The organism is Microbacterium sp. NPDC055455, assembly GCF_053619935.1.
The window spans coordinates 255,678-310,891 of the sequence record NZ_JBSHLB010000004.1; the positions used below are offsets into that span (position 1 = coordinate 255,678).

At 71.7% G+C, this 55,214-nt stretch carries 52 protein-coding genes; 44 read left to right on the forward strand and 8 right to left on the reverse strand.

The genetic code is table 11. The features are described 5' to 3' along the window. Positions 1-169 precede the first annotated feature (169 nt). The 13 genes from ACWGUG_RS13265 to dapF all read left to right on the forward strand — a co-directional run bounded on the left by ACWGUG_RS13265 (position 170) and on the right by dapF (position 13,178). Positions 170-1,846: a ribonuclease J gene (locus tag ACWGUG_RS13265; protein ID WP_378884827.1), complete on the forward strand. Its 1,677-nt coding sequence runs from the start codon at positions 170-172 to the stop codon at positions 1,844-1,846. 70 nt (positions 1,847-1,916) lie between these two features. Continuing rightward, positions 1,917-2,411 (forward strand): GNAT family N-acetyltransferase, encoded by a 495-nt coding sequence (locus ACWGUG_RS13270; protein WP_336399035.1) that lies wholly within the window; start codon positions 1,917-1,919, stop codon positions 2,409-2,411. 81 nt (positions 2,412-2,492) lie between these two features. Then, on the forward strand, positions 2,493-5,219 hold the full coding sequence (locus ACWGUG_RS13275; RefSeq protein WP_452324948.1) for a DNA translocase FtsK: 2,727 nt from the start codon (positions 2,493-2,495) through the stop codon (positions 5,217-5,219). A gap of 50 nt (positions 5,220-5,269) precedes the next feature. After that, positions 5,270-5,842 carry a CDP-diacylglycerol--glycerol-3-phosphate 3-phosphatidyltransferase gene (pgsA, locus tag ACWGUG_RS13280; RefSeq protein ID WP_452324949.1) on the forward strand — a complete coding sequence of 191 codons (573 nt, stop codon included), beginning with the start codon at positions 5,270-5,272 and terminating at the stop codon, positions 5,840-5,842. Next, on the forward strand, positions 5,839-6,342 hold the full coding sequence (locus tag ACWGUG_RS13285) for a CinA family protein (RefSeq protein WP_452324950.1): 504 nt from the start codon (positions 5,839-5,841) through the stop codon (positions 6,340-6,342). Before pgsA ends, ACWGUG_RS13285 begins: the two co-directional genes overlap by 4 nt. Positions 6,343-6,504: 162 nt before the next feature. Then, a complete protein-coding gene (locus tag ACWGUG_RS13290) occupies positions 6,505-6,813 on the forward strand; it encodes a helix-turn-helix domain-containing protein (RefSeq protein WP_109211855.1) in 309 nt (102 codons plus the stop codon). A 41-nt stretch (positions 6,814-6,854) separates the two neighbouring features. Beyond that, on the forward strand, positions 6,855-7,076 hold the full coding sequence (locus ACWGUG_RS13295; RefSeq protein WP_336399031.1) for a DUF3046 domain-containing protein: 222 nt from the start codon (positions 6,855-6,857) through the stop codon (positions 7,074-7,076). Between the two features lie 266 nt (positions 7,077-7,342). Then, positions 7,343-8,398 (forward strand): recombinase RecA, encoded by a 1,056-nt coding sequence (recA, locus tag ACWGUG_RS13300; protein WP_336399030.1) that lies wholly within the window; start codon positions 7,343-7,345, stop codon positions 8,396-8,398. Further along, the gene (locus ACWGUG_RS13305; protein ID WP_452324976.1) at positions 8,398-9,228 is read left to right on the forward strand and encodes a regulatory protein RecX; all 831 of its coding nucleotides are present in this window, start codon (positions 8,398-8,400) and stop codon (positions 9,226-9,228) included. Before recA ends, ACWGUG_RS13305 begins: the two co-directional genes overlap by 1 nt. Positions 9,229-9,291: 63 nt before the next feature. Then, positions 9,292-10,842 (forward strand): tRNA (N6-isopentenyl adenosine(37)-C2)-methylthiotransferase MiaB, encoded by a 1,551-nt coding sequence (gene miaB, locus ACWGUG_RS13310; RefSeq protein WP_452324951.1) that lies wholly within the window; start codon positions 9,292-9,294, stop codon positions 10,840-10,842. Between the two features lie 87 nt (positions 10,843-10,929). After that, entirely contained in the window at positions 10,930-11,832 is a 903-nt protein-coding gene (gene miaA / locus ACWGUG_RS13315; protein WP_452324977.1) for a tRNA (adenosine(37)-N6)-dimethylallyltransferase MiaA, read from the forward strand. Then, positions 11,829-12,251 (forward strand): GNAT family acetyltransferase, encoded by a 423-nt coding sequence (locus ACWGUG_RS13320; protein ID WP_336399027.1) that lies wholly within the window; start codon positions 11,829-11,831, stop codon positions 12,249-12,251. Before miaA ends, ACWGUG_RS13320 begins: the two co-directional genes overlap by 4 nt. A 39-nt stretch (positions 12,252-12,290) precedes the next feature. Next, positions 12,291-13,178, forward strand: coding sequence for a diaminopimelate epimerase (gene dapF, locus ACWGUG_RS13325; protein WP_336399026.1), 888 nt, complete (start codon positions 12,291-12,293; stop codon positions 13,176-13,178). 48 nt (positions 13,179-13,226) lie between these two features. Here dapF and ACWGUG_RS13330 read toward each other — a convergent pair whose 3' ends face one another. Continuing rightward, entirely contained in the window at positions 13,227-13,874 is a 648-nt protein-coding gene (locus tag ACWGUG_RS13330) for a class I SAM-dependent methyltransferase (RefSeq protein WP_336399025.1), read from the reverse strand. A 157-nt stretch (positions 13,875-14,031) separates the two neighbouring features. Between ACWGUG_RS13330 and hflX the strand changes: the two genes are divergently transcribed. After that, positions 14,032-15,549: a GTPase HflX gene (gene hflX / locus ACWGUG_RS13335; protein ID WP_452324952.1), complete on the forward strand. Its 1,518-nt coding sequence runs from the start codon at positions 14,032-14,034 to the stop codon at positions 15,547-15,549. A gap of 68 nt (positions 15,550-15,617) precedes the next feature. Here the strand turns inward: hflX and ACWGUG_RS13340 are convergent, their stop codons facing one another. Continuing rightward, a complete protein-coding gene (locus ACWGUG_RS13340) occupies positions 15,618-17,558 on the reverse strand; it encodes a S9 family peptidase (protein ID WP_452324953.1) in 1,941 nt (646 codons plus the stop codon). 269 nt (positions 17,559-17,827) lie between these two features. On the opposite strand from ACWGUG_RS13340, the gene ACWGUG_RS13345 reads away from it, so the two are divergent. Both ACWGUG_RS13345 and metE read left to right on the forward strand, forming a co-directional pair. Next, positions 17,828-18,790 (forward strand): methylenetetrahydrofolate reductase, encoded by a 963-nt coding sequence (locus ACWGUG_RS13345; RefSeq protein WP_378884848.1) that lies wholly within the window; start codon positions 17,828-17,830, stop codon positions 18,788-18,790. 94 nt (positions 18,791-18,884) lie between these two features. Further along, the gene (gene metE / locus ACWGUG_RS13350) at positions 18,885-21,215 is read left to right on the forward strand and encodes a 5-methyltetrahydropteroyltriglutamate--homocysteine S-methyltransferase (RefSeq protein ID WP_452324954.1); all 2,331 of its coding nucleotides are present in this window, start codon (positions 18,885-18,887) and stop codon (positions 21,213-21,215) included. Here the strand turns inward: metE and ACWGUG_RS13355 are convergent. Further along, positions 21,212-22,744, reverse strand: coding sequence for a hypothetical protein (locus tag ACWGUG_RS13355; RefSeq protein ID WP_452324955.1), 1,533 nt, complete (start codon positions 22,742-22,744; stop codon positions 21,212-21,214). The two genes, metE and ACWGUG_RS13355, sit on opposite strands and share 4 nt — an antisense overlap. A 69-nt stretch (positions 22,745-22,813) precedes the next feature. Next, entirely contained in the window at positions 22,814-23,494 is a 681-nt protein-coding gene (gene lexA, locus ACWGUG_RS13360; protein WP_336399019.1) for a transcriptional repressor LexA, read from the reverse strand. Positions 23,495-23,752: 258 nt separating this feature from the next. Here lexA and ACWGUG_RS13365 point away from each other — a divergent pair, with 258 nt between their 5' ends. From ACWGUG_RS13365 to ACWGUG_RS13395, 7 genes are all read left to right on the forward strand, one after another. Beyond that, a complete protein-coding gene (locus ACWGUG_RS13365) occupies positions 23,753-24,121 on the forward strand; it encodes a LysM peptidoglycan-binding domain-containing protein (protein WP_378884856.1) in 369 nt (122 codons plus the stop codon). Positions 24,122-24,183: 62 nt separating this feature from the next. Further along, a complete protein-coding gene (locus ACWGUG_RS13370; protein ID WP_336399017.1) occupies positions 24,184-25,278 on the forward strand; it encodes a histidinol-phosphate transaminase in 1,095 nt (364 codons plus the stop codon). Beyond that, positions 25,275-25,883, forward strand: a complete 609-nt coding sequence (gene hisB, locus ACWGUG_RS13375) for an imidazoleglycerol-phosphate dehydratase HisB (RefSeq protein WP_452324956.1) — start codon at positions 25,275-25,277, stop codon at positions 25,881-25,883. The genes ACWGUG_RS13370 and hisB overlap by 4 nt, the downstream gene beginning before the upstream one ends. Then, positions 25,880-26,551, forward strand: a complete 672-nt coding sequence (gene hisH / locus ACWGUG_RS13380; RefSeq protein WP_452324957.1) for an imidazole glycerol phosphate synthase subunit HisH — start codon at positions 25,880-25,882, stop codon at positions 26,549-26,551. Before hisB ends, hisH begins: the two co-directional genes overlap by 4 nt. Before the next feature lie 52 nt (positions 26,552-26,603). Beyond that, positions 26,604-27,350, forward strand: coding sequence for a bifunctional 1-(5-phosphoribosyl)-5-((5-phosphoribosylamino)methylideneamino)imidazole-4-carboxamide isomerase/phosphoribosylanthranilate isomerase PriA (priA, locus tag ACWGUG_RS13385; RefSeq protein WP_336399014.1), 747 nt, complete (start codon positions 26,604-26,606; stop codon positions 27,348-27,350). Continuing rightward, a complete protein-coding gene (locus ACWGUG_RS13390; RefSeq protein WP_452324958.1) occupies positions 27,334-28,146 on the forward strand; it encodes an SseB family protein in 813 nt (270 codons plus the stop codon). The genes priA and ACWGUG_RS13390 overlap by 17 nt, the downstream gene beginning before the upstream one ends. A 100-nt stretch (positions 28,147-28,246) precedes the next feature. Then, positions 28,247-29,641: a pyridoxal phosphate-dependent decarboxylase family protein gene (locus ACWGUG_RS13395; protein ID WP_452324959.1), complete on the forward strand. Its 1,395-nt coding sequence runs from the start codon at positions 28,247-28,249 to the stop codon at positions 29,639-29,641. 27 nt (positions 29,642-29,668) lie between these two features. Here the strand turns inward: ACWGUG_RS13395 and ACWGUG_RS13400 are convergent, their stop codons facing one another. Then, positions 29,669-30,085: a DUF1844 domain-containing protein gene (locus ACWGUG_RS13400; RefSeq protein WP_194398005.1), complete on the reverse strand. Its 417-nt coding sequence runs from the start codon at positions 30,083-30,085 to the stop codon at positions 29,669-29,671. 288 nt (positions 30,086-30,373) lie between these two features. Between ACWGUG_RS13400 and infC the strand changes: the two genes are divergently transcribed. The 10 genes from infC (at position 30,374) to pheT (ending at position 39,810) form a co-directional block, all read left to right on the forward strand. After that, positions 30,374-31,027, forward strand: a complete 654-nt coding sequence (gene infC, locus ACWGUG_RS13405; RefSeq protein WP_452324978.1) for a translation initiation factor IF-3 — start codon at positions 30,374-30,376, stop codon at positions 31,025-31,027. Between the two features lie 70 nt (positions 31,028-31,097). Beyond that, positions 31,098-31,292, forward strand: a complete 195-nt coding sequence (gene rpmI / locus ACWGUG_RS13410) for a 50S ribosomal protein L35 (protein WP_159844935.1) — start codon at positions 31,098-31,100, stop codon at positions 31,290-31,292. Positions 31,293-31,324: 32 nt separating this feature from the next. Beyond that, the gene (gene rplT / locus ACWGUG_RS13415) at positions 31,325-31,708 is read left to right on the forward strand and encodes a 50S ribosomal protein L20 (protein ID WP_192636104.1); all 384 of its coding nucleotides are present in this window, start codon (positions 31,325-31,327) and stop codon (positions 31,706-31,708) included. 115 nt (positions 31,709-31,823) lie between these two features. Further along, positions 31,824-32,624, forward strand: coding sequence for a TrmH family RNA methyltransferase (locus ACWGUG_RS13420; RefSeq protein ID WP_378884871.1), 801 nt, complete (start codon positions 31,824-31,826; stop codon positions 32,622-32,624). Between the two features lie 90 nt (positions 32,625-32,714). Further along, positions 32,715-33,512 (forward strand): amino acid ABC transporter ATP-binding protein, encoded by a 798-nt coding sequence (locus ACWGUG_RS13425; RefSeq protein ID WP_336399010.1) that lies wholly within the window; start codon positions 32,715-32,717, stop codon positions 33,510-33,512. A gap of 76 nt (positions 33,513-33,588) precedes the next feature. Next, complete coding sequence (locus ACWGUG_RS13430; protein ID WP_452324960.1) at positions 33,589-34,461, forward strand: glutamate ABC transporter substrate-binding protein; 873 nt, start codon at positions 33,589-33,591, stop codon at positions 34,459-34,461. Positions 34,462-34,542: 81 nt separating this feature from the next. After that, positions 34,543-35,190, forward strand: coding sequence for an amino acid ABC transporter permease (locus ACWGUG_RS13435; protein WP_336399008.1), 648 nt, complete (start codon positions 34,543-34,545; stop codon positions 35,188-35,190). Further along, positions 35,187-36,137, forward strand: a complete 951-nt coding sequence (locus ACWGUG_RS13440) for an amino acid ABC transporter permease (RefSeq protein ID WP_378884874.1) — start codon at positions 35,187-35,189, stop codon at positions 36,135-36,137. The genes ACWGUG_RS13435 and ACWGUG_RS13440 overlap by 4 nt, the downstream gene beginning before the upstream one ends. 95 nt (positions 36,138-36,232) lie before the next feature. Then, complete coding sequence (pheS, locus tag ACWGUG_RS13445; protein WP_336399006.1) at positions 36,233-37,273, forward strand: phenylalanine--tRNA ligase subunit alpha; 1,041 nt, start codon at positions 36,233-36,235, stop codon at positions 37,271-37,273. Further along, on the forward strand, positions 37,273-39,810 hold the full coding sequence (pheT, locus tag ACWGUG_RS13450) for a phenylalanine--tRNA ligase subunit beta (RefSeq protein ID WP_336399005.1): 2,538 nt from the start codon (positions 37,273-37,275) through the stop codon (positions 39,808-39,810). Before pheS ends, pheT begins: the two co-directional genes overlap by 1 nt. Before the next feature lie 25 nt (positions 39,811-39,835). Here pheT and pdxR read toward each other — a convergent pair whose 3' ends face one another. Continuing rightward, positions 39,836-41,260 carry a MocR-like pyridoxine biosynthesis transcription factor PdxR gene (pdxR, locus tag ACWGUG_RS13455; protein ID WP_452324961.1) on the reverse strand — a complete coding sequence of 475 codons (1,425 nt, stop codon included), beginning with the start codon at positions 41,258-41,260 and terminating at the stop codon, positions 39,836-39,838. Positions 41,261-41,342: 82 nt separating this feature from the next. Here pdxR and ACWGUG_RS13460 point away from each other — a divergent pair, with 82 nt between their 5' ends. From ACWGUG_RS13460 to argH, 9 genes are all read left to right on the forward strand, one after another. Continuing rightward, the gene (locus ACWGUG_RS13460; RefSeq protein WP_452324962.1) at positions 41,343-41,933 is read left to right on the forward strand and encodes a dihydrofolate reductase family protein; all 591 of its coding nucleotides are present in this window, start codon (positions 41,343-41,345) and stop codon (positions 41,931-41,933) included. A gap of 22 nt (positions 41,934-41,955) precedes the next feature. Next, positions 41,956-42,936 (forward strand): NAD-dependent epimerase/dehydratase family protein, encoded by a 981-nt coding sequence (locus ACWGUG_RS13465; RefSeq protein ID WP_452324963.1) that lies wholly within the window; start codon positions 41,956-41,958, stop codon positions 42,934-42,936. Positions 42,937-43,171: 235 nt separating this feature from the next. Further along, a complete protein-coding gene (gene argC, locus ACWGUG_RS13470) occupies positions 43,172-44,251 on the forward strand; it encodes an N-acetyl-gamma-glutamyl-phosphate reductase (protein WP_336399001.1) in 1,080 nt (359 codons plus the stop codon). Next, positions 44,248-45,405 (forward strand): bifunctional glutamate N-acetyltransferase/amino-acid acetyltransferase ArgJ, encoded by a 1,158-nt coding sequence (gene argJ, locus ACWGUG_RS13475; protein WP_452324964.1) that lies wholly within the window; start codon positions 44,248-44,250, stop codon positions 45,403-45,405. The genes argC and argJ overlap by 4 nt, the downstream gene beginning before the upstream one ends. Beyond that, a complete protein-coding gene (gene argB, locus ACWGUG_RS13480) occupies positions 45,402-46,301 on the forward strand; it encodes an acetylglutamate kinase (RefSeq protein WP_336398999.1) in 900 nt (299 codons plus the stop codon). The genes argJ and argB overlap by 4 nt, the downstream gene beginning before the upstream one ends. Beyond that, positions 46,298-47,530 carry an acetylornithine transaminase gene (locus ACWGUG_RS13485; protein WP_452324965.1) on the forward strand — a complete coding sequence of 411 codons (1,233 nt, stop codon included), beginning with the start codon at positions 46,298-46,300 and terminating at the stop codon, positions 47,528-47,530. The genes argB and ACWGUG_RS13485 overlap by 4 nt, the downstream gene beginning before the upstream one ends. Continuing rightward, complete coding sequence (argF, locus tag ACWGUG_RS13490) at positions 47,527-48,450, forward strand: ornithine carbamoyltransferase (RefSeq protein ID WP_336398997.1); 924 nt, start codon at positions 47,527-47,529, stop codon at positions 48,448-48,450. The genes ACWGUG_RS13485 and argF overlap by 4 nt, the downstream gene beginning before the upstream one ends. A gap of 28 nt (positions 48,451-48,478) precedes the next feature. Beyond that, on the forward strand, positions 48,479-49,585 hold the full coding sequence (locus tag ACWGUG_RS13495; protein ID WP_452324966.1) for a heparan-alpha-glucosaminide N-acetyltransferase domain-containing protein: 1,107 nt from the start codon (positions 48,479-48,481) through the stop codon (positions 49,583-49,585). A gap of 52 nt (positions 49,586-49,637) precedes the next feature. Beyond that, a complete protein-coding gene (argH, locus tag ACWGUG_RS13500) occupies positions 49,638-51,068 on the forward strand; it encodes an argininosuccinate lyase (RefSeq protein WP_452324967.1) in 1,431 nt (476 codons plus the stop codon). A 21-nt stretch (positions 51,069-51,089) separates the two neighbouring features. Here the strand turns inward: argH and ACWGUG_RS13505 are convergent, their stop codons facing one another. Beyond that, positions 51,090-51,686 (reverse strand): hypothetical protein, encoded by a 597-nt coding sequence (locus tag ACWGUG_RS13505; protein WP_452324968.1) that lies wholly within the window; start codon positions 51,684-51,686, stop codon positions 51,090-51,092. 80 nt (positions 51,687-51,766) lie between these two features. Further along, positions 51,767-52,384, reverse strand: coding sequence for a DNA-binding protein (locus ACWGUG_RS13510; protein WP_336398993.1), 618 nt, complete (start codon positions 52,382-52,384; stop codon positions 51,767-51,769). Positions 52,385-52,623: 239 nt separating this feature from the next. Between ACWGUG_RS13510 and tyrS the strand changes: the two genes are divergently transcribed. Then, complete coding sequence (gene tyrS / locus ACWGUG_RS13515; RefSeq protein WP_452324969.1) at positions 52,624-53,925, forward strand: tyrosine--tRNA ligase; 1,302 nt, start codon at positions 52,624-52,626, stop codon at positions 53,923-53,925. A gap of 46 nt (positions 53,926-53,971) precedes the next feature. After that, positions 53,972-54,799 (forward strand): DUF4184 family protein, encoded by an 828-nt coding sequence (locus tag ACWGUG_RS13520; protein WP_452324970.1) that lies wholly within the window; start codon positions 53,972-53,974, stop codon positions 54,797-54,799. The last annotated feature ends 415 nt before the right edge of the window (positions 54,800-55,214 follow it).

The window sequence follows — 55,214 nt, forward strand, 5'->3', positions numbered from 1 at the left end:
GACCCACGTCCGGGGTGCCTACTTCTCCAACTCCCGTCCCGCCCCCACCGCGGCCGCGGGCGGTGCGCTGCCGTTGGCCGCGGCCCCCCCCTCACGACTACGTCCGGTCGCCGATGGGGCGACGGCACGATGATGAACGGATGCCACGGCATCCGGAGGAGGCTTCACAATGCCCACCACCCCGTACGATCCCCCCGAGCTGGAAGCGGGCACGCTCCGCGTCGTGCCGCTCGGCGGCCTCGGCGAGGTCGGCCGCAACATGACCGTCTTCGAGTACGGCGGCAAGCTCCTCGTCGTCGACTGCGGCGTGCTCTTCCCCGAGGAGCACCAGCCCGGCGTCGACCTGATCCTGCCGGACTTCGAACCGATCAAGGGACGCCTCGACGACATCGTCGGCGTCGTGCTCACCCACGGCCACGAAGACCACATCGGCGCGGTGCCGTACCTGCTCAAGCTCAAGAGCGACATCCCGATCGTCGGCTCCGGCCTGACGCTCGCGCTCACCGAGGCCAAGCTCAAGGAGCACCGCATCCGGCCGTACAGCCTCACGGTGACCGAGGGGCAGCGAGAGAACCTCGGGCCCTTCGAGCTCGAGTTCATCGCCGTGAACCACTCGATCCCCGACGCGCTGGCCGTCGCCATCCGCACGCCGGCCGGCACGGTGCTCGCGACCGGCGACTTCAAGATGGACCAGCTCCCGCTCGACGGGCGCCTCACCGATCTGCGCGCTTTCGCGCGGCTGGGGGAGGAGGGGGTGGACCTCTTCCTCGTCGACTCCACGAACGCGGACGTCCCCGGCTTCACGCCGCTGGAGCGCTCGATCGGCCCGGTGCTCGACCAGGTCATCGGCAAGGCGCCGCGGCGGGTGATCGTCGCCAGCTTCTCCAGCCACGTCCACCGCGTGCAGCAGGTGCTCGACGCCGCGGCCGCCCACGGTCGCAGGGTGGCTCTCCTCGGCCGCAGCATGCTGCGCAACATGACCATCGCGGAGGACCTGGGCTACCTGCACGTGCCCGAGGGCGTGCTGATCGACTACAAGAAGGCGCGCGACCTCCCCGACGACAAGATCGTCTACATGTCCACCGGCTCGCAGGGCGAGCCCATGGCCGTCCTGAGCCGCATGGCGAACCTCGACCACGCGATCGAGCCCGGCGCCGGCGACACGGTGATCCTGGCGTCGAGCCTCATCCCCGGCAACGAGAACGCCGTGTACCGCGTCATCGACGGGCTCACCAAGCTCGGCGCCAACGTCGTGCACAAGGGCAACGCCAAGGTCCACGTCTCCGGACATGCCGCCGCCGGCGAGCTGCTGTACTGCTACAACATCCTCAAGCCCCGCAACGTCCTGCCGGTGCACGGCGAGTACCGCCACCTCATGGCGAACGCCCGCCTCGCCCAGGACACGGGGATCGCGCCCGAGCGCACGCTCCTCGCGGAGAACGGCACCGTCATCGACCTCAAGGACGGCGACGCGCACATGGTCGGCCAGCTCGACCTCGGGTTCGTGTACGTGGACGGCTCGACCGTCGGCGAGATCACGGATGCCGACCTCAAGGACCGCCGGATCCTCGGCGAGGAGGGCTTCATCTCGGTGATCGTCGTGGTCGACGCCGCGACGGGCAAGGTGATCTCGGGTCCCGAGATCCACGCGCGCGGCTTCGCGGAGGACGACCGCGTCTTCGAGGACGTCAAGCCGAAGATCGCCGCGGCGCTCACCGAGGCCGCCAAGTCGGGCGTGCGCGACCCGCACGCGCTGTCGCAGGTGGTGCGCCGCACGATCGGGCGTTGGGTGAACCAGTCGCTGCGACGCCGGCCCATGATCGTCCCGCTCGTGATAGAGGCATAGCGGGATCACCGCCGGGCGGAGAATCGAAGCGTAGCCCGCACGTAACACGGATGGCCGTACCATCGGCCTCGTGGGTACCTCGTTCCGGATCCGTCCCGCTGTGCCGGCGGACGGCTCGTTCCTCGGCGACATGGTCGTCGAGGCGGCGAACTGGCGGCAGGGCGGCGCACGGCCGCGGCACGAGGTGATCGGCGGGGAGGAGCACGGGCGGTACGTCGCCGGCTGGATGCGGCCTGGCGACGCGGGCTTCGTCGCCGAGGCCGCGACGGGAGAGCCGATCGGCGCCGCCTGGTACCGGATGCTTCCGCGCAGCGATCCCGGGTTCGCATACGTCGGCACGGGCGTCCCCGAGCTGATCATCGGCGTGAAGCCGATCTGGCGCGCCCACGGCGTCGGCCGGGCCCTGCTGCAGCGGCTGTGCGAGCACGCACGCTCCGAGGGGTTCGCGCGCATCAGCCTCAGCGTGGAGCGCGACAACTTCGCCTCGACGCTGTACCGCAGCGAGGGGTTCGCGGTGACACAGCGGGGGACGGGCCGCGACACCATGGTGAAGCGCCTGCGCTGAGACGTCCGCCGTCGTCGCGACTCGTGGGCCCGGGCGGCGTGGTTGCCCTGATTTGTCGGAGTCCCCGCCTACCGTGGAGGGATGGCCAGGAGCACAAGCCCGACCAAGGGGTCGCGTGCGTCTTCGAGCGCGTCCGCGAACGCGCGATCCGGTGCGCCGTCGACGCCGCGCAAGCCCGCCGCGGCCAAGCCCGCGCCGGCGCCCAAGCGCTACGTCGGGGACGCGGACCGGCCGCCGGTGATCGTGCGCGCCTGGATGGGGCTCGCGCACGGGACCGGCGGACTGTTCCGGGCGTTCGGCCCGGAGTCGCTCGAGAAGGAGCAGCGCCGCGACGGCTTCCCGTTCCTGCTCGTGCTGCTGGCGATCGCCGGCGCCGTGAACGAGTGGTTCTTCATCGGCAGCGAGGTCGCGAAGACCATCAGCGCCTACACCGTCGGCGGCCTCATCGGCCGTGAGGCCTTCGTGCTGCCGGTGCTCCTGCTGCTGCTCGCGGGCTGGATGTTCCGGCATCCGTCATCCGTGCACGACAACGGGCGCGTCGGCATCGGCTTCGGCCTGCTGATCCTCACGATCGCCGGCTTCTGCCACGTCGCCGGCGGCCGCCCGCAGCCGAACGAGGGGCTTCCCGCGCTGAGCGAGGCGGGCGGGCTCTTCGGCTGGATGGTGGGCGAGCCGCTCGCGCTGGTGCTCACCGACGTCGGCGCCTACATCGTGCTGTCCCTCCTGGCGGTGCTGAGCGTGCTGATCATCACCAAGACGCCGCCCAACCGCATCGGTCGGCGGCTCGGCGAGCTGTACCTGTGGATGTTCGGCGCCGAGCCCCGAGAAGACAAGACGACGGATGCCGCCGGCGACGACTCCGACGACGACGGCGACCCCTCCCTCCCGTGGTGGCGCCGCAACAAGACGGGTCGCGAGACCGACCCCGAGGACGGGCTCGGCTCGGACGCCCTCACCGAGCTCCTGCCGCCGGGGTCCTCGCAGGGCGGCTTCGAGCAGGCGATCGCACCGACGGTGACCCCGCCCCCGGCGGCCGTCACCGACGACCTCACGGAGGTCATCGACCCGGCGGTGCTGTCGGCGGCCAAGGCTGCCACCTCATCGCGCACGTCGCTGCGCGACGACGCCGAGATGATCGAGGACGACGGCACGCTGCCCGGCCTGGACGGCATCGGGTCGTCCACCGCGGTCGACTCGCCCTCGGCGCCGTACCGCCTGCCGTCGGTCAACTCGCTCGCGGCCGGATCGCCGCACGTCGCCCGGTCGCAGGCGAACGACGACACGGTGCGCGCCATCACGAGCGTGCTCGACCAGTTCGGGCTGGATGCGCGCGTGACGGGATTCTCGCGCGGCCCGACCGTCACCCAGTACGAGATCGAGCTCGGCCCGGGCGTCAAGGTCGAGCGCATCACCGCCCTGACGAACAACATCGCCTACGCCGTGGCCTCGAACGAGGTGCGCATCCTCGCGCCCATCCCCGGCAAGAGCGCCATCGGGGTCGAGATCCCCAACACCGACCGCGAGATCGTGACCCTCGGCGACGTGCTCCGCTCGACGGCGGCGACGAATCAGACGCATCCGATGACGATCGGCGTCGGCAAGGACGTCGGCGGCGGCTACGTCGTGGCGAACCTGGCCAAGATGCCGCACCTGCTGGTGGCCGGCTCCACCGGCTCGGGCAAGTCGAGCTTCGTCAACTCGATGATCACGAGCCTGCTCATGCGCGCCAAGCCCGCCGACGTGCGGATGGTGCTCATCGACCCCAAGCGCGTGGAGCTCACCTCCTACGCCGGCGTGCCGCACCTCATCACGCCGATCATCACGAACCCGAAGAAGGCGGCCGAGGCGCTGCAGTGGGTCGTGAAGGAGATGGACATGAGGTACGACGACCTCGCGTCCTTCGGCTTCCGGCACATCGACGACTTCAACAAGGCCGTCGTCGCGGGCGAGATCACGCTCCCGCCCGGCAGCGAGCGCGTCCTGAAGCCCTACCCGTACCTCCTCGTGGTGGTCGACGAGCTCGCCGACCTCATGATGGTCGCCCCGCGCGACGTCGAGGACTCGATCGTGCGCATCACGCAGCTCGCCCGGGCGAGCGGCATCCACCTCGTCCTGGCGACGCAGCGGCCCTCGGTCGACGTCGTGACCGGACTCATCAAGGCCAACGTGCCGTCGCGCCTGGCGTTCGCGGTCACGAGCGTCACCGATTCGCGCGTCATCCTCGACCAGCCCGGCGCCGACCGCCTGATCGGCCAGGGCGACGGGCTGTTCCTGCCGATGGGGGCCTCCAAGGCCCTGCGGGTGCAGGGCGCGTGGGTCAGCGAGAGCGAGATCGAGGCCGTCGTCAAGCACGTTACGGCGCAGGCGCGCCCCGAGTACCGCTCCGATGTGCAGGCCGCCGCCGAGAAGAAGGAGATCGACGCCGACATCGGCGACGACCTCGAGCTGCTCCTCGCCGCCGCCGAACTCGTGGTCTCGAGCCAGTTCGGGTCGACGTCGATGCTGCAGCGCAAGCTGCGGGTCGGCTTCGCGAAGGCCGGCCGTCTCATGGACCTCCTCGAGTCCCGCGAGATCGTCGGCCCCTCCGAGGGCTCCAAGGCCCGTGACGTGCTGGTGACCGTCGAGCAGCTGCCGACCGTTCTGGCCCGTCTGCGCGGCCAGGACGTGCCCGACGAGGCCGCCGCGGCACCCCCGGTCGCCGAGGACCCCTACGGCTCGGATGCCGTCGGCGCGCAGTACGACGGCTACCCGGTCGTCGACGGCGACGAGGGCTCCGAGGACGCCTGGGGCCTCACCGGACGCGACTGAAGCCTTCAGCCCCGTCACGGGGCGGGCGCGTGCGCCGATAGGCTCGGGCCATGGCGATCCCGCGGCAGCTCCCCAACGCGATCACGATCGTGCGCATCCTCTGTGCGCCGGTGTTCCTGTGGATGCTGCTCGCCGACGGCGGCGCCGACGGTGCGCTGCGCTGGTGGGCGGCGGTGCTGTTCATCGTGGCGATCGCGACCGACGGGATCGACGGCTATCTCGCGCGGGCGAACGACATCGTCACCGACCTCGGCAAGCTGCTGGATCCGATCGCGGACAAGGTGCTGACGGGCTTCGCCTTCATCGGGCTGTCGATCCTCGGGGAGCTTCCCTGGTGGATCACGATCGTCGTCCTCGTCCGCGAGGTCGGGATCACCGTGTACCGCTTCGCGGTGGTCAGCGACCACGTCCTGGCGGCGGCGTGGATGGGCAAGCTCAAGACGCTGGCGCAGGGCGTCGCGCTGTCGCTGGCGCTCCTGCCCCTGTGGACGCTCGTCGGCGAGTGGATCTACTGGGTCAACGGCGTCACGATGGCGATCGCGGTGATCCTCACGATCGCCAGCGGCGTCGACTACGTCGTCAGCGAGGCGCGCGCCGCCCGCGCGAAGCGGGGAAGGAAGTGAGCGGCTCGACGCCCGACGGCGAATCGGCGCCGTCTGCGCCCGACCCGGCTGTCGCCGTGCTGCGCGCGCTGGATGCGCGCGGGTGGTCTGTCGCCGCGGCGGAGTCGCTCACCGGCGGGCGTCTGACCGCGGCCCTCGTGGACGTCCCCGGCGCCTCCGCGCATCTGCGTGGGGGCATCGTGGCGTACTCCACGGATCTGAAGACGAGCGCGCTCGGCGTCGAGGCGGACCTGCTGGCCGCCCGTGGCGCCGTCGACCCCGCGGTCGCGGAGCAGATGGCGCAAGGCGTGCGGCACGTGCTCCGCGCGGACGTCGGCCTGGCCACCACGGGGGTCGCCGGGCCGGATCCGCAGGACGGTCAGCCTGTCGGCACCGTCTTCGTCGCGGTGTCCACGCCCGAGACGACCGTCGTCACGTCGCTGACGCTGTCGGGCACGCGGGACGAGATCCGCTCCCGGGCGGTGATCGGGGCGCTCGAGCTGGCGCTCACGCTGCTGTGACGCGCCCCGCGATCGTCGACTCGGGAACAGACCGTGTTTCGTCTCGGTTACATTCGGTGATTCCCACCCGATGCTCAGCGCACGGGTCTAAATTGGCATCAGCTGGTGCTGTACTGTTGTCCACCCGGACAACGCGGAATCCGAAGTGAGGAGGGGGCCAAAATGATCCTGGTACGTCAAGAGATCGGCGAAGTGCTTCGTGATTTCCGCCAGCAGAAGGGGCGCACCCTCCGTCAGGTCGCGAGTCGCGCGAGCGTCGCGCTGGGATACCTCAGCGAGGTGGAGCGCGGCCAGAAGGAGGCCTCGAGCGAGATCCTCGCGTCGGTGGCCGAGGCGCTCGACGTCCCCATCTCGACGATCATGCGCGAGGTCGGCGACCGCATCTCGGTGCTCGAGGGACTGCAGACCTTCCCCGACGTCGTGCCCGACGACCTGGTCGCGTCGGTCGACGCGGAGCTGTCGCTGCGCTGATCCGCGCCTCCCGTACGAAGTGTCGAAACCAGCGAGCACGCATGCGCCGGAGTGAGTTCCATCGCGCCGTCTCGGACGAGTTCGGCGCCCGGGCGAACGCGGTGGTGACCGACCTGGTCCTGTCGGGCGTCGGCGGCCGCACGGCCACGGATGCCATCGCCGCCGGGGTCGATCCCCGCGAGGTCTGGCTCGCGCTGTGCGAGGAGCTGGACGTGCCCGCCGAGCGGCGGTACGGCGTCGGACGCCTCGAGCCGCGCCGCTGACCTGCCGCGACCGCGCGGCATCGTCCGTCGCCGTCCGCCGCGGCGTGTCTGCTCGAATCTTCGTTCGATACCGGCGTAGGCTCCTGCACAGCGGGTATCGAGAACGTGTTTTGCACGGATCCGGGAGGAGCGAGGGCCGATGTCGGAGCCCCTCCCTAACGTGAACACCGTCGAACGACACCTCACGCCTTGTCGCAGCATCCGTCCCGCCGGGTCGGAGCGCGACAGCCTACAGGCGACGGAACGCGAGCATAGAGGAGCACGTCATGCCATCACCCGTTGACCGCGAGAAGGCCCTGGAATCGGCCCTCGCCCAGATCGACCGGCAGTTCGGGAAGGGCTCGGTGATGCGCCTCGGCAGCGACGAGCGCGCGCCCGTCGAGGTCGTGCCCACCGGCTCGATCGCCCTGGACGTCGCCCTCGGCATCGGCGGGCTTCCGCGCGGCCGCATCATCGAGATCTACGGACCGGAGTCGTCGGGTAAGACGACGCTGACCCTGCATGCCATCGCCAACGTGCAGCGCGCCGGCGGAATCGCCGCGTTCGTCGATGCGGAGCACGCGCTCGACCCCGACTACGCGCAGAAGCTGGGCGTCGACATCGACCAGCTGCTCGTGTCGCAGCCCGACACCGGCGAGCAGGCGCTCGAGATCGCCGACATGCTGGTGCGCTCGGGGGCCATCGACCTCGTCGTCATCGACTCGGTCGCAGCCCTCGTGCCCAAGGCCGAGATCGAGGGCGAGATGGGCGACTCGCACGTCGGCCTGCAGGCGCGACTCATGTCGCAGGCGCTCCGCAAGCTCACCGGCGGGCTCAACCAGACCAACACCACGATGATCTTCATCAACCAGCTGCGCGAGAAGATCGGCGTGTTCTTCGGCTCGCCCGAGACCACCGCCGGCGGCAAGGCGCTGAAGTTCTACGCATCGGTGCGCCTCGACATCCGTCGCATCGAGACGCTCAAGGACGGCACCGAGGCGGTGGGCAACCGCACGCGCGTCAAGGTCGTCAAGAACAAGATGGCGCCGCCGTTCAAGCAGGCCGAGTTCGACATCCTCTACGGCGTCGGCATCTCCCGCGAGGGCAGCCTCATCGATTTCGGGGTGGAGCACGGCATCGTCAAGAAGTCGGGTGCCTGGTACACCTACGACGGCGAGCAGCTGGGGCAGGGCAAGGAGAACGCCCGCAACTTCCTCATCAAGAACGAGGACGTCGCCGCCGAGATCGAGTCGAAGATCAAGACGAAGCTCGGCATCGGCGTGCCCAAGGGTGGCGCTGAGGGCTCGGTCGGCGACGAGCTGGCGGCGCGCCGCCCGGCGTGATGGTCCGCTTCGTCGACAGCGGGGACGAGTCCGACGTCGGGACCGACGACGGACTCGCCCCCGTGATCCCGCTCTTCGGCGACCGGGCTCCCGGCTCCTATCCCAAGACGGCGGCGCAGGTGCAGCAGACGCTGGACCGCCTGCCCGGGGCGCGCACGCCGTCACGCCCCGCCGAGGAGGGCGCGACCGTGGGCGATCGCGGCGGCGCCCCCGCCGATGCCGGTGCGCCGACGGCTGACCGCGCCGGTGCGCACGCTGCTGACTCCGCCGGTGCGCGGACTGCTGACCCCGCCGATGCGCGGACTGCTGACTCCGCTGGTGCCGCCGACGCTGCTGCCGCCGCCGACGCCGCCGAGCAGGGCCTGGTGAAGAAGCTCCGGTCGCGGCAGCTCTCCGTCTCAGAGGCGAGGACGCACCTCGTCCGGCTCGATGTCGACGCCGACGCCGCCGATGGCATCATCGACGCCTTCATCGCGCGCGGCTACCTCGACGACGCGAGGCTCGCGGAGCAGATCGTGCACGCCGGCGTCGACCGCAAAGGCCAGGGCCGGCAGGTCATCGCGCAGAGCCTCGTCAAGCGCGGCGTGCCACGCGACGTGGTGGACGCCGCCCTCGCCGAGCTCCCCGACGACGACGCGGAGCGGGCCCTGGTGTTCGCGCGAAGCAAGGCGGGGTCGATGCGCGGTCTGGATCGCGACGTCGCACTCCGCCGTCTGGCCGGACAGCTGGCTCGCCGCGGCTACGGCGGCTCGGTCGCGCTGGGCGCCGCGCGGACGGCGCTCGACGAGACGACGCAGTCCTCCGGGCGGGTCCGGTTCGAGGAGCGCTGACGACGCCGAACCGTCCGCGCCCCGCCGTCCGCTCACCGGCACGGCTCGTAGAATGGCGTGATCATGTCTTCGCCCTCCGCAACCCCGACTCTCATCGCGCCGTCCGCGGCTGCGCACGACGTCGACGGCCGCGCCCGCACCTACGAGGTGCGCACCTTCGGCTGCCAGATGAACGTGCACGACTCCGAGCGCCTCTCCGGCTCCCTCGAGAGCGCGGGCTACGTCCGCGCCGAGGCGGGCGAGGACGCCGACGTCGTCGTGATCAACACGTGCGCGGTGCGCGACAACGCCGCCGGCAAGCTGTACGGCACGCTCGGCCACCTCAAGTCCCGCAAGGACAAGCACGAGGGCATGCAGATCGCCGTCGGCGGCTGCCTCGCGCAGATGGACAAGGACGTCGTCCAGCAGAAGGCGCCGTGGGTCGACGTCGTGTTCGGCACGCACAACATGGGCTCGCTCCCCAGCCTGCTCGAGCGCGCCCGCCACAACGGCGAGGCCGAGCTCGAGATCCTCGAGGCGCTCGAGATCTTCCCGTCGACCCTCCCGACCAAGCGCGACAGCGTCTACAGCGGCTGGGTGTCGATCTCGGTCGGCTGCAACAACACCTGCACGTTCTGCATCGTGCCCAGCCTGCGCGGCAAGGAGAAGGACCGCCGGCCCGGCGACATCCTGAACGAGATCCGCCTGCTCGTCGACGACGGCGCCATGGAGGTCACCCTCCTGGGGCAGAACGTCAACTCGTACGGCGTCGAGTTCGGTGACCGCCAGGCATTCGGCAAGCTCCTGCGCGCCGCCGGCGAGATCCCGGGCCTCGAGCGGATCCGCTTCACGAGCCCGCACCCGGCGGCCTTCACCGACGACGTCATCGACGCGATGGCAGAGACCGCTGCCGTGATGCCGCAGCTGCACATGCCGCTGCAGTCCGGCAGCGACCGCATCCTCAAGGCGATGCGCAGGTCCTACCGCAGCGACCGGTTCCTCGGCATCCTCGACCGCGTCCGTGCCAAGATGCCCGACGCCGCGATCTCCACCGACATCATCGTCGGCTTCCCCGGCGAGACCGACGAAGACTTCGAAGACACGATGCGCGTCGTCGAGCAGGCCCGGTTCGCCAGCGCGTTCACCTTCCAGTACTCCATCCGCGAGGGCACGCCGGCGGCGACCATGCCCGACCAGGTGCCCAAGGAGGTCGTGCAGCAGCGCTACGAGCGCCTCATCGCGCTTCAGGAGCGGATCTCGCTCGAAGAGAACCAGAAGCAGGTCGGCCGCGAGGTCCAGGTGCTCGTCTCGACCGGCGAGGGCAAGAAGGACGCCGAGACCCACCGCCTGACCGGACGCGCCGAAGACAACCGGCTCGTGCACTTCGAGGTGCCCGCGGGGTCCGAGACGCCCCGCCCCGGCGACGTCGTGTCCGTCGTCGTGACGCACGCGGCGCCGTTCCACCTCCTCGCCGACGCGCCGGGCGGCGCGCCGCTGCGCATCCGCCGCACGCGGTCCGGCGATGCGTGGGACCGGGCGCAGGCCGAGTCGTGCGGCATCCCGGCACCGGCGGGCGACGCCGGAGCACCGCGGGCGGTGTCCCTCGGCCTGCCGACGCTGCGCATCGGCGTCTGACACGACGTGGTGACCTCCGAGGCGGGGGAGCGCCCGACTGCCGCGCCGCGCCCGGCCGCGACGCCGCGCCCTGCCGCGGCGCCGCGCCTGTGGGCCGTCGTCGGCGCGACCGGGACCGGCAAGACCGCGCTCTCGCTCGACCTGGCCGAGGCGCTCGCGGAGCGCGGCCGCCCCGCCGAGATCATCAACGCCGACGCGATGCAGCTGTACCGGGGCATGGACATCGGGACCGCCAAGCTGCCTGAGACGCAGCGGCGCGGCATCCGTCATCATCTCTTCGACGTGCTGGAGGTCACCCAGGAAGCGGCGGTGGCGTGGTACCAGGAGGCGGCGCGCGAGGTGATCGCCGACATCCACCGGCGGGGCGCGGACGCCGTGCTCGTCGGCGGATCGGGGCTGTACGTGTCGAGCGTGCTGTTCGACTTCCGGTTCCCGCCGCGCGACGCCGACGTCCGCGCACGACTGGAGTCGGAGCTCGACGCCCACGGACCGGGCGCCCTGTTCGCCCGCCTGCGCACGCTCGACCCGGCGACCGCCGAGCGGATCGACCCCCGCAACGGACGCCGCATCGTGCGCGCGCTCGAAGTGCTCGAGCTCGGCGAGCGCACCCACGGGGCCGCGCTTCCCGAGGCGCCCACGCTGTGGCACGACCGAACGCGGATCGTCGGCGTCGCGGTGCCCCGCGACGAGCTCGTGCGGCGACTGGACCTGCGCGTCGAGGCGATGTGGCGCGACGGCATCGTCGACGAGGTGGCGCGGCTGCGCACGCAGGGACTCGATCGAGGAGTCACCGCCCGGCGCGCCATCGGCTACGCGCAGGCCCTCGCCCAGCTGGCGGGCGAGATGACCCAGGCGGAGGCGATCGCCGAGACGCAGGCGCTCACCCGGCGGTACGCCCGCCGGCAGGTGTCGTGGTTCAAGCGCTACGAGGGCGTCCTCTGGGCCGAACCGTCGACGGATGCCTCGTCCCTGGCAGACTCGATGCCATGACGATCGCCATCCGCCCCTTCGACGTCGCCGACACGGAGGACGTCGTGTCGCTCTGGCAGGCCACCGGGCTGACGAGGCCCTGGAACAACCCGTACCAGGACATCAGCCGCAAGCTCTCGGTGCAGCCGGAGCTGTTCCTGGTCGCTGTCGACGAGCGCGCTGTGGTGGGGTCGGTGATGGCCGGCTACGACGGCCACCGCGGGTGGCTGTACTACCTCGCGAGCGCGCCCGAGCGTCGCGGCGAGGGGATCGGCAGGCGACTGGTCGGCGAGGCCGAGGATCGGCTGCTGGCGATGGGGTGCCCGAAGGTGCAGCTCATGGTGCGGCCCGAGAACGGCGTGGCGCGCGGGTTCTACGACTCCCTCGACTACGAGCCGTTCGAGATCTGGGCGACGGGCAAGCGCCTCATCGCCGACTGAGGCGGCGGTCGCGCATCGTCGCGACCCTAGACTGGGACGATGCCGCAGACGATCGCGTTCACCAAGGGCCACGGCACCGGCAACGACTTCGTGATCGTCCCCGACCCCGACGGCGCGCTCGATCTCACCGACGACCAGGTCGCCGTGCTGTGCGACCGCCGGTTCGGCATCGGCGGCGACGGCATCCTTCGGGTCGTGCGCGCGAACGCGATCGCCGAGGGCGCCCAGGCAGCCGCCTCCGGCGCCGAGTGGTTCATGGACTACCGCAACGCGGACGGCTCCAAAGCGGAGATGTGCGGCAACGGGGTGCGCGTGTTCGTGCGCTACCTCGTGGACGTGGGCTGGGCCGACGTGGAGGACGCACCGCTCGCGGTGGGCACGCGGGCGGGTGTCAAGACGGTCACTCGCAGCGACGGCACGCTCGGCGAACGCGGCTACGAGGTGGATCTGGGCCCGTGGCGCGTGGAAGACGCCGAGGTGCTCGTCCGCACGCGCGGGGGCGGCGCGCCGCGCCCGGGCATCGGGATCGACGTCGGCAACCCCCACGTGGTCGTCGCGCTGCCCGACGAGACGGAGCTGGAAGGCCTCGACCTGGCCGCACAGCCCCTCCTGCAGCCCGAGCCGCCGCACGGGGCCAACGTCGAGTTCGTCGTGCCGAGCGATCCGCTCGTGCGGGAGGGCGTCGGCTCCATCCGGATGCGGGTCTTCGAGCGCGGCGTCGGCGAGACCCTCAGCTGCGGCACCGGCGTCGCGGCCGCGGCGCTCGCGGTGCGTCACTGGGCGGGGCCGGCTGCGCCCGATCGCTGGATCGTCGACGTCCCCGGCGGGACGCTGGGGGTGCGGATGCCGGAGGTCGACGGCGAGCGCCACGTGCTGCTGTCCGGGCCGGCGACCCTCGTCTACTCCGGCGAGGTCACGCTCGCCTGAACTGCCTCCGCCGACGGCGGGACGCGGTGGGACAGCCGTGGCGCGTGGTCAGAGCTCCGGGATCCGGATGGGCTCGCTCGGGGGAGACCCGTGCCGGCGGATCTTCAGGACGCGGAACCCGCGCGCCGTCGCCGCGCGATGCACGCTGAACCTCCGGTCGAGCGTCGCGGCGAGCCACCGCTGGAGCGAGTCCGAGCCGAGGTTGCGCTGCACGACGAGCCAGGCATCCGCTCTCTCGTCCAGCCGCGGGATCCACCGCTCGAGCAGACCGTGCAGCTCGTGCTTGCCGACTCGGATCGGCGGGTTCGACCGGATCGTGCGGAACATCACGTCATCGGGAACATCGTCGGGCAGGACGGCGTTGACGTTCTCGAGGCCGAGATCGGCCGCGTTGCGGCGCACCAGATCCAGTGCCCGCTCGTTCACGTCGACGGCCCACACCGTCGCACGAGGGGAGTCCATGGCGAGGCTGAGCGCGATCGGGCCCCACCCGCAGCCGAGGTCGAGGAAGTGCCCGCCTGCGGGCGGCGGGGGCGTGTTCGACAGCAGCACCGCGGTGCCGGAGTCCACGTGGTCGGGGCTGAAGACGCCTCCGGCCGTCGTGACCTCCAGGTCGCGTCCGGCGAGCCGGACGCGGACACGGCGCAGATTCTCGGGGCTGGCGGGCGTCGCACTGAAGTAGTGGTCGCTCCCCATGGGTGACGAGCCTAGCGGAGGTGCTGCCCGAGCTGGGAGCGCATCGGACGACCGCCATTCCCTGTCCAGGCCCACCTCGCAGGACTAGAATTCACGGATGCCGCGAACCGGCCGATGAGCGTCGGAAAACGGCATCCCATCCACAACGAAGGAACACATGACGGATACGACAACCCCCCAGAGCACCGACGAGACGCCGGTCGACCCGGTGGATCGCGTGCTGGCGCGCGCCGAGGCGCGCTCGGGGGTGCACGTCTTCGGAGCCGCGCAGGCGCTCCAGGACGAGGCCACCATCGGGCTGGGCGACAGCGACGGCGAGCAGTGGGACCGTGAGGAGCGCGCGGCGCTGCGGCGCGTCCCCGGCCTGTCGACCGAGCTCGAGGACGTCACCGAGGTCGAGTACCGGCAGCTGCGGCTCGAGAACGTCGTGCTGGTGGGGGTCCATCCGCAGGGCGAGACGGAGGACGCGGAGAACTCGCTGCGCGAGCTGGCGGCCCTCGCCGAGACCGCGGGCGCCGTCGTCCTCGACGGCGTGCTCCAGCGACGCCCCCACCCCGACCCCGCGACGTACGTCGGCCGGGGCAAGGCCGAGGAGCTGCGCGACATCGTGGCGGCCGTCGGCGCCGACACGGTCATCGCCGACACCGAGCTCGCACCCAGCCAGCGGCGTGCGCTCGAGGACGTCGTCAAGGTCAAGGTCATCGACCGCACGACCGTGATCCTCGACATCTTCAGCCAGCACGCGAAGAGCCGCGAGGGCAAGGCCCAGGTCGAGCTCGCCCAGCTCGAGTACCTCCTGCCGCGACTGCGCGGCTGGGGTGATTCGATGAGCCGTCAGGCCGGTGGGCAGGTCGGCGCGGGCGGGGCGGGCATGGGCTCGCGCGGCCCCGGTGAGACGAAGATCGAGCTCGATCGCCGGCGCATCCGCACCCGCATGGCGCAGCTTCGCCGGCAGATCCGCGACTTCGCGCCCGCACGCGACGCCAAGCGCGCCGAGCGCAAGCGGCACACCGTGCCGTCGGTCGCCATCGCCGGCTACACCAACGCCGGCAAGTCGAGCCTGCTGAACCGGCTGACCAGCGCCGGCGTCCTCGTCGAGAACGCCCTGTTCGCGACCCTGGACGCCACCGTGCGCCGTTCCGAGGCGGCCGACGGCCGGGTCTACACGCTCACCGACACGGTCGGCTTCGTCCGGAACCTCCCGCACCAGCTCGTCGAGGCGTTCCGCTCGACGCTGGAGGAGGTCGGCCAGGCCGATGTCATCCTGCACGTGGTCGACGGGTCGCACCCCGACCCGGCCGCACAGCTGGCGACGGTGCGCGATGTGATCGGCGACGTCGGTGCGCGCGACATCCCCGAGATCGTCGTGTTCAACAAGGCCGATCTCGTGGACGCCGACACGCGCCTCGTGCTGCGCGGACTCGAGCCCCAGGCGCTCTTCGCCTCCTCCCGCACGGGGGAGGGCGTCGAAGAGCTGCGTGCCGCGATCGAAGCGGCGCTGCCGCTCCCGGCCGTCGAGGTGCACGCGCTCGTGCCGTACGACCGGGGCGACCTAGTGTCGGCGATCCACGAGCAGGGGATGATCCTGTCGCAGGCGCACGAGGAGGGCGGCACGGCCGTGCACGCCCGCGTCGGCGAGCATCTCGCCGCCCGCCTCGCCCCGTTCTCGGTCTGAGACGCAACCTCCGCCCGAGACGCCGCCGACGGCCCCGCACCCTGTCCGGTGCGGGGCCGTCGCGCGTCTCAGTCGAGGGGGAGGGGCGGGATGCCGGGAGTCTCGAACCCGAACACCTGCCCGAGGAACGCCACCTCGGCCTCGAGGGTGCGCACCAGCGTCTCGGCGCCGCGGAACCCGTGACCCTCGCCCTCGAACGCGAGGTACGCGTGCGCGACGCCGTTGGCGGCGAGCGCGTCGCGCACCGCCTCCGACTGCGACGGAGGGACCACACGGTCCTCCAGGCCCTGCTCGATGAGCAGCGGCGTCCGCAGCCGGTCGAGGTGCGTCAGCGGCGATCGCTGGACGTACAGGTGCTCCGCGTCGGGGAGCGGCCCCACCATGCCGTCGAGGTAGCTCGCCTCGAAGTCGTGCGTGTCCTCCGCGAGGCGCCGGAGGTCGGCCACCCCGTAGCGGCTGATGCCGGCGCCGAAGACGTCGGAGCCCGTCAGCGCGCAGAGCACCGTCCACCCGCCGGCCGAGCCGCCGGCGATCGCCAGCCGCTCCGGGTCGGCCGCGCCGGCCGCGGCGTGACCTCGCGCGGCGGCGACCACATCGTCGACGTCCACGACGCCCCACTGTCCGAGCAGGCGCTCGCGGTACGCGCGGCCATAGCCGGTGGAGCCGCCGTAGTTCACGTCCAGCACGCCGATTCCGCGGCTGGTGAGGTACGCGATCTTCCCGGATGCCGCGCCGCCGACGTGGTCGGTCGGCCCGCCGTGCACGAAGACGACGTAGGGCGGCCGCTCGTCCTGCGGACCGCGGGCCTCGGGATTGCGGGGCGGGTAGTCGAACGCGTGCACCGGGCCGTGCGGCCCGGGGAAGGTGACGGCGCGGGAGCGCGGCATCCACTCGTCACCCCAGGGTGATTCCCCTCCGACGATCAGCCGCCGGGCGTCGGGGCTGTCGACGTCGAGCTCCCACAGTCCCGCTCCGCGCGAGCCGGCGCCCGACAGCAGGAGGCGTGTGCCACGGACGTCCTCGATCGACAGGCGGGTGACGGCGTCGGCGGGAAGGTCGTGCGCAGCGCCGTCCGTGCCGATCAGCACGAGTGCATCCGCCCCGTTCGTGCGGACGGCGACGATGCGGCCGTCCTCCAGCGCCGCGAACCAGCGGGTGCCGAGCACCCACAGCGGGCCGCCGGTATCGGCGTCGGCCTCGGCGACCGGCTCGTGCGGGAGGTCAGCGGTCAGGCGCATCCGCCACACGTTCCAGCGGCCCGACGGGTCGTCGGCGAACAGGAGGGCGTCGTCGGCGGTCCACACCGGCTGCAGCGGCGAGGAGTCGCCGCCGGCGACGGTCGTCCACTCCGCCACGGCGCCGTCCTCGATCCGGCCGATGCGCAGCTCGGCGCGGTCCCACGCCATGTGCGGATGGTCCCACGCGATCCACGCCAGGTGCCGCCCATCGGGCGAGAGGGCGGGGTGGGCCACGAAGTCGCTGTCGCTCGCGAGCGACACGATGCGGGCGGCATCCCTCGCACCCGATCCGTCCAGCGGGATCTCGACGATGTCGCGCAGCGGCGGGCGGCCTTCGCGGTGCGCCTCGCGCACCGCGAGCAGGCGTCCGCGCTGCAGGCTCAGGCCGCCGTAGCGCACGTCGCCCGCGTCGGGGGTGAGCGGCTGCGGCTCGGACCCCGGCCGCAGACGGCGGACGCGCTGGTCGGCCTTCTCGACGAAGTAGAGCACGCCCTGGTCGTCGGCGGTCCACGAGCCGCCGCCGTACTCGTGCACGCGCGACCGGGCGCTCCACGGCGCGGGGAGGACGTCCTCGACCGACCCGGACGAGGTGCGCCGCCGCACCGCCGACCGGCCGGCTTCCTCCGGGACCGACTCGCCCCACCACACCTGGGGCGCACTGCCGCCGCCGACGAACCGCGCCCCCTCGATGCGCGGCGATGCGGCGGACACCGCCGCGGCGGAGATCGGAGAGGGCCAGCTGCCGTAGGGGAGTGCGCGGGTGGTTGTCACGACACCACGGTACGACGAAGGCCGCCACCGCTCGACCGAAACAGTAGGTCACAGGACGGTGCACGCCGCCCGCCTCCGCTACCGTGGACGCATCGTCGCCCGGTCGTCCTCACGGACGCCCCGAACCACGGGGTACCGGGCAGGAGCGACAGCCGAGCCCGGCACCCGCCCGCGATGACACCCCTTCCGCTGCGGCGGTGAGCGTGGTGCCGCGGCCGCCCGGGCTTTCCGTTCGGCCCAGCCCTGTCCCCGACCTGAGAAGCAGACCCATGCCGATCGATCTGAGCACACCTGGCGTGCCGATCTCGTTCGAGGTGTATCCGCCGCGCTCCGACGCGGGCTTCGCCGCACTGCACGAGACGATCCGCCACCTCGCCGCCGTCGACCCCCGGTTCATCTCGGTGACGTACGGCGCCGGCGGCTCCACCGGCGGCCGCTCCCTCGAGCTGCTGACCCACATCCTCCGCGAGACGCACGTCGAGCCGCTCGCGCACCTGACCTGCGTCGGCAACGGCTACGCCGGCGCGACCTCGCTCATCCGCGAGTTCCTCGATGCCGGCATCACGAGCTTCCTCGCCCTCCGGGGCGACCCGCCCGCCGGATCGTCCGAGGACGACGCGTTCCTCGGCGACCTGGAATCCGCCGCACAGCTCGTGCAGCTGATCGACTGCGTGCAGGCCGAGCGGGCCCCGTACACCGAGGCGCCCGTCCCCGGCGTGCCGGGCGCCGTCCGCGTCGCGGAGAGACCGCGGGTCGACATCGCGGTCGCCGCCTTCCCGAACGGGCACCCGCGGGCCCGCCACGCATCGAGCGACATCGACGCGCTCCTCGCCAAGCAGGCGGCCGGTGCCACCCTGGCCATCACGCAGCTCTTCTTCCACGCCGAGGACTATCTCGGGTTCGTGCAGCGCGCGCGCGACGCCGGCGTCACGATCCCGATCCTGCCGGGGATCATGCCCATCACCTCGCCCGCGCGGCTGCGGCGCGTGCTCGAGCTCACGGGGGAGCAGCTGCCCGCCGAGCTGGCCGTCGCGCTCGACGTCGAGCCGACCGCCGAGGGGCAGCGTGCGGTGGGCGTCGCCCACGCCGCGCAGCTGGCCCGTGAGGTCGTCGAGGGCGGGGCCCCCGGCATCCACCTCTACGCGTTCAACAACCACGACACGGTCCTCGAGGTCCTGGGCGAGGCCGGGGCGCTCCCGTCGGCGTCACGGCTGCCCGATCCCGTCCACTGACACGCGGGCGCCGCGCTCCGTCGGAGAGCCCGACGGTGTCTTCGGCGACCCCGGAAACCCCCTGCCGCACACCCAGAAGGAAAGAGAGACGCACATGTCCGACCCTCGCCCGCAGTTTCCGAGAGGCACCATCCTCGGCTACCCGCGCATCGGCCGCCGCCGCGAGCTGAAGCGCGCCGTGGAGGCGCACTGGTCCGGAGCCACGGACGTCCAGACGCTCGAGCGCGCCGCGGCCGAGCTGCGCCGCGCGACGCGCGAGCGTCTGGCCGCCCTCGGCCTCGGCCGCGACGACTCGTCGATCCCGGAGTCGTTCTCGTTCTACGACCAGGTGCACGACGCCGCCGTCGCGGTCGGCGCGCTGCCCGAGCGCTTCGGCGCGCGGCGCGGTGACGACGGCCGGATCGGCCTCGACGCCTATTTCGCGGCCGCCCGCGGCGCGGGCGACGATGCGCCGCTCGAGATGACGAAGTGGTTCGACACCAACTACCACTACCTCGTCCCCGAGATCGGCCCCGAGACCGCGTTCGCGATGTCGTGCGACCGCTTCGCCCGCCAGGTGGCGGAGGCCAGGGCCGACGGCTTCACCGTCCGGCCGGTGCTGGTCGGTCCCGTCACGCTGCTCGCCCTTTCGAAGCCGACGGATGCCGCGCCCGCAGGCTTCGACCCGCTCAGCCGCCTGGACGACCTGCTGCCGGTATACGTCGAGCTGCTCGAGGGACTGCGGGCCGCGGGCGCGGAGTGGGTCCAGCTGGACGAGCCCGCCCTCGTGAGCGAGAGCCTTCCGGCGACCACGGCGCAGCTGGCGGATGCCGCTGCCAGGGCATACGGGGTGCTCGGCGCCGCCGCACGCCGCCCGTCGCTCCTCGTCGCCGCCCCGTACGCGCAGTTGTCCGATGCGGCGTGGGCGGCGCTGGGCGCGGCGCCGATCGAGGCGATCGCGGTCGACCTCACGCGCGGCGGCGTCCCGGCCGCGGTGGACGGCCTCGCCGGCAAGACGCTCGTGGGCGGCGTGATCGACGGCCGCAACGTGTGGCGCGGCGACCTGGAGGCGGCGTGGGGCCGTCTGTCGGACCTCGCGGCGCTCGGCGCCGGCTCTGTCGCCGCCGCCACGTCGACCTCTCTGCAGCACGTGCCGCACGACGTCGACGACGAGTCCGCGCTCGATCCGCGTCTGGCGTCGTGGCTCGCGTTCGCCGACCAGAAGGTGGGGCAGGTCGTGACGCTCGCGACCGGTCTGGCGGAGGGACGCGCGGCGATCGAGGACGCGCTGACGGAGGCATCCGTCGCCCTCGCCGCCCGGCGATCCTCGCCCGGCGTGCGCGACGGTGCCGTGCGGGCGCGCACGGCCGGCCTGGTCGATGCCGACTTCGACCGCGGCGCGTACGGCCGGCGCGTCGCTGCCCAGGACGCGCAGCTGGCCCTGCCGCTGCTGCCCACGACGACGATCGGCTCGTTCCCGCAGACCGACGAGATCCGGCGGGCGCGTGCGCGGCACGGCCGCGGCGAGCTGGGCGCCGCGGAGTACGAGCGGTTCCTCCGCGACGAGATCGCGCGCGTCGTGACCCTGCAGGAGGATCTCGGGCTGGACGTCCTCGTCCACGGCGAAGCCGAGCGCAACGACATGGTGCAGTACTTCGCCGAGCACCTCGACGGATGCGCCGTCACCGAGAACGGCTGGGTGCAGTCCTACGGCTCGCGCGCGACCCGGCCGTCGATCCTGTGGGGTGACGTGTCGCGTCCGGCGCCGATCACGGTGGCGTGGTCGACGTTCGCCCAGTCGCTCACCGACAAGCCGATGAAGGGCATGCTGACCGGGCCGGTGACGATCCTCGCCTGGTCGTTCGTCCGCGACGACCAGCCGCTCTCCGAGACCGCGAACCAGGTCGCCCTCGCGCTGCGCGACGAGATCGCGGACCTCGAGGACGCGGGCATCCGGGTGATCCAGGTCGACGAGCCGGCGCTGCGGGAGCTGCTCCCGCTGGCGGTGGCCGACCAGCCGGCGTACCTCGCGTGGTCGGTGGCGTCCTTCCGCCTCGCCACAGCCGGCGCGGCACCCGCGACGCAGGTGCACACGCACCTGTGCTACTCGGAGTTCGACGTCGTGATCGATGCGATCGCGGCACTGGACGCCGACGTCACCTCCATCGAGGCCGCCCGCAGCCGCGGCGAGGTGATCGGCGACATCGCGTCGTCGGGCTTCGCGGCCGGCATCGGGCCGGGCGTGTACGACATCCACTCGCCGCGCGTGCCGTCCGTCGACGAGATCTCGGAGCTCCTCGACCGCGCGGTCGCCGAGCTCCCGCTGCGCCGCGTGTGGGTGAACCCGGACTGCGGCCTCAAGACGCGGGGGTACGGCGAGACGGTGACGTCGCTGCGGAACCTCGTCGAGGCGACGCGGGCGGCGCGGACGCGCGTTCCGGCCTAGCGGCGCTTCTTGGTCCCGGATGCCGCGGCCCCTCCGGTCGCGGCATCCGGCGTCTCCACCACCACGGTGTCGGCATCCGCGTCGATCACGAGGGTGTCCGCCTCGGAGTCGAGGACGAGGGTGTCGCCGTCGGTGACGCCCGCCGGCCCCGCGCCGTCGGCGGGGGGCACCGCGACCACGTCGGCCGCGGCCGCCGCCTCGGCGTCCTCCGGCCGGCGCTGCAGCAGTTCGGTGACCCACCACACCAGGAGCCAGACGATCAGGACCAGGAAGACCTCTCCGACCGACAACGGCCGCAGGAGCATCAGCCACAGCACCGCGAGGACGCCGAGGACCACCCGGACGAGCACGCGCTGTGCGAAGAGCCACGAGCCGACTCGGCCGGTGTCCACGCCCCGCCGGAGGGCGGCGGTCCGGATCCCGGCGTTCATCGACGCGACCCCGTGGCGGGCCGCCTGAGCGCCGCGCCAGCGCCCCGACATCCAGGCGATCACCGCGATCACCAGGCCGAGGAGCGTCAGCACCACCGCGGTGTCGCGCATGGCGCCGGTGATCTGCTCGTACATCGAGGCGAGCGCGCCGGCCGGCACGCCGAGGTTCGGTCCGCTCAGCGCGAGCACGGCGCCGCCGGCGCCCAGGGCGATCGCGAGCGCGGCCGCGCCGACCGCGATGCCGACGCCTGTTCCCAGGACCGCCGTGGAGCGCCGCCGGGCGATGGCGATCCCCGCGACGAAGAGGACGAGGGCCAGCAGCGGCGTCCACCACCCCGCGGCCACCGCGAGGTTGTAGACCGTGCCGACGACCGTGAGGGCGTCGCTCTGGGCCACCACGATCGTCCTGTCGATCTCGGGGATCTGCTCGGCGATCCCGATGCCGCGGTCGACGAGGCGGTCCTTGACCTCCGCGATGATCGGGCCCAGCTGGATGCCGATCTCCCCCTCGCCGGTGATCACCACGGCGCCGCCGGCCGTACCTCCCGCCGCGACGGCCTGCAGCGAGCGGTGACTGGCTCGCAGAGCCGTCTCCCACACGTCGGCGAAGGCCTCCGACTGCACGAGGCGCGTGACGGTCGTGTCGACGAGGTTCTGCACCCCCTGCGCGGCGGGGGAGCGCAGCAGATCGAGGGCGGCGAGGGCGCGCGGCGGCAGATCGAGCTGCTGGATGCCGTCGAAGAGATCGTTCACGACCGTCTCGAGGTTCAGCGACTCGTCGATCGCCGCGGTGACCTCCTGCACGATGAGCGCCTGAACCTGCGGGTCGTCGGCCAGCGGTGCGAACGTCTCGACGAAGCGCGTCTCGTCGACCAGCTCGACGCGTGCCCACGCGGCGACGATCGACACCGGCACCAGGATCGTGGCGATGACGATGCACAGCGCCGAGAAGAAGGCGCGCCAGCGGCTGCCGGGCGGTTCGGTCGACGTCCTGGCGCCCTGCGCGGAATCACCGCGGAGTCGGGCGTTCTCCGCCTCGAGCGCCTCGAGGCGCGCGCGGAGGTCGGCGGCGTCGGCGATGCCGGTCGTGTCGGTCATCCCCCCCTTATAGCGCGCCGCGCCGCTGCCCCGCCAGGACCTTCGTCACGCGTTTCGAGTGAAAGGCGCTCAGACCGCGCGCAGCACCGCCACGACCTTGCCCAGCACCGTCGCCTCGTCGCCCAGGATCGGCTCGAACGCGGAGTTGCGGGGGAGCAGCCATGTGTGGCCGTCGCGCTGCCGGAAGGTCTTGACCGTGGCCTCGCCGTCGAGCATCGCCGCGACGATCTCGCCGTTGTCGGCGGTGGCCTGCGCGCGCACGACGACCCAGTCCCCGTCGCAGATCGCGGCGTCGATCATCGACTCGCCCGAGACCTTGAGCATGAAGAGGTCCCCCTTGCCGACGAGCTGGCGGGGCAGCGGGAAGATCTCCTCCACCTGCTGCTCGGCGGTGATGGGCACGCCGGCGGCGATCCGCCCGACGAGGGGCACCAGGGCGGCGTCGCCCAGCGAGGGCGCGGCGTCGGCCGGGCTCTCGGTCGCCGACCCGGGGAGGTCGATGAGCACCTCCATCGCCCGAGTCTTGCCGGCGTCGCGGCGGAGGTAGCCGCTGAGCTCGAGCTGGTTGAGCTGGTGGGTCACGCTCGACAGCGACTTCAGGCCGACCGCGTCGCCGATCTCGCGCATGCTCGGCGGGTAGCCGTGGCGCGCGATGGAGCGCTGGATCACCTCGAGGATCGCGAGCTGCTTGTCGCTGAGGCTCTTGCGCCGACGAGTCTGGGGCTTGTCGCGCCCGGCCGCGTCGCTCATCTTCCGGCTCCCGTCCTGCGCCCGCGAGCGCTGTTTCTTCGAATGTCGGAGGCCCGTGGTGGGGTTCTCGTATCGAAACCGTATCCGCATACCGGGGGTACGGGGAACAACCCGTCCGCGTGTCGCGTTCGATCATTCGGCACTCGGGCCGAGTCTTGACACCGTCGAAAGTCGAAGATAGCTTCGGAAGAGAGGTTCGCACTCCCCGCTCCCGGCCGAGCGGGGAATGCGAATCTCTCCCCATCACGAGGAGACACCATGACCGCGATCGCTTACACGACGTCCGTTCCCTCGCCGGCGCGCGCGACGCGTCTGCGACTCACGGTGCGGGGCCGCCGCGTCCTGGCCACGCTGGCGGCGATGCCCGCGGTGATCGCGCTCAGCGCCGCGGTCATCGGCGGCGGGGCGGCTCTCGCCACCCGCGACGCCGGTGCGCCGGCGGGGTCGTTCAGCACCGTCACCGTGTCGCACGGCGACTCGCTGTGGACGATCGCGGAGGACGTCGCGCCCGGGCACGACCCCCGCGACGTGGTCGACGCCATCGTCCGCCTGAACGCACTCGACGGCGTCACCGTCCAGGCCGGGCAGAGCCTGGCGATCCCGGCGGAGTACGGCTCGGCGGAGTAGGGCCCGGCCGAACCCGCGCCGCCGACGTCATCCGAGGCGGGAGCGTGTCGCGCGGCTCTACCATGGGAGGGGTGAGTGCACGTCTCGAAGACCTCCCTTTACGCGCCGATCTCCGCGGGCAGACGCCCTACGGCGCTCCGCAGGCACCGCTTCCCGTCGCCCTGAACGTCAACGAGAACACGCATCCGGTTCCGCAGGAGGTCGCGGACGACATCCTCGACTCCATCGCCCTCGCCCTGCGCGATGTGAACCGGTATCCCGACCGCGAGTTCACCGCCCTGCGCGAGGGCTTCGCCGACTACCTCGGACACGGGCTCACCCGCGAGCAGATCTGGGCCGCGAACGGGTCCAACGAAGTGCTCCAGCACATCCTCCAGGCCTTCGCCGGACCCGGCCGTACGGCGTTCGGCTTCGGGCCCACCTACTCCATGTACCCGCTCCTGACGCGGGGGACCGGGGCGGATTGGATCGCCGGGACGCGGTCCTCCGACTACTCGATCGAGGCTGCGGACGCGGCCGCGCAGGTCGCCCACGTGTCGCCGGCTGTCGTCTTCCTGTGCTCGCCGAACAACCCCACGGGCACGCCCCTGGGCCTCGACGTCGTCGAGGCGGTCTACGACGCGACCGACGGCATCGTCATCGTGGACGAGGCGTACTTCGAGTTCGCGCCCCACGACGAGCGCTCGGCGCTGACGCTGCTGCCCGGTCGCGAGCGGCTCGTGGTGTCGCGCACGATGAGCAAGGCGTTCGCCTTCGCGGGTGCCCGCGTGGGGTATCTCGCGGCCGACCCGGCGCTGATCGACGCGCTCCGGCTGGTGCGGCTCCCGTACCACCTCAGCGCCTTGACGCAGGCGGCGGCCACGGCGGCCCTGCGTCACGCCCCGACGATGCTGCGCATGGTGGATGAGATCGTGGGGCAGCGCGACCGCATCTCGGCGACCGTCGAGGCCCTCGGCTACACGCCGCACGAGTCGTGGACGAACTTCGTGCTGTTCGGCGGGGTGCCCGATCCGGGCGCGACCTGGAGCGCGCTGTACGACGAGGGCGTGCTCATCCGCGATGTCGGCATCCCGAATCACCTCCGCGTCACCGCCGGGACCGAGGAGGAGACGACCGCGTTCCTGGACGCACTGGCCTCGGTAGGATCGACGTCATGAGCGCCGCATCCCGCACCGCCTCGCTGCGGCGGGCCACGAGCGAGTCCACGGTCGAGCTCGAGCTCGATCTCGACGGCACCGGCCGCAGCCGCATCGACACCACGGTGCCCTTCTTCGACCACATGCTGACCGCGTTCGCGAAGCACTCGCTCACCGATCTCACCGTCCGCGCCTCCGGCGACACCGACATCGACGCGCACCACACGGTGGAGGACATCTCGATCGTGCTCGGACAGGCGATCCGCGAGGCGCTGGGCGACAAGTCCGGCATCTCGCGCTACGGCGACGCGCTGGTCCCGCTCGACGAGGCGCTCGCGCAGGCGGTCGTCGACATCAGCGGCCGCCCCTACCTCGTGCACACCGGTGAGCCGACCGGTTTCGAGCACCACCTCATCGGCGGCCACTTCACCGGCTCGCTCGTGCGCCACACGTTCGAGGCGATCTCGTACAACGCCGCGCTGACCGTGCACGTGCGCGTGCTGTCCGGCCGTGATCCGCACCACATCGCGGAGGCCGAGTACAAGGCGTTCGCGCGGGCGTTCCGGCAGGCCAAGGCGCTGGACCCCCTCGTCGAGGGCGTCCCGAGCACGAAGGGCGCGCTATGAGCGCAGCGGCGTCCGCCGACCGCGAGAGGCCGCTCGTCGCCGTCCTGGACTACGGGTCGGGCAACGTGCACTCGGCGGTCAAGGCGCTCGTCGCGGCCGGCGCCGACGCCCGGCTCACCTCCGACCGCGGCCTCGTGATGGACGCCGACGGGCTCTTCGTCCCGGGCGTCGGGGCATTCCGCGCCGTCGCGGAGGCGCTGCGCGCCAGCCGCGGCGACGAGCTCATCGAGCGCCGCCTCGCGGGCGGGCGTCCGGTCATCGGCGTCTGCGTCGGCATGCAGATCTTCTTCGAGCGCGGCGTGGAGCGCGGCATCGACACCGAGGGCATGGGCCAGTGGCCGGGCGTTGTGACCGAGCTCGACGCGCCGGTGCTTCCGCACATGGGCTGGAACACCGTGAAGCCCGGCGAGGGCTCCCGGCTGTTCCGAGGGATCGAGCAGGAGCGGTTCTACTTCGTCCACTCGTTCGGTGCGCAGAAGTGGCTGCTCGATGTGCAGCCGCCGTTCCCCGAGCCGGTGCTGACCTGGTGCGAGTACGGCACGCCGTTCCTCGCCGCCGTCGAGAACGGACCCCTCTCGGCGACGCAGTTCCACCCCGAGAAGTCGGGGGAGGCCGGCATCCGCCTGCTCTCGAATTGGATCGAGGGGCTCGGCGGGGATAACCTCTGAGACCGTGCCAACTCCGGGAGCGTCTGCTCCCGACATTCCCGCACGAGGAGCCATGAACGATTTCGCGTCCACACCCGAGCTCGTCCTTCTGCCCGCCGTCGACGTCGCCGACGGCAAGGCCGTCCGTCTGACCCAGGGCGAGGCAGGCACCGAGACGAGCTACGGCGATCCGGTCGACGCCGCGCTCGACTTCGCCCGCCAGGGCGCCCAATGGATCCACCTGGTCGACCTCGACGCCGCATTCGGCCGCGGAAGCAACGCCGGCGTGCTGCGCAAGGTCATCAAGCAGGCCCGCGGCGTGCAGGTCGAGCTGTCGGGCGGGATCCGCGACGACCGGACGCTCGAGGCCGCCCTCGAGAGCGGCGCCGCCCGCATCAACCTCGGAACCGCCGCACTGGAGAATCCCGAGTGGGCGGCGGACGTCATCGGCCGGTACGGCGACGTCATCGCCGTCGGACTCGACGTGCGCGGGACTACGCTGGCGGCGCGCGGCTGGACGCGCGACGGCGGCGACCTGTGGACGGTCCTCGATCGCCTCGAGGCGGCCGGCTGCAGCCGCTACGTCGTCACCGACGTCACGAAGGATGGCACGCTCAAGGGCCCGAACCTCGACCTGCTGCGCGAGCTCACCTCGCGCACGCCGAAGCCGATCGTCGCCTCGGGTGGCGTGTCGAGCCTCGACGACATCGTTGCCCTCCGCGAGCTCGTGCCGCTGGGCGTCGAGGGCGCGATCGTGGGCAAGGCGCTGTACGCCGGTGCCTTCACGCTCGCCGAGGCGCTGGATGTCGCCGGACACTGACCCGCCGTCCGGCGGTGCGCCCCACGGCCACGGCCACCACGGCGACCCCGCCGCCGACTCGGCGGGCGTCCCGTGGGAGGGACGCGCCTTCCACTCCAACCCGCACGCCTCCGACGACGGATCCGCCGATCCGGCGCTTCTGGCCGCGCTGACGGCGTTCCGCGCCGGCACCGGCACGCAGGCGCAGGTCGTCGACGCGTACCGTCGCGCGCGGCTGCTCATCCCGCTCATCGCGGAGAAGGGCGACCACGGCGTCGGCGCGCACGGCCTCGAGGTCGACAAGACCCAGGAGCTGTCGATCGTCACGGTCGCGGCGCCAGACGGTCGCCGGGTGCTCCCGGTGTTCACGTCGGTGGACACCATGAGGCGGTGGGATGCCTCCGCCCGGCCGGTCCCGGTCGAGGGCGTCCGCACGGCTCTGGCCGCCGCCGCCGACGACACCGACCTCATCGTGATCGACCCGGCGTCGGAGACCGAGTTCGTCATCCGGCGCCCCGCGGTCTGGGCGATCGGCCAGGGACAGCCGTGGGAGCCCAGCTTCCTGTCGCCCGAGGTCGTCGCGGGACTGCACGCCAGCATCGGCGGCGAGCTCTCGGTCATCGACCTCGTCGTCGACGCGGGCGACCCGGACGCCCGGCTGCGCGGCCCCGAGCTCATCGTCAAGCTCCAGCTCATGGACGGCCTCGAGAAGCCCGAGCTCGACGCCGTGCTCGCGCGCCTGGCCAAGCGCTGGGCGGCCGACGACCGGATCGCGGTGCTCGTCGACTCGCTGACGGTCAAGCTCGTCCGCTCCTGAGCGCCGGCCCGTCGCGCCGGCGCCCCGCCGGGCGCGGAGTGCGCGGTGCCCTTGCGAGCCCGGAGTGCTCGGTGGAGGATCGGCACGGCAAGGGGGTCGCATGGACGACGCGTCGACGACGGAGCAGTACCGGCGGGCGCTCGAGGCCGCGCACCGCGAAGCGCTGCGCTGGCTGGATTCGCTGCCGGATCGGCCCATCCGTCCCGAGGCCGACGCGGACGCCATCCTCGCCCGCCTGGTGCGGACGCTGCCCGAGACGGGAGCGTCGCCGACGGCGGTCGTGCAGGAGCTGGCGGAGGCCGCCGAACCCGGTCTGATCGCACTCGGGTCCCCGCGATTCTTCGGGCTGGTGATCGGGGGGACGTACCCGGCCGCACTGGCTGCGGATTGGCTCGCCTCGGCGTGGGACCAGAACAACGGCGCGCGTCAGCTGACGCCCGCGACCGCCGCCGTCGAGGAGGTCGCCGCGGCCTGGCTGCTCGAGCTCCTCGGTCTTCCGGCCGGCAGCGGCGTCGGATTCGTCACCGGTGGCACCATGGCGAACTTCGCGTGCCTCGTCGCGGCACGCGACGAGGTGGTGCGCCGGGCCGGCGGCGATCCCGCCGCGGGCCTCCAGCGCGCTCCCGAGGTCCGGTTCCTCGCCGGCGGCGCCGTCCACACATCGATGGTGCTGGCCGGGCGCCTCGCAGGCCTGGGCGCGCCACGGACGGTCGGCGCGGACGACCAGGGACGCATCGACGTCGCCGGCCTGGAGCGTGCTCTCGCCGAGGCGACCGGCCCCGCCGTGGTCGCACTCCAGGCGGGAGACGTGCATTCCGGCGACTTCGACGACTTCGTGGGGGCTGTCGAGGTCGCCCATCGTGCCGGGGCCTGGGTGCACGTGGACGGGGCGTTCGGGCTCTGGGCGGCGGTGAGCCCCCGACTGCAGCACCTCGTTCGCGGGATGGCCGATGCGGACTCCTGGGCGACCGACGCCCACAAGACTCTCAACGTGCCCTATGACTGCGGCGTCGCGATCGTCGCCGACGAGGCGGCCATGACGGCTGCCCTCGGCGCGCACGCGCCGTACCTGCCGGCCGTGACGGGCGTCTCCGACCCGTACGACCGCGTGCCCGAGTTCTCCCGCCGCGCCCGCGGAGTCTCGGTGTGGGCGGCGCTGCGCGCCCTCGGCCGACGGGGAGTGGTGGGGCTGGTGGACGGACTGGCGGATGCCGCGGCCGCCCTGGCCGATGGCTTCCGCACCGTCGCGGGTCTCGAGGTGCTCAACGACGTCGTCTTCACGCAGGTCTGCCTCGCGGCGGGCGACGACGCGCAGACGGCAGCGCTGGGAGAGTGGCTGCGCGCGGAGGGGACCGCCTGGGCCTCGTCGTCCACGTGGCGAGGGCGCACCGTCCTGCGCTTCGCGGTCAGCAACCACGGCACCGACGCGGACGCCGTGCGCCGCACCGTCGACGCCGTGCGCAGGGGCGCCGCGGCTCTCGGCATCGGGGGGTGACCCCGGGTGGGGCCGCTCCGGGCCGGGTCAGGTGACCGGGCCGGTCCACTTCTCGCCGGGACCCTTGCCGATCGGGTCCGGGATCACGGATGCCTCGCGGAAGGCCAGCTGCACCGAGCGCAGGCCGTCGCGGAGCGACCGGGCGTGCATGTCGCTGATCTCGGGGGCGCCCGCGGTGATGAGCCCGGCGAGTGCGTTGATGAGCTTGCGGGCTTCGTCGAGGTCGGTCTGGGTGGCGGGGTCGTCGGCGAGCCCGACCTTGACGGCGGCGGCGCTCATCAGGTGCACGGCAGCGGTGGTGATGACCTCGACGGCCGGCACGTCGGCGATGTCGCGGGTGGCCGCGGAGGCTGCCCGCTCCTGCTCCTCCCACCGCGCCTGGCGCTCGGCGTCCACCGCCGCCGCGTTCGCCGATGGGTCGTCCTGGTCTCGAATCGTGTCCACGCCGTTCTCTCTGATAGACTGCTGCGGTCTCCGGTGCGTTCTGCATCGGATCGGAAAGTGGATCACATCCCACCCGCGCTTGCCGTTCCAGGCTACCGGGTCACGCACTCCGCCCCGACCGTCCTGCGGCCGGGGTAGCCGCGGCGGATACGGCGCGGAAGGCTCCGTCACCGGGGCAGGGTGCAGAAGTCGGCGCTGAAGCGTCCTGACGGGTGGAGTGGCTCTCGTTCCGCCCGCGGCACGGCAGTGTGTCGCGGAGGTCCAACCCTCTTACCCAAGGAGTTCCGCATCAGCGATCCCCGCACCAACGACCGCATCCGGGTGCCCGAGGTACGCCTCGTCGGCCCGAACGGAGAGCAGGTCGGCGTCGTCCGCATCGAGGTGGCGCTGCGCCTGGCTCAGGAGGCCGACCTCGATCTCGTCGAGGTGGCCCCCAACTCGAAGCCGCCCGTGGTCAAGATCATGGACTACGGCAAGTTCAAGTACGAGGCCGCGCAGAAGGCCAAGGAAGCGCGTCGCAATCAGGCGAACACCGTCCTCAAGGAGGTCCGGTTCCGTCTGAAGATCGAGGCTCACGACTACATCACCAAGCTCAAACGCGCCGAGGGCTTCCTCCAGTCCGGCGACAAGGTCAAGGCGATGATCCTGTTCCGTGGTCGCGAGCAGTCGCGTCCCGAGCAGGGTGTGCGTCTGCTCCGCAAGTTCGCGGAGGACGTCGCGGAGTTCGGCACTGTCGAATCGAACCCCACGATCGACGGCCGCAACATGGTGATGGTCATCGCGCCGCACAAGAACAAGTCCGAGGTGAAGACCGAGCAGAACGCCCAGCGTGCTGCCAACAAGGAGGCCGCCCGGTCCGCCCGCAACGGCGGTGCACCGGACTCCGACGCCGCGGACGCGGAGTCGCCGGCCCCCCAGGCCGAGGCGACCACCGCCGAATAGGCCCCACGAACTCCCGCACCGCGGGATACCGACTCCCGCCTGGGCGGGAAGTGAAACGAAGGAAGAAGAGATGCCGAAGCAGAAGACCCACTCGGGCGCCAAGAAGCGCTTCAAGGTCACGGGCAGCGGGAAGCTCATGAAGCAGCAGGCGAACCTTCGCCACAACTTCGAGGGCAAGCCCACGCGCCGCACCCGCCGCCTGTCGCAGGAGCAGGTGCTCGCCCCGGGCGACGCCAAGGTCGCGAAGAAGCTCCTCGGCCGCTGACGCGCGCCGACGCAAGTTAGGAACATCAAGAAATGGCTAGAGTCAAGCGGGCCGTCAACGCCCACAAGAAGCGTCGCGTCATCCTCGAGCGCGCCTCCGGTTACCGGGGCCAGCGGTCGCGCCTGTACCGCAAGGCGAAGGAGCAGGTCACCCACTCGCTCGTCTACGCGTACCGCGACCGTCGCAAGCGCAAGGGCGACTTCCGCCGTCTGTGGATCCAGCGCATCAACGCCGCTGCCCGCCAGAACGGCATCACGTACAACCGCTTCATCCAGGGCCTCGGCCTCGCGGGTGTGCAGGTCGACCGTCGCATGCTCGCCGAGCTCGCGGTGAACGAGCCCAAGACCTTCGCGTCGCTCGTCCAGACCGCCAAGGGCGCGCTGCCCGAGAACGTCAACGCTCCCAAGAGCGCCTGACCGACGGCATCCGTCTGACGAAAGGAGCGTCCTCCTCACGGAGGGCGCTCCTTCCGCGTGCCCGGACGGCTCCGTGCGTACCGGGGAGCGCAGACCGCGACCCTAGACTGATGCCGTGCTCGAGAACCCCCGCTCGCCGCGCGTCCGCGCCGTCGCGAAGCTGACCAAGAGGAGCGCCCGCCAGGAGACCGGGCTGTTCCTGCTCGAAGGACCGCAGGCCGCGCGGGAGGCGCTGGCGTATCGACCGGACACCCTCGTCGAGATCTTCGCCACCCCCACCGCCTTCGAGAAGCACGCCGATGTGCGCGACGCTGCCGAAGCGGCCGGGCTCGAGGTCGTGTACACCACCGAGGCGGTGCTCGACGCGATGGCCGACACCGTGACGCCGCAGGGGATCGTCGCGGTCGCACGGCAGTCGCCGACGTCGGTCAGGGAGGTCTTCGCGGCCTCGCCCCGCCTCGTCGCCATCTGCGAGGAGGTGCGCGACCCGGGCAATCTCGGCACCATCATCCGCGCGGCCGACGCCGCCGGCGCGGACGCGGTCGTGCTGACCGGGCGCACCGTCGACCCGTACAACCCCAAGGTGGTGCGCGCCACGACCGGCTCCCTCTTCCACGTCCCCGTCGCGGTCGGGGTCGATCTGGCGTCCGCCGTCGAGAAGGCCCGCGCCGCGGGCGTGCGCGTGATCGCCGCGGACGTCGGCGGCGGAGACTTCCTCGCCTCCCGCGACCTGCTCGCCGAGCCCACCGCGTGGCTCTTCGGCAACGAGGCCAGGGGACTGGACGAGGAGGCGCTCGCCCTCGCCGACCTCTCGCTGCGCCTGCCGATCTTCGGTGCGGCGGAATCGCTGAACCTCGCCACCGCCGCGAGCGTGTGCCTCTACGAGACCGCTTTCGCGCAGCGCGCGGCGCGCTGACGCCCCGCCGGATTCCGGTGCTGTTACGGAACGGTAAAGGCACGGCGTACCTCTGGCCGAGTGTCGCCGCGCACCCCTAGGGTGAAGGGCATGGCGACACCTGACGCACCGGCAGCGGCGCCGCGCACTTCGAACATCAACGTCCGTCGCGGCGAGCCGCTCGTGGTCATCGACCACGTCGACAAGCACTTCGGCGAGCTGCACGTCCTGAAAGACATCAACACGGTAGTCAACCGCGGTGAGGTCGTGGTCGTGATCGGTCCTTCGGGGTCGGGCAAGTCGACGCTGTGCCGCGCGATCAACCGCCTCGAGACGATCGACTCGGGCAGGATCACCATCGACGGCGTGCCCCTCCCCGAAGAGGGCAAGGGGCTGGCGAAGCTGCGCGCCGACGTGGGCATGGTCTTCCAGTCCTTCAACCTCTTCGCGCACAAGACGGTCCTCGAGAACGTGACGCTCGGTCCGATCCGCGTCCGCGGCATGAAGAAGAAGGACGCCGACGAGAAGGCCATGCAGCTTCTCGACCGCGTGGGCGTGGCCAACCAGGCCAAGAAGATGCCCAACCAGCTCTCGGGCGGTCAGCAGCAGCGCGTGGCCATCGCGCGCTCCCTCGCGATGAATCCCAAGCTGATCCTCATGGACGAGCCGACGAGCGCGCTCGACCCCGAGATGATCAACGAGGTCCTCGATGTCATGGTGGGTCTCGCGCAGGAGGGGATGACGATGATCGTGGTCACCCACGAGATGGGCTTCGCCCGCAAGGCCGCCGACCGCGTGCTCTTCATGGACGGCGGCGTGATCGTCGAGGAGGCGACGCCCGACCAGTTCTTCACCAACCCGCAGAGCGAGAGGGCCAAGGACTTCCTGTCCAAGATCCTCGAGCACTGATTCCGCTCGGCCGCGTGCCGCGGTCGGGAACCCAGAGGATCGTCACGAACGGTCCCGCACAGCAAAGGACGAAGACATGAAGCGAATGCGACTTCCGCTGATCGCGCTGGCAGCCGCCGGCGCGCTCGCACTGTCGGCGTGCGCCTCCGGCGGAACGCCGGCCGGCGAAGACACCGCGGCCCCCGAGCCCGAAGAGGTCACCTTCGAAGAGGGCACCACGATGGCCGAGCTCAACGAGGCGGGCGCGATCACGATCGGCACCAAGTTCGACCAGCCGCTGTTCGGTCTCATGGGACCCTCGGGCGTGCCGGAGGGCTTCGACGTCGAGATCGGGAAGATCATCGCCTCCGAGCTCGGCATCGCCGAGGAGGACATCGAGTGGAAGGAGGCCGTGTCGGCCAACCGTGAGCCGTTCATCCAGAACGGCGAGGTCGACATCGTCATCGCCACCTACACGATCAACGACAAGCGCAAGGAGGTCGTCTCCTTCGCCGGTCCGTACTACATGGCGGGTCAGTCGATCCTGGTGCTCGCCGACAACGAGGACATCGAGAGCGAAGACGACCTCGTCGGCCAGCCGGTGTGCTCGGTGACCGGCTCCACCCCGGCGGCCAAGCTCGCCGAGATCGGCGCCGAGCCGGTGCTGACCGACACCTACTCGAACTGCCTCGAGCCGCTGCGCAACGGGCAGGTCGTCGCGGTGTCGACCGACAACGTGATCCTCGCCGGTCTCGCCGCCCAGAACGAGGGCGAGTTCAAGGTCGTCGGAGAGCCCTTCACCGAGGAGCCGTACGGCATCGGCCTCGAGCTGGAGGACACCGAGTTCCGCATGTGGATCAACGACGTGCTGGAAGAGGCGTACGAGGACGGCCGCTACGAGGAGGCGTGGAACTCGACCGCCGGGACGGTCCTGCCGTTCGTCGAGCCGCCGACCCCCGACCGCTACTGATCGACGACGGATGCCTCGGGCCGGCCGCACGCGTCGGCACGGGGCATCCGCCTCCGCCATCCCGTTCCCGAAAAGAGGCGCATGGAGCAGCTCTGGTCGCTGATGCCGACCTTCCTCGAAGGCTTCCGCGTGACGCTGATCCTGCTCGCGGTGTCGGGCGTGTTCGCGCTCGTGCTCGGCACGCTCATCGCCGCGATGCGGATCTCGCCGGTTGCCGCGCTGCGCGTCTTCGCGGCGTTCTGGACCGAGATCGCGCGCAACACACCGCTGACGCTCGTCTTCATCTTCACGGCGTTCGTGCTGCCCATGCTGGGCGCGCGCATGCCGTACCTGATCCTCGCCTTCATCGCCCTCACGTACTACACCTCGCCGTTCGTCGCCGAGGCGCTGCGGTCCGGGATCAACGGCGTCCCGGTGGGGCAGGCCGAGGCCGCCCGCAGCATCGGCCTCGGGTTCGGTCAGACGGTGTCCCTGGTCGTGCTGCCGCAGGCGTTCCGCATGACGATCCCGCCCCTCATCAACGTCTTCATCGCCCTCACCAAGAACACGTCGGTCGCCGGCGGGTTCTTCGTGGTGGAGCTGTTCGCGACGACGCGACAGCTGGCCAACGACAACGGGAACATCGTGATCCAGATCCTCCTGACGGCGGCGGTGCTGTACCTCGTGGTGACGGTCCCGCTCGGCTTCGCCGCCGGGCAGCTCGAGAAGCGGTGGGTGGTGCGGCGATGAGCGGCTCGAGCGTCCTCTTCGATGCGCCCGGACCGCGGGCGCGCAGGCTGTCGCTGATCCTGTCCATCGTCGCGGCGGTGCTGATCATCGCCGGCGCGACGTGGGTCATCATGACGCTGGCCGCGCCGCGGACCTCAGGCGGCATCACGCTGCCGGGCATGTTCGACCCCAGCCGCTGGGACATCTTCCTCGACCCCGAGGTGTGGGCATCGATCGGCCGCGGCGTGGTGGCGACCCTCCAGGCGGCCGCCGTCGCGGCGGTCGGAGCGATCGCGCTCGGCATCGTGCTGTCGCTGCTGCGCAGCTCGCTGATCCCGTGGGTGCGCATCCCGACGGCGTGGGTGATCGAGTTCTTCCGCGGGATGCCCGTCCTGCTGATGATGCTGTTCATCCTGCTGGTGGCGTCGACCGGCGCCTTCTGGGCCGTCGTGATCGCGCTGATCCTCTACAACGGCACGCTCATCGGCGAGATCCTCCGCGCGGGCCTCGCCGCCCTGCCCAAGGGGCAGCGCGAGGCCGCACTGAGCGTGGGCATGCGCGAGTTCCAGTCCAAGATGCTGGTGGAGTTCCCGCAGGCGTTCCGGCAGATGCTGCCGATCATCGTCGCCCAGCTGGTCGTCCTGCTGAAGGACACCTCGCTCGGCTACATCGTCGGCTACAACGAGATCATCCGGAACAACATCAACAACCTGGGCAGCTTCTACGGCAACCGGTACCTCTTCTCGCTGTTCGTCGTGACCCTGGCGATCTACCTCGTGATCAACCTCGCGCTGTCGTGGTTCGCCCGATGGCTCGCCCGCCGCACCGCGAGCGGTGGGACCCGCCGTGGCAAGGCGGTCGATCCGCTGAACCCGGCGGCCGTGCTCGAGGCTGAGGCGCGCGCCGATGAGGCGGAGCGGACGGCCGCAGGCAAGGGGCTGGGCCGGAACGACGGCACTGCCGTCTGAGGGCGAGCGGACAGGCGCCGGCACGGACTGCGGTTGCGAACCGGCAGCGCTGACGCGCGCAGGGGGACGATCCACCGTCGGTAGACTCGTCTCTCGTGTCTGACGTTCCCGAGATTTCGCCTGAGGCGGTGAACGCCGCCGTCGATGAGGCTCTCGCCGCCATCTCCGCCGCGGCCGACACCGCCGCGCTGAAGGCCGCACGATCCGCGCACTCCGCAGAGGGCTCGCCGCTGGCGAAGCTCAACGCGCGGCTGCGGGACGTGCCGAACGACAAGAAGGCCGAGTTCGGCAAGCTCGTCGGTCAGGCCCGCGGCCGGGTGAACCAGGCGCTCGCCGCGCGCGAGCAGGAGCTCGCCGCCGCCGAGACCGCCGCGCGACTCGAGGCCGAGCGCGTCGACATCACGGCGCTGCCGTCGCGGGCGCGCGTCGGGGCGCGGCATCCGATCTCGCTGCTGCAGGAGGAGATCGCCGACATCTTCGTGGGCATGGGCTGGGAGATCGCGGAGGGGCCCGAGCTCGAGCACGAGTGGTTCAACTTCGACGCGCTCAACTTCGACGTCGACCACCCCGCGCGCCAGATGCAGGACACGTTCTTCGTCGACCCCGTCGAGCGTCACCTCGTGATGCGCACGCACACCAGCCCCGTCCAGGTGCGCTCCATGCTCGAGCGCGATCTGCCGCTGTACGCGCTGTGCCCCGGCCGCGTGTACCGCACCGACGAGTTCGACGCGACGCACCTGCCCGTCTTCACCCAGTTCGAGGGCATCGTCGTCGACAAGGGCATCACCATGGCGCACCTCAAGGGCACCCTCGACCACGCCGCCCGCGTGCTGTTCGGGCCCGAGGCGAAGACGCGCTTCCGTGCCAACTACTTCCCGTTCACAGAGCCGTCGGCCGAGCTCGACCTGTGGCACCCGACCTTCAAGGGCGGCGCCCGATGGATCGAGTGGGGCGGCTGCGGGATGATCAACCCGAACGTGCTGCGCGCGGCGGGGATCGACCCCGAGGAGTACTCGGGCTTCGCGTTCGGCATGGGGATCGAGCGGACGCTCATGTTCCGCAGCGACGTCCAGGACATGCGCGACATGGCCGAGGGCGATGTCCGCTTCAGCGAGCAGTTCGGAATGGTGGTCTGATGCGCGTCCCGCTTTCGTGGCTGCGTGAGTTCGTCGACGTCCCGGCGGATGCCTCGCCCGAGGACGTCCTCGCGGCGCTCGTGCGCGTCGGGTTCGAAGAGGAGGACATCCACCGCTTCGAGCTGCAGGGGCCGATCGTCGTCGGCGAGGTGCTCGACTTCGTCGAGGAGCCGCAGTCCAACGGCAAGACCATCCGCTGGTGCCAGGTCCGGGTCGCGCCCGACGGCGAGACCGCGGCCGACGGCGGCGACGCCGTCCACGGCGTCGTGTGCGGTGCCCGCAACTTCTTCGCCGGCGACAAGGTCGTGGTGACGCTCCCCGGAGCCGTGCTGCCAGGCCCGTTCCCGATCGCCGCGCGCAAGACGTACGGCCATGTCTCGGACGGCATGATCGCCTCCGCGCGTGAGCTCGGCCTCGGTGAGGAGCACAGCGGCATCCTCCGTCTGGTCGAGCTCGGGATCGACGCGCCGGTCGGCACCGACGCGATCTCGCTGCTCGGACTGGACGACGTCGCCGTCGACATCAACGTGACGCCCGACCGCGGCTACGCGCTGTCGATTCGCGGCGTGGCGCGCGAGTACTCGCACTCGACCGGCGCGGCGTTCCGCGACCCGGCCGAGCGCCCGTGGGACGAGCTGGCCCCCGGGTCCGGCTTCCCGATCGCCGTCGACGACACCGCACCGATCCGTGGACGCGCCGGGGCCTCCGAGTTCGTCGCCCGCGTGGTCCGCGACGTCGATCCCACCAAGCCGACGCCCGCGTGGATGATCGCACGCCTGTCGCTGGCGGGGATCCGCTCGCTCGGCATCCTCATCGACATCACCAACTACGTCATGCTCGAGCTCGGGCAGCCGATCCACGGCTACGACCTCGACAAGCTGCAGGGCGGCATCACCGTGCGCCGGGCGCAGCCGGGGGAGAAGCTCGAGACGCTCGACGGCAAGGTGCGCACGCTCGATCCCGAGGACCTCCTCATCACCGACGAGTCCGGGCCGATCGGCCTCGCCGGCGTCATGGGCGGCGGGGCGACGGAGATGAGCGACACGACGCGCAACGTGCTCATCGAGGCCGCGATCTTCGACACCGTGTCGATCGCGCGCACGGCGCGCCGCCACAAGCTGCCCAGCGAGGCCTCGCGCCGCTTCGAGCGCGGCGTCGACCCGCTCGTGCCGTTCGTCGCCGCCCGCCGCGTGGCCGAGCTGATGGTGGAGTACGCCGGCGGCACGAGCGACGAGGAGCACGGCGGAGCCCTGTTCGCCGAGGTGTCCGTGCCCGCCATCGAGCTTCCGCCGCTGTTCGTCCAGCACCTCATCGGCGTCGACTACACCGACGGCCAGATCGAGGCCGCGCTGCGGCTCATCGGCTGCGAGGTCGTGCCCAACGAGGACGACGCCGCTGGGTGGCAGGTCATCCCGCCGTCGTGGCGCCCCGATCTCAGCGACAAGTGGACGCTCGCGGAGGAGGTCGCCCGCATCGAGGGGTACGACCGCATCCCCTCGGTGCTGCCGCTGCCGCCCTCGGGCCGCGGTCTCACGAGCGCCCAGCAGGGCCGTCGCCGCGTCGCCAACGCGCTGGCCGCCGCCGGCTTCACCGAGACGCCGTCGTTCGGCTTCACCACCGAGGAGCAGAACGACCTCCACGGCTCGCCGTCGGGGGCGCACCTCCCGAGCGTCAAGCTCGCCAACCCGCTCGACGGCCAGGCGCCGTTCCTGCGGCGTTCGCTGATCCCGGGCCTGCTGCAGGTCGCGCACCGCAACGTCTCGCGCGGTCTCACCGACCTCGCGCTCTTCGAGACGGGCGCCGTCTTCCTCCCGCAGCCGGGGGTGCAGTACGGCACGACGCACGTCCCCCCGCTCGCGGTGCGACCGGATGCCGCGACCCTGGCCGAGCTCGACGCGTCGATCCCGCCGCAGCACCGCCATGTCGCCGTGCTGCTGACGGGCAGCGTCGTGCCCAAGCAGCCCGGGATCGCCGCGGTCGCGGCCGAGCTCGCGGACGCGCTGGACGCCGTCCGCACGATCGCCGCCGCGGCGGGCGTCGCCATCGACGTCGCGCAGGCGGAGCGCGCAGCGCTGCACCCCGGGCGCACCGGCGTCCTTTCGGTCGCCGGCACCGAGGTGGGCTACGTCGGCGAGCTGCTGCCGGCGGTGGCGGAGGCATCCGATCTCTCCGGTCGTGTGATCGTCGCCGAGCTCGACCTCGACCTCGTGCTGTCGCTGGCGGGGGAGAAGGTCGTCGCGGCGTCGCTGTCGGGCTTCCCCGCGGCGACGCAGGACGTCTCGCTCCTCGTCGGCGCCGACGTGCCGGCCGCCGACGTACGCTCGGCGCTCACCGAGGGCGCGGGGGAGCTGCTGGAGTCGCTGCGCCTCATCGACGACTACCGGGGCCAGGGCGTGCCCGAGGGTGAGAAGAGCCTCACGTTCTCGCTGCGCTTCCGTGCCCCCGATCGAACGCTGACGGCCGCCGAGGCGACGGAGGCGAAGCTCGCCGGCGTCGCGCTGGCGACCGAGCGGTTCGGCGCGACCCTGCGGGAATAGCCACTGCGGCCGTCGCTGATGGCTCTCACCGTTCCCGGCTGAGGACACCTCCGCCCGCCGCGGCGATCACGGACGCGAGGCGCTGAATCGCCTCGACGACGGCCTCGTCGTCGATGTCGCCGAATCCCAGGACGAGGGCCGGCGGGAGGTCGCGTCGGTGACGGGTGAATGCCGCGAGGCCGGTGACGCGGAGGGAGGCGTCCGCGGCAGCGGCGACGACCTCGTCTTCCGGGACGCCAGGCGGAAGCCGCAGCACACCGTGGAATCCGGCCACCAGACCCGTCATCGTCAGCCCGGGAGAGACCCCGGCGAGCGTCTGGAGGACGATGGCGCGGCGCGCAGCGTACACGCCACGCATGGTTCGCACGTGCTTGTCATGGCGGCCCGACTCCAGCAGTGCCGCGAACGCGAGCTGGTCGATCACCGGGCCGCCGCGGTCTGCCGCGATCCTTCGCGCGGCGAGATCGTCGACCAGCTCGCCGGGCACCGCCATCCACGCGATCCTCACGCCGGGCGCATGGGCCTTGCTCGCCGACCCGACGAGGACGACGCGGTCGGGCGCGAGGCCTTGGAGAGCGCCGAGAGGCTGTCGGTCGTAGCGGAATTCCGAGTCGTAGTCGTCCTCGATGATCCAGGCGGCGCTGCGCGTGGCCCACTCCACGAGCTCCAGGCGCCGCGACGCCGACAGCACGACGCCGGTGGGGGACTGGTGCGCCGGTGTGACGAGCACCGCGTGAGCGCCCGACTCGTGGAGCAGTTCGGTGCGGAGGCCGTGCGCGTCCAACGGGAGCGGCGCGAGCTCGATCCCGGCGGCGCGGACCGCGTCGTCGACGGCCCGATCGCCCGGATCCTCCACCGCCAGCACCCGGACCCCGCGCGCGGCGAGCACCGGCAGCAGGAGGGCGAGACCCTGCGCGAACCCCTGGCAGAGGACGACGTGGTCGGCGTCGGTCGCCGCCGCGCGGACGCGTCGCAGGTGGCCGGCCACCGCCTCGCGCGCCGTCGGGTGGCCGCGGCCGTCGCCGTAGTCGAGGTCGTGCGACCCCGCGCTGCGCACCGCGCGCGCGTACGCCCACGCCCAGTCGCCGGCCGGGAACCGGCGGAGATCGGGGACCCCTGGCCGCAGATCCGCACCGCGCGGAGCCGCCGCGGGCCGCGGCTGCGCCCTGCCGCGCGGTGGTACGGCACGCGAGGAGACACGGGTGCGACCGCCCGCACGCGCGACGAGATAGCCCTCGGCGCCGAGCTGTTCGTAGACGTGCACGACGGTGCCCCGGGCGACGCCCAGCTCTGCCGCCAGCTCACGCGTGGCGGGCAGCGCATCACCGTCGCCGAGCACGTCTTGCCGGATCGCGTCGCGCAGTGCCGCCTGCAGCCGCTCGCCGGGCCGGGGGCCGGCCGGGAGAGCCAGGACCAGCGCGAGGTCCGAAGTGGTCCAATCCTGTGCCATGCGACTGGACCATACCAGTGGGCCACTCGCGTCCTACGCTCAGAACGCCGGGGAATCCGGCGACGTCCGGAAGGAGCGGCTGATGGGTTCGACTGTCCTCTACGTCACGGTCTCCGTCGACGGGTACGCGGCCGCACCACGCGACGACCTCTCACGGTTGCATCGCTGGCTCGACGACGCCGGACCCCAGGGCGGGGATGACATCGCGCGGGAGCTGGTCGAACGATTCCGCCGGGCGGGCGCCATCATCTTCGGCCGACGCACCTGGGACGCCGGCCAGGAACCATGGGGCGACGATGACGTCTTCTCGAGCCCGGTCTTCGTGGTGACTCACGAAGCTCGAGCACCCGAAGCCAGGAACGGCACGCTCTTCACCTACGTCTCGGGAGAGCCGTCGAGCATCCTCGAGCAGGCGACCGCCGTCGCCGGCGACGCCGAGGTGGTGATCATGGGAAGCCCGCACACGGCGCAGCAGTTCCTCCGCGCAGGCCTCGTGGACGCGCTGCTCCTGCACATCGTGCCGGTGCTGGTGGGTGGCGGGATCCCCCTGTTCGCCGACCTGCCGGCATCCCGTGAGCTGGAGCTTCTCTCCTGGCGTCGCGCGCGCGACGTGTTCGCCGTGGAGTATGCGGTACTCCCCGCCGGTGAGCGACGGGCCCTGGCCACCTCGTGAGCGCGTCTGGTTGGGTGTACCCATGACCGACGTGCTGGTGCTGGGTGGGACGGGTTGGCTGAGCGGGCGCATCGCCGAGCGATGGGCCGATGCCGGGGCGTCGGTGACGTGCCTGGCCCGCGGCGGACGACCTGCTCCCTACGGCACGACGCTCGCCGTCGGTGACCGGGGTGAGGCCGGCGCGTACGCCGAGCTCGCGCGCCGGGAGTGGGACGAGATCGTCGACGTCTCGTCGAACCCCGTGCACGTCTCGGCGGCGCTGGAGGCGCTCGGCGCGCACGCCGGGCACTGGACGTACATCTCGACCGTGTCCGTCTACGCCTCGAGCGACGACCCCGGCCAGGACGAGAGCGCTGAGCTGCTGACACCCGCCGGTGCGGGGGAGGAGCCGGACTACGGGCGCGCGAAGGCCGAGGCCGAGGCATCCGTCCGCTCCGCGCTCGGCTTCCGCGCGGCGGTGGTCCGGCCCGGGCTGATCGTGGGGCCCGGCGATCCGACCGATCGCTTCGGGTACTGGGTGGGCCGGCTGGCGCTCGCCGGCGACGGCGAGGTCCTGGTTCCCGACACCGAGGGCCGGGGCGCGCAGGTGATCGACGTCGACGACCTCGCCGGCTTCGTGCAGGCGATCGGGCGGGAGCGATGGACGGGCGTCGCCAACGCCGTCGGCGACCCCGTCGACCTCGACCGGCTGCTGTCGGAGGCGCGCGAGGTCGCCGGGCACACCGGGACCCTCGTCCCCGCGGGCGATCCATGGCTCGAGGAGCACGGCGTGGCGTACTGGATGGGGCCGCGGTCGCTGCCGCTGTGGCTTCCGGCGGGGATGGCGGGCTTCTGGACCCGCTCCAACAGCGCCTACCGGCTGCTGGGCGGACGCCTGCGCCCGCTGCGCGAGACGCTGGAGCGCGCCCTCGCGGACGAGCGGGAACGCGGTCTCGAGCGCGAGCGGCGGGCCGGCCTCTCGCGCGACGACGAGATCGCGCTGCTGCACGATCTGCAGACCTGATCGGCGGATGCCGCGGATCGCCGATTTGGCACGAGCTCGCGGCAGCGGCTATCGTCGCCCCATGCCTTCGGCCGCCCAGGGACTCTCGACGCCGCTTTCGAGCGTCGTCCCTGCGCGCCGACGCCGTCTGGGCGAGCGCCGACTCTAGGCGACCCCGCACGCCGTCCCGTCATGGACCGTCGCGAGCGGGCGTCGCCGTCTCCCCGCCCCGCACCCAGACTCTAAGGTGGAATCCATGACATATTCGGTCGCCGTCTCCGGCGCATCCGGCTATGCGGGCGGCGAGATCCTGCGGATCCTCGCCGCGCATCCCGACGTCGAGATCCGCACCGTGACCGCGCACTCCAACGCGGGACAGCCGCTCATCCAGCATCAGCCGCACCTCCGCTCCCTCGCGCACCTGACCCTTCAGGACACGACGCCCGAGACCCTCGCCGGGCACGACATCGTCTTCCTCGCACTGCCTCACGGCCAGTCGGGTCAGTACACCGACGCCCTCGGCGACACCGCGCTGGTCATCGACGCCGGTGCCGACCACCGTCTGGAGGCGGTCGCGGACTGGGACGCCTTCTACGGCGGCGACTTCCACGAGCCGTGGGTGTACGGCGTGCCGGAGCTGCCCGTCGCCGGCACCAAGCAGCGCGAGCGTCTGGTGGGGGCGACCCGCATCGCCGCTCCCGGGTGCAACGCCTCGACCGTGTCACTGTCGCTCGCCCCGGGCGTGGCCGCCGGTGTGATCGATCCGTCCGACATCGTGACGGTGCTCGCGGTCGGGCCGTCGGGCGCGGGCAAGAGCCTCAAGACCAATCTCCTCGCGGGCGAGATCCTCGGCACCGCCAACCCGTACGCCGTGGGCGGCACCCACCGCCACATCCCCGAGATCCGCCAGGCGCTCGCCGCCGCGCGCACCTCGGCGCACACGGCGACGGCGGCGGATGCCGCGGACCAGGGCATCCGCATCTCGTTCACGCCGGTGCTGGTGCCGATGGCGAGGGGCATCCTCGCGACGTCGACCGCCCCGATCGCCGCGGGGGCGACCGACGACGAGATCCGCGCCGCCTGGGAGGCGGCGTACGGCGACGAGACCTTCGTGCAGCTGCTGCCGGCGGGGGAGTTCCCGCGCACGGCCGACGTGCTGGGCGCGAACACGGCGCTCATCGGCCTCGCCATCGACCGGGCCGCGAACCGCGTCGTCGTCGTCACGGCGGTCGACAACCTCGTCAAGGGCACGGCCGGAGCCGCCGTGCAGTCCATGAACATCGCACTGGGCCTCTCCGAGGGCACCGCGCTGACCGTGAACGGAGTCGCCCCGTGAGCGTCACCGCCCCCCAGGGATTCGAGGCGGCAGGCGTCGCCGTCGGCCTCAAGTCGACCGGCCGGCCGGACGTGGCCGTCGTGGTCAACCGCGGCCCGCTCAAGGTGGGGGCGGCGGTCTTCACGAGCAACCGCGCCAAGGCGAACCCGATCCTGTGGTCGGAGGAGGTCATCCGCGACGGGGTCGTCGAGGCGATCGTCCTCAACTCCGGCGGTGCGAACTGCTTCACCGGCCCGTTCGGCTTCCAGACCACCCACCAGACGGCCGAGAAGGCCGCGGCACTGCTCGGCGTGAGCGCCGGCGACATCCTCGTGTGCTCGACGGGGCTCATCGGCACCGGTGACGAGGCGTTCCGCGCGAAGGTCCTCGCCGGCACCGCGCAGGGCATCGCCGAGCTGTCCGCCGACGGCGGGGAAGCGGCATCCCTGGCCATCATGACCACCGACTCCACGCCCAAGCGGGCCGTCGCGACGGGCGACGGCTGGACGATCGGAGGCATGGCCAAGGGCGCCGGGATGCTGGCGCCGGGCCTTGCCACGATGCTCGTGGTGATCACGACCGACGCGGTGCTCGACGCGGCGCAGGCCGACGAGGCGCTGCGCGCGGCGACGAGCCGCACCTTCGACCGGCTCGATTCCGACGGCTGCATGTCGACCAACGACCAGGTGACGCTCATGGTCAGCGGCGCCTCGGGCGTCACACCCGACGGGGAGGCGTTCGCGGCCGCCCTCGCCGGCGTGTGCCAGGACCTGGCGCGGCAGCTGCAGGGCGACGCGGAGGGCGCCAGCCACGACATCACGATCGACGTGATCAACGCCGCGTCCGAAGCGGACGCCGTCGAGGTCGGGCGCTCGGTCGCCCGCAACAACCTCTTCAAGGCCGCGATCTTCGGCAACGACCCGAACTGGGGCCGCGTGCTCGCCGCCATCGGCACGACGACGGCCGCCTTCGACCCGTACGACGTCGACGTCTGGATGAACGGCGTGCGCGTGTGCTCGCAGGGCGGGCCCGACGCGCCGCGCGAGGCCGTCGATCTCACCCCGCGTGCCACCGACCTCGTCATCGACCTCAAGGTCGGCGCGGCATCGGCGACGATCCTCACCAACGACCTCACCCACGACTACGTCCACGAGAACAGCGCATACTCCTCATGACCGATCTGCAAGACACCGATCCGTCCGAGGCCAGCGCCCGGGCGGTGACCCTCATCGAGTCCCTGCCATGGCTCAAGCGCTTCCGCGACCAGATCGTCGTGGTCAAGTACGGCGGCAACGCGATGGTGAGCGAGGAGCTGCAGGATGCCTTCGCCGCCGACATCGCCTATCTCCGGTACGTCGGCGTCAAGCCCGTCGTCGTCCACGGCGGCGGCCCGCAGATCTCGTCGATGCTCGACCGCCTCGCCATTCCGAGCGAGTTCAAGGGCGGCTACCGCGTCACCTCGACCGAGGCGATCTCGGTGGTGCGCATGGTGCTGACCGGGCAGATCAACCCGCAGCTCGTGTCGAAGATCAACGCCCACGGGCCGGTCGCGACCGGCCTCAGCGGTGAGGACGCCGGCCTGTTCGGCGGTCGCCGCCGTGGCGTGGTGATCGAGGGCGTCGAGCACGACCTCGGCCGCGTCGGCGACGTCGTGCAGGTCGACCCGCAGCCGGTGCTCGACCAGATCGACGCCGGCCGCATCCCCGTCGTGTCGAGCATCGCCCCCGACCTCGACCACCCGGGACACTCGCTGAACGTCAACGCGGATGCCGCGGCATCCGCTCTCGCCGTCGCGCTGGGGGCGGCGAAGCTCGTGGTGCTCACCGACGTCGCCGGGCTCTACGCCGACTGGCCGAACCGCGACTCGCTCGTGTCGCACCTGAACTCGACGGAGCTGCGTGCGATGCTGCCGAAGCTCGAGTCGGGCATGATCCCGAAGATGACGGCGTGCCTGGAGGCCGTCGAGGGCGGCGTCGAGACCGCCGCGATCATCGACGGGCGGGTGCCGCACTCGGTGCTCGTGGAGATCTTCACCAGCAAGGGAATCGGAACAGAGGTGGTGCTCGGATGACGTGGCAGGATGACGCGGGGCGCGACCTCGTGAAGAGCTTCGGGGCCCGCATGCAGATGTTCGTGCGCGGTGAGGGCTCCTATCTGTGGGACGCCGACGGCAAGCGCTACCTGGATTTCCTGGCGGGGATCGCGGTGGACTCGCTGGGCCACGCCCACCCGGTGTTCGTGGATGCCGTCGCGACGCAGGCGGCCACGCTCGCGCACGTGTCGAACTACTTCGCGACGCCGCCGCAGCTCGCGCTCGCCGCGACGCTCAAGCGCATCGCCGGCACCGGCGACGCCGGCCGCGTCTACTTCGGCAACTCCGGCGCGGAGGCGAACGAGGCGGCCTTCAAGCTCGCCCGCCTGCACGGCGGCACCGAGCGGCCCCGCATCCTCGCGCTGAACGACGCCTTCCACGGCCGCACCATGGGCACCCTCGCCCTCACCGGCAAGCCGTACATGCAGGAGCCGTTCCTCCCGATGACGCCCGGCGTCGAGTTCATCGACTCGACCGCGGAGGCGCTCGAGGCGGCGATCGACGACCGGGTCGCCGCGCTCTTCGTCGAGCCCGTCAAGGGCGAGGCGGGCGTGCTGCCGCTGCCCGAGGGCTACCTCGCCGCCGCGCGCGAGATCACCGCGCGCCACGGGGCCCTGCTGATCGTGGACGAGATCCAGACCGGCGCGGGACGGACGGGGGAGTGGTTCGCCTTCCAGCACGAGGACGTCATCCCCGACGCGATCACGGTCGCCAAGGGCATCGGCGGCGGCTTCCCGATCGGCGCGCTCATCACGTTCGGTGAGGCGAGCGAGCTCTTCTACCCCGGAACGCACGGCTCGACGTTCGGCGGCAACGCCCTCGGGACGGCCGTCGCCGGCGCGGTCCTCGGCGAGATCGAGCGGGCGGAGCTCGTGCGCAACGCCGCCGAGCGCGGCGCGCAGCTGCGCGAGGCGATCGAGGGCATCGACTCGGAGCTGATCGACGGATGCCGCGGCCTCGGCCTCCTCATCGGGGTGGGCCTGCGGCATCCCGTCGCCAAGGCGCTCGTCGCGGCCGCGCAGGAGCACGGTCTCGTCATCAACGCCCCCAACGACGAGACGATCCGCCTCGTGCCCGCCCTCACGATCGGCGACGTGGAGATCGACGAGTTCGTCGAGCTCTTCACGGCGTCGCTGCGCACGGTCGAGGACGCCCTGGTGCTCGAAGGCTCGACCCATGCCGCCACGAGCACGGAGGTGCCCGCATGACCCGCCACCTGCTGCGCGACGACGATCTGACGCAGACCGAGCAGAACGAGATCCTCGAGCTCGCGGTCGCGCTGAAGAAGGACCGCTGGAAGCTCAAGCCGCTCGAGGGTCCGCAGACGGTCGCGGTCATCTTCGACAAGTCCTCCACGCGCACCCGCGTGTCGTTCGCCGTCGGCATCGCCGACCTCGGTGGCTCGCCGCTGATCATCTCGACGGCCAACAGCCAGCTCGGCGGCAAGGAGACCCCCTCCGACACGGCGCGGGTGCTGGAGCGCCAGGTCGCCGCGATCGTCTGGCGCACCTACGCGCAGGCGGGGCTCGAGGAGATGGCGCGCGGCACGCGTGTGCCGGTGGTCAACGCCCTCAGCGACGATTTCCACCCCTGCCAGCTGCTCGCCGACCTGCTGACGATCAAGGAGCACAAGGGCGACCTCGAGGGGCTCACGCTCGCGTTCTTCGGCGACGGCATGTCGAACATGGCGCACTCGTACGTGCTCGCCGGCGTCACGGCGGGCATGCACGTCAGGGTCGCCTCACCCGAGGCGTACGCGCCGCGCGACGACGTCATCGCCGATGCCGACCGCCGTGCCGCCGAGACCGGCGGCTCGGTCACCCTCTACACCGATCCGAACGAGGCGGCCGCGGGCGCCGACGTCGTGGTCACCGACACGTGGGTGTCGATGGGCAAGGAGGAGGAGAAGCTCGCGCGCCTGCGCGACCTCGGCGCGTACAAGGTGACGCAGGACCTGATGTCGCTGGCGCAGGACGATGCGATCTTCATCCACTGCCTGCCCGCCGACCGCGGCTACGAGGTCGACGCCGAGGTGATCGACGGCCCCCAGAGCGTCGTGTGGGACGAAGCCGAGAATCGGCTGCACGCGCAGAAGGCCCTGCTGGTCTGGCTCCTGCGGCAGGGCTGAGCCCGTCGGCGCGATGGGACCCCGATCGGTGAGCGCCCCCAGCTGGGTCGCCTCGCGGTGGGCGCGCCTCAATCGCGCACCCCGCATCACCGGGGTGGACCTCGCCCGGGGACTCGCCGTGCTCGGGATGCTCGCCGCCCATCTCCTGTCGATCACGGAGGAGTTCGACCTCTCGGACTCCGGCACGTGGGTGGCCGTGGCGGAAGGCCGATCCTCCATCCTGTTCGCGACGCTCGCGGGCGTGTCGATCGGCCTGATGACCGGGGGACGGATGCCGCTTCCCGCCGCCGCCATGACCACGGCGAGATACCGCATCGCCGTGCGCGCGTGCCTGCTCTGGGTGATCGGCGCGCTGCTGATCGCGACGACCGTCCCGGTCTTCGTCATCCTGCCCGCCTACGCGGTGCTCTTCCTCCTCGCGCTCCCGCTCACCGGCCTCGGGGCGCGCCCGCTGCTCGCGCTGGCCGCGGTGCTCGCGGTGACGATGCCGCTCGTGCAGGTGATCCTCGACGCGCTGCCGGTGTGGGACACCGCCCTCGGCGCGGAGGCGTCCGTCGCCCTGGGCTGGCACTATCCGTTCACGACGTGGATCGTCTTCGTCGTCGCGGGACTCGGCGTGGCGCGCGCCGGTGTCACGCGACTGCGGGTCCAGGGTCTGCTGGTGGCCGTGGGCATGGTGCTCGCGGCGCTCGGCTACGGGCTGGATGCCACGACCGGGTCGTCGTCGGCGGAGGAGGCGACGTCGTACCTCGGCGCGCTGTGGACGGCGCGGCCGCACTCCACCGGCCTGCTCGAGGTGATCGGGTCGGGCGGCTTCGCACTGTTCACGCTCGGAGTCTGCCTCCTCGCGTGCCGGACGGTGCTGGTGTGGGTCGTCCTGCCGCTGCGCGCGGTCGGGGCGATGCCGCTCACCGCCTACACGCTGCAGCTGGTGGTGTGGGCGGTCGTCGCCGCGCTGACGCTGGACCGCGTGAGCGATCTCGCCGGGTTCCGCGCGCTGGAGCCGTTCTGGCCGCTGACGCTCGGCACGGTGCTCTTCTGCACGGCGTGGGCGCTGCTGGTCGGGCGCGGCCCGCTCGAGACGCTGCTCGACCGCGGCTCGCGCTTCGTCGTGCCGGGCCGCCGCTCCCGCTGACCCCGGGCCGCGGCGGGCTCGAGCGCCCGGCCGCCGTCGGTAGGCTGGGACGGTGAGTGAATCGAAGGCCGACGGCACCAACGAAGGCGCACTGTGGGGAGCCCGCTTCGCGACAGGGCCGTCCCCCGAACTGGCCGAGCTCAGCCGGTCCACGCACTTCGACTGGGATCTCGCGCTCTATGACATCGCCGGCTCCCACGCGCACGCGAAGGCGCTCGCCGCAGCGGGCTACCTCACCGCCGACGAGGAGGAGGCCATGCACCACGGCCTCGACACGCTGGCGCAGGGCATCACGGAGGGGACGCTTCGGCCGTCGGCATCCGATGAGGACGTCCACGGTGCACTCGAACAGGCGCTGATCGGCGTCGTGGGCGCCGAGCTCGGCGGCAAGCTGCGCGCCGGACGCAGCCGCAACGACCAGATCGCGACCCTCGTGCGCATGTACCTGCTCGACCACTCGCGCACGATCGCGCGGGAGATCCTGCGGCTCGTGGACGCCCTCGTCGCGCAGGCCGAAGCCAACGCCGAGGCGATCATGCCCGGGCGCACGCACCTGCAGCACGCGCAGCCCGTGCTGCTCGCGCACCACCTGCAGGCCCACGCCTGGCCGCTCGTGCGCGATCTCGAGCGATTGCGAGACTGGTCGGTCCGCGCCTCGGTCTCGCCCTACGGCGGCGGGGCGCTGGCCGGATCGACGCTGGGTCTGGATCCGCAGCTGGTCGCCCGCGAGCTCGGCCTCGCCCGGCCGGCCGAGAACTCGCTCGACGGGACGGCGGCGCGCGACGTCGTGGCGGAGTTCGCGTTCATCGCGGCGATGGTCGGCATCGACGTGTCGCGCTTCGCCGAGGAGATCATCCTCTGGAACACCCGCGAGTTCGGCTTCGTGACCCTCGACGACGGGTACTCGACCGGGTCGAGCATCATGCCGCAGAAGAAGAACCCCGACATCGCCGAGCTCGCGCGCGGCAAGGCCGGTCGTCTGATCGGCAACCTCACCGGCCTGTTGGCGACGCTGAAGGCGCTGCCGCTGGCGTACAACCGCGACCTGCAGGAAGACAAGGAGCCGGTGTTCGACTCGGTGCGCACCCTCGAGACCGTGCTTCCGGCGTTCGCCGGCATGGTCGCGACGATGCGCTTCCACACCGACCGCATGGCGTCGCTCGCCCCGCAGGGCTTCTCGCTGGCGACCGACGTCGCCGAGTGGCTCGTCAAGCGCGGGGTCCCGTTCCGTGACGCGCACGAGATCTCGGGCCACCTCGTGCGGGTCTGCGAAGAGAACGGGCTCGAGCTGCACGAGGTGTCGGACGAGCAGCTGGCCGCGGTCTCTCCTCACCTCGCCCCCGACGTGCGCGACGTGCTCAGCATCGAGGGCTCGGTGGCGAGCCGCACGGGCGTCGGCGGGACCGCTCCGGTGCGCGTCGAGGAGCAGCGCGCCGAGCTGATCCAGCGGGTGCAGGCGGCAGCGCACGCGCTAGGACTGTAGCGCTCGAGACACCCGCCGCGATCACCAGATCGCGAGCCGCACGAGTGCGCCGACGACGCACGCCCACACCAGGCTCGCGAGGGTGCCGATGATGAACCGTTCGCGGGCCTCGGCGCTGGCGAGCTCGGTGAACCGGCCGATGCCCTTGAGGGCCACCACGACGGCGATCGCCTCGGGGAACCCCGCGATGATGCCGAGCACCACTGCGACGCGTTCGAGGTACCCGATGGTGGTTCCCCCTCGCATCACCTCGCGGACGGCGCCCTCGCCGGCGACCGCTCCCGGCAGGGACGGGGCACGCAGGAGGATGCCGCCGTTGTCGCCTTCTTCCACGCGGCCGTGGCTGGCGACGTCGAGGATGCGCCGCGTGATGGGGTTGCCGCCCAGGACCGCCAGGGTGGTTCCGAGCAGTGCGATGCCCAAGCCGAGGAGCAGCGGCACGTTGACGGGCGACACCGTCACCGCGAGCAGGCACAGCACGACGAGGACGCCTGCGACGATGAGCGGGACGTCCGTCGGCTTGCGAAGACTGACGACCACCAGCACGAGTGCTGCGCACAGCACGACGAACAGGAAGATCGAGAGCGCGGCGGTCAGCACGACGTCGGGGAGGACCATGGCGTCAGTCTGGCATGGGGCCCGGACGGCGCCCGGGTGCGGCATCCCGTGTGCCGTGAAGCCGGTCGGCGTCGTCGTGCTCAGCTGCGTTCGGGCGGCGAGACGGTGCGCGTCTCCTCATCCAGGCGTGCGAGCGCGCGCTCCAGTGCGGGCACGGCGGCCTCCTCGACACGCAGGGCCGCTGCCTTGGCGCGCAGGCTGATCGCGCCCTCCGAGACGCCCAGGCGTGCGGCGGCGTCGCGCTGGGTGAGCCCGTCGGCGAGCAGGTCGTAGACCTCCCAGCCCTCCGGTGTGCGCCGGTCGCGCAGCTCGATGAGAAGGGCGACGAGCGCCTCGGCATCCGCTCCGCCCACGGGTGCGGTGACGGCCATCCGGGTGGATGACTTCTTGGCGCGATCGACAGCGTCCCTCGCGTTGATGAAGGCCTGCCCGCGTGCGGCGCGGACGCTCTGCGGAAGCGGCGATTCGACGGTACCCACCCCCAGCCCGACGCTCCATTCGCCTGTCCTCGTCAGTTCGAGCACGATCGACAGCGCCGCCGACGCGTCGGCGACCGCGACCTGGAGCTCGTCACCGGCGGTGCGCTCGGGAGGCAGCGCAAGCCCACCGGCGCCGTGGCGCGCGACGACGGCGAGAGCGGACGGAACAGCGTCGGCGTTCGCGCGGCTCGCGCGCTGATCGGCGGTGAGGACGTACATCGGGTTTTCCTTCGGTCCTGGAGATCAAGTCCCCGTTAGTTTAGCCCCCAGGCTGAATCAAACATAGTCTGTAGGCTAAAGTAGGCAGTACTTAAGCTTCGCAACTATAGCGACGACGATGAGGCGATCGCCGCAGGTCGACTCGACCCCGGTACCACTCCAGCTTCTCGAGCCGGGCCGAGGCATCGGCCCTCGGCGACGCACGGGGCGAGGCATCCGTCGCTGATAGCCTGAAACGCGTGTCTGAAACCGTCGTGAGCGCGACCGCGCCCGCCAACGACCCGGCGTTCGAGAACGTCTGGGACGAGATCGTGTGGCGTGGGCTCGTGCATGTGTCCACCGATCAGGAGGCGCTGCGCGCCCTTCTCGGCGGGGATCCGATCACGTATTACTGCGGCTTCGACCCGACCGCGCCGAGCCTGCACCTCGGCAACCTCGTGCAGCTGCTCACGATGCGCCGCCTCCAGCTCGCCGGCCACCGGCCGCTCGGCCTCGTGGGCGGGTCCACCGGGCTCATCGGCGACCCGCGCCCTTCCGCCGAGCGCACGCTCAACACCAAGGAGACCGTCGGCGAGTGGGTCGGCTACCTGCGGGAGCAGGTCGAGCGCTTCCTGAGCTTCGAGGGCGACAACGCCGCGCGCATCGTCAACAACCTCGATTGGACCGCGCCGATGAGCGCGATCGACTTCCTGCGCGAGATCGGCAAGCACTACCGCGTGGGCACGATGCTGAAGAAGGACGCCGTCGCGGCGCGCCTCAGCTCCGATGCGGGCATCAGCTACACAGAGTTCAGCTACCAGATCCTCCAGGGCATGGACTACCTCGAGCTGTACCGCCAGTACGGCTGCGTCCTGCAGACCGGCGGCAGCGACCAGTGGGGCAACCTCACCAGCGGCACGGACCTCATCCACCGGGTGGAGGGCGTTCACGTCCACGCGATCGGCACCCCGCTCATCACCAACAGCGACGGCACGAAGTTCGGCAAGAGCGAGGGCAATGCGATCTGGCTCGACGCCGCGATGTGCAGCCCGTACCGGATGTACCAGTTCTGGCTCAACACCGACGACGCCGACGTGATCCAGCGCCTGAAGATCTTCACGTTCCTCACGCGGGCGCAGATCGAGGAGTACGAGCGTCTCGTCGCCGACGAGCCGTTCCGTCGCGCCGCACAGAAGCGCCTCGCCCTCGAGGTGACGACCTTCGTGCACGGGACGGATGCCACGGCCGCCGTCGTCGCGGCCTCGGAAGCGCTCTTCGGGCAGGGCGACCTCGCGGCGCTCGACGCGACGACGCTGCGGCACGCCCTCGAGGAGCTCCCGAACGCCTCCGTCGCGACGGGGACGAACGTGGTGCAGGCGCTCGTCGACACCGGGCTGGTCTCGAGCCTCTCGGAGGGCCGCCGCGCGATCGCACAGGGCGGGGTGTCCCTCGACGGCGCGAAGGTCGAGGACGACGCGGCCGTCGTGTCGGGCGGTCTGCCCGGCGGGGTGTCGGTGCTGCGACGCGGCAAGAAGACGCTGGCGGGCGTGTTCGTCGGCTGAGACGACGATCGTGCGCGGGTTCGCCGCGACGACGGAGGGGTGACGGATGCCGTTCACGCCGAGTCATGCCGTCGTCGCGCTGCCTTTCGTGCGCACACCGCTCGTGCCCGCCGCGATCGCGATCGGCGCGATGACGCCGGACCTGCCGCTGTTCGTGCGGGCGCTGCCGCTGGACTACGGTGTCACGCACTCGCTCGGCTGGCTCCCGGCGACGATCCTGATGGGCCTGCTGCTCCTGCTGGTGTGGCGCTGCGTGCTGCGCCCTGCCGCACGGGAGCTCGCGCCACGGTGGCTCGCGGCCCGTCTGCCGGAGTCGTGGGACGCGGGAGCAGGCGCCGCCCTGCGCGAGACCTTGGCGATCGCTCCGGGTGAGGCCGGTGCGAGGTCCACGCGGATGCTGCTCCTCGCGGTCTCGCTCGCGATCGGCGTCGTCAGCCACATCGTGTGGGACCTCTTCACGCACGAGGGCCGGTGGGGCACCACCTCGGTCCCTGCTCTGGCGGAGGACTGGGGTCCGCTTCCGGGCTACAAGTGGCTGCAGCACGGCTCCAGTGCGATCGGGCTCGCCATCCTCGGCGTCTGGATGATCCTGTGGCTTGCCCGGCGGGAACCGGGCGGCGCGCCTTCGCAGGTGCTGCCGCGATGGGTGCGATGGGGATGGTGGATGTCGTTGCCGGTGGTCCTCGCTGTCGCGTGGGTGTGGGGGCTTTCCGTTCATGGCGGCCTCGACGCCGAGTTCACGGCGGCCCACCTGGCCTACCGCGTGCTTCCGCCCGCGTGCGCGTTGTGGGGCGCCGCCACCGTCATGCTCTGCGTCGCCGTCCAGGTGCGCCGGCGCCTCGCCTCCGCACCGAGACGCTCGGCCGTCCGGTGACGAGCCGCGAGAACCGCGTGATTCTGCGGAAGAACCGGCACGACACGCCCGGGATGCGGGGTGGATTCGACGTGATCGGGGATCGCACGTAAAGTAATTGTTGTTCGCCCCAAAGGGTAGAGCGGAAGGCCGGAAGGCCTGGCTCCCCTCAAGCAGCGAACCACCTCCCACAAACCAAGATCCGTTCGCGGGTCTTCCGCTCGTCGGACTTGTGGGGGACTCGCTGGAAGGACGCCGGTCGGTTTGACGGAGTCGCTACGGCGAGGTAAGATAGTGAAGTTGCCCAGCCGGGGCAGCGGGTCTGTGACTCTCTGATGGCTGGTGCGTCCGATCTTTGAGAACTCAACAGCGTGCACTTGTCAAATGCCAAATTTATTTCTCTGTCGACCAGTTTTCTGGTTGGTGGGGGTCTTTT

Excerpts from the sequence above, each read along its gene's own strand:
- ACWGUG_RS13290 (WP_109211855.1), top strand. The coding sequence starts at position 6,505 with ATGATCCTGGTACGTCAAGAGATCGGCGAAGTGCTTCGTGATTTCCGC.
- ACWGUG_RS13395 (WP_452324959.1), top strand. The coding sequence starts at position 28,247 with ATGGACGACGCGTCGACGACGGAGCAGTACCGGCGGGCGCTCGAGGCC.
- metE (WP_452324954.1), top strand. The coding sequence starts at position 18,885 with ATGTCCGACCCTCGCCCGCAGTTTCCGAGAGGCACCATCCTCGGCTAC.
- argF (WP_336398997.1), top strand. The coding sequence starts at position 47,527 with ATGACCCGCCACCTGCTGCGCGACGACGATCTGACGCAGACCGAGCAG.
- pdxR (WP_452324961.1), bottom strand. The coding sequence starts at position 41,260 with ATGGCACAGGATTGGACCACTTCGGACCTCGCGCTGGTCCTGGCTCTC.
- ACWGUG_RS13295 (WP_336399031.1), top strand. The coding sequence starts at position 6,855 with ATGCGCCGGAGTGAGTTCCATCGCGCCGTCTCGGACGAGTTCGGCGCC.
- pgsA (WP_452324949.1), top strand. The coding sequence starts at position 5,270 with ATGGCGATCCCGCGGCAGCTCCCCAACGCGATCACGATCGTGCGCATC.
- ACWGUG_RS13520 (WP_452324970.1), top strand. The coding sequence starts at position 53,972 with ATGCCGTTCACGCCGAGTCATGCCGTCGTCGCGCTGCCTTTCGTGCGC.
- ACWGUG_RS13510 (WP_336398993.1), bottom strand. The coding sequence starts at position 52,384 with ATGTACGTCCTCACCGCCGATCAGCGCGCGAGCCGCGCGAACGCCGAC.
- ACWGUG_RS13320 (WP_336399027.1), top strand. The coding sequence starts at position 11,829 with ATGACGATCGCCATCCGCCCCTTCGACGTCGCCGACACGGAGGACGTC.
- ACWGUG_RS13370 (WP_336399017.1), top strand. The coding sequence starts at position 24,184 with ATGGGAGGGGTGAGTGCACGTCTCGAAGACCTCCCTTTACGCGCCGAT.
- ACWGUG_RS13355 (WP_452324955.1), bottom strand. The coding sequence starts at position 22,744 with ATGACCGACACGACCGGCATCGCCGACGCCGCCGACCTCCGCGCGCGC.
- hflX (WP_452324952.1), top strand. The coding sequence starts at position 14,032 with ATGACGGATACGACAACCCCCCAGAGCACCGACGAGACGCCGGTCGAC.
- hisB (WP_452324956.1), top strand. The coding sequence starts at position 25,275 with ATGAGCGCCGCATCCCGCACCGCCTCGCTGCGGCGGGCCACGAGCGAG.
- dapF (WP_336399026.1), top strand. The coding sequence starts at position 12,291 with ATGCCGCAGACGATCGCGTTCACCAAGGGCCACGGCACCGGCAACGAC.
- rplT (WP_192636104.1), top strand. The coding sequence starts at position 31,325 with ATGGCTAGAGTCAAGCGGGCCGTCAACGCCCACAAGAAGCGTCGCGTC.
- priA (WP_336399014.1), top strand. The coding sequence starts at position 26,604 with ATGAACGATTTCGCGTCCACACCCGAGCTCGTCCTTCTGCCCGCCGTC.
- ACWGUG_RS13345 (WP_378884848.1), top strand. The coding sequence starts at position 17,828 with ATGCCGATCGATCTGAGCACACCTGGCGTGCCGATCTCGTTCGAGGTG.
- ACWGUG_RS13440 (WP_378884874.1), top strand. The coding sequence starts at position 35,187 with ATGAGCGGCTCGAGCGTCCTCTTCGATGCGCCCGGACCGCGGGCGCGC.
- ACWGUG_RS13435 (WP_336399008.1), top strand. The coding sequence starts at position 34,543 with ATGGAGCAGCTCTGGTCGCTGATGCCGACCTTCCTCGAAGGCTTCCGC.
- ACWGUG_RS13430 (WP_452324960.1), top strand. The coding sequence starts at position 33,589 with ATGAAGCGAATGCGACTTCCGCTGATCGCGCTGGCAGCCGCCGGCGCG.
- ACWGUG_RS13330 (WP_336399025.1), bottom strand. The coding sequence starts at position 13,874 with ATGGGGAGCGACCACTACTTCAGTGCGACGCCCGCCAGCCCCGAGAAT.
- argB (WP_336398999.1), top strand. The coding sequence starts at position 45,402 with ATGACCGATCTGCAAGACACCGATCCGTCCGAGGCCAGCGCCCGGGCG.
- hisH (WP_452324957.1), top strand. The coding sequence starts at position 25,880 with ATGAGCGCAGCGGCGTCCGCCGACCGCGAGAGGCCGCTCGTCGCCGTC.
- ACWGUG_RS13465 (WP_452324963.1), top strand. The coding sequence starts at position 41,956 with ATGACCGACGTGCTGGTGCTGGGTGGGACGGGTTGGCTGAGCGGGCGC.
- ACWGUG_RS13460 (WP_452324962.1), top strand. The coding sequence starts at position 41,343 with ATGGGTTCGACTGTCCTCTACGTCACGGTCTCCGTCGACGGGTACGCG.
- ACWGUG_RS13365 (WP_378884856.1), top strand. The coding sequence starts at position 23,753 with ATGACCGCGATCGCTTACACGACGTCCGTTCCCTCGCCGGCGCGCGCG.
- miaB (WP_452324951.1), top strand. The coding sequence starts at position 9,292 with ATGTCTTCGCCCTCCGCAACCCCGACTCTCATCGCGCCGTCCGCGGCT.
- rpmI (WP_159844935.1), top strand. The coding sequence starts at position 31,098 with ATGCCGAAGCAGAAGACCCACTCGGGCGCCAAGAAGCGCTTCAAGGTC.
- argC (WP_336399001.1), top strand. The coding sequence starts at position 43,172 with ATGACATATTCGGTCGCCGTCTCCGGCGCATCCGGCTATGCGGGCGGC.
- ACWGUG_RS13265 (WP_378884827.1), top strand. The coding sequence starts at position 170 with ATGCCCACCACCCCGTACGATCCCCCCGAGCTGGAAGCGGGCACGCTC.
- recA (WP_336399030.1), top strand. The coding sequence starts at position 7,343 with ATGCCATCACCCGTTGACCGCGAGAAGGCCCTGGAATCGGCCCTCGCC.
- ACWGUG_RS13305 (WP_452324976.1), top strand. The coding sequence starts at position 8,398 with ATGGTCCGCTTCGTCGACAGCGGGGACGAGTCCGACGTCGGGACCGAC.
- lexA (WP_336399019.1), bottom strand. The coding sequence starts at position 23,494 with ATGAGCGACGCGGCCGGGCGCGACAAGCCCCAGACTCGTCGGCGCAAG.
- ACWGUG_RS13505 (WP_452324968.1), bottom strand. The coding sequence starts at position 51,686 with ATGGTCCTCCCCGACGTCGTGCTGACCGCCGCGCTCTCGATCTTCCTG.
- pheT (WP_336399005.1), top strand. The coding sequence starts at position 37,273 with ATGCGCGTCCCGCTTTCGTGGCTGCGTGAGTTCGTCGACGTCCCGGCG.
- ACWGUG_RS13275 (WP_452324948.1), top strand. The coding sequence starts at position 2,493 with ATGGCCAGGAGCACAAGCCCGACCAAGGGGTCGCGTGCGTCTTCGAGC.
- ACWGUG_RS13390 (WP_452324958.1), top strand. The coding sequence starts at position 27,334 with ATGTCGCCGGACACTGACCCGCCGTCCGGCGGTGCGCCCCACGGCCAC.
- ACWGUG_RS13425 (WP_336399010.1), top strand. The coding sequence starts at position 32,715 with ATGGCGACACCTGACGCACCGGCAGCGGCGCCGCGCACTTCGAACATC.
- ACWGUG_RS13485 (WP_452324965.1), top strand. The coding sequence starts at position 46,298 with ATGACGTGGCAGGATGACGCGGGGCGCGACCTCGTGAAGAGCTTCGGG.